Genomic DNA, 57269 nt, shown 5'->3' on the forward strand with positions numbered 1-57269 from the left:
TCCCCCCGACGTCCGGCAATGGAACGCCCGGCGCCAGCTCAAACGGCCGCCGCTCAGCCCGATCGGACTTCGCCCAGCCATCGCAAGCCGTTATACGAAGGCGCCCAAGGGCGCCGTGAACGGATGAAAGCGGCGAAAGCCCCGGTTTGGCGAACTCGCCTTTTCTTGGCGATGATCGCCGGCGTGCTGATCTGGGGAACGATTACGATCTCTACCGGTCACCGCGGCGGTAAAGGACATGATCCGGCTGCTGGTACCGAAGAAGCGCCGCCGTTTGAAACTGACATTCAACTGGGCGAACTAGGAGACGCTCCTGGATTTGGTCCGGCCAAGTCGGGTATCGGTCTCGATGCGGACTTCTCTGACGAACACATTCACATGGAAGAGATGAAGCCGGCGACGACCGCCACGGTCGAAATCGCTCCTCCGCTGCAAAATGGCGGCAACCAAACCGGACCCGATTTCGCTCCGTTTGCGGAACCGGCGCGCGAAGACGAAGCCAGTTATCCGCCGACGCAAGTTAGCGGACGTTCGACGAGCCCGACGATGCCTGTCGGTACGCCGGCGATTAGTTCGGCCGACTTGTTGGGTTCCGGTGGATCGACCGAATATGTCGCCAGCCGACCCGGCGAAGAAGCTGGTCGGGCTCCGACCTCCGGTGGATCGATGTATGGCGCCGGCGGCAATACGACGCAGGTGCAATACGGCACTCCGGCGCCGACCAATCGTAGCGACGCGAATAAGGATTGGTGGAAGGAAGAGCCTCGTGGCACGGCGCCGGTCGATTCTTCGCCAGACGGACGCCCGATGTTCGACCAGAATTCGACCCAAATGACGGCCCCGCCGACCGCTCAACTCGGCATGCCGCAGCCAGTTGCTCCTGCCGAAACCGGCAGCCGCTACGGCCAGCAAGGACTTAGCTCGTCCGACCTGTTCGGCCCGGCGCCGAGCGGCGGCCAGCAAAAGTATTACGCACCAGGTGATCCGGCCGCTGATCGACCGGCCCAAGCTCGCCTGGACGGATATCTAGTACCGACTCAAGATTCGAGGTTGCGCTAATGAGTTCCGTAGATCGAGCCTTCATTCGTGCGTACGGACCGGAAGTTCCCTCGTTGGAAGACCCGGCTGCCGAATACACTCGCAGCGGTCCCGTTTTCCCGGGCGGACCAACGGTCGAGCAACTGTACGAGTGGCGCAAGAAGGGCCTGCGAATTGACCTGCCGGGATCGCCGATCAATGAAGGGGATCTGAGCCCGTTTGCCGAGCAAGCGGCTGCGGTCGAAGAAGAAACGACCGAAGAGTCGGTCTTCGCTGCATCGGCTCAAAACACCGCCGCCGTCGCTGCGGCCGTCGATCGTATCCTGAAGCGAGTTCGCGCTGAACAACAAACCGCCAAGCCGGTCGTCGAGCCGATCGCGAAGCAGTCCCCCGCCCCGCAGGCTCCGGCAGTTGAAAAGCCGGCGGCCAAGACGATCGCTCCACCGGCCGGTAAGACGAGCGACCGGTTGGAATGGGAAAGCATGTTGTCGAAGTCGAGCACGCCGACGTCGACCTTCCGCCCACAATGGGAAGCGCCCCGTTTCGCCTGGCCGGCCACGATCGAGATGTTGCTTGAGCGGGGCGTCGAAGGATTCGCCGAAGTCCGCGCTCGTCTGGCCGAAGTGAGCGGCAATGGAAAGAAAGTGGTCGCCGTCTACAGCTTCGCCGCTGGCGAAGGTTGCACGACGCTGACCCTTTGCCTGGCGAAACTGTTGGCCGCCTGCGGCATGAAAACGGCGATTGTCGACGCCAGCGAAACGAATCCGGAACTCGCGACCCGTTTGGGCGTTCGCGTCGAACATGGTTGGGAAGCGATCGCCCCCGGAGGTCCGACGGTCGAAGACGCCGCGATCCATTCTGTCGCCGACGATCTGACCCTGGCGCCGAGCCTGACGAAAGGCTCGCCGGACAAACTTGATCAATTGCTGCAAAGCATGAAAGGGAGCTACGACATGATCCTGGTCGACGTCGGCCAGATTCATGAGATCCCGAACCAGGTGAATCAAATCGACGCCGCGATGATCGTTCGCGATCTCCGGCTTTCGGACGATTCGCAGGTAGCCGAAGTTGTTCGGCGGCTTGGCAGCGCCGGGATTTCGATCTTAGGCGTCACCGAAAACTTCGTCGGTTAGTTGAACTGAAATGTACGAAGACTATTGGAATCTAAACGTTCGTCCGTTTGAAAACACGGCGATTCCGGCGTTCTACTACCCGGCCGAAGCGGCCCAGGGAACGCTGTTGAAATTGCGTTACGCGGTCGAAAACCGTCGCGGCGCGGCGCTGTTGACCGGCGGCGAAGGGTTGGGCAAAACGCTGCTGGCCCAGTTGCTGCTTGAGCAACTGCCGGAGCAGTTCACGCCGAAGGTTCACGTCGTCTTTCCGTACATGCCGGCCGATCAACTGCTGGCCTACATCGTTCGTGAGCTGGTCGGCGTTGAGCAATCGGCCACTTCGACCATCGCTGACAGCGTGCAGGCGATCCGTCGCGGTTTGAGCGAAAACACCCGCGCCGGCAATCACGCCGTGCTGGTGATCGACGAAGCGCACCTGGTCTCCGATTTCAACGCCCTGGAAACGTTGCGTCTGCTGACCAATCTCGAAACGGACGGGCTGCTCGACATGACGCTGCTGTTGGTCGGGCAGACCGAGATCTTACCGGCGCTGCGGCGGACTCCGGCCTTTGAAACTCGCCTGGCGGTCAAATGCATGGTCAAACCGCTGACGGTGGACGAAACTGCATCGTACGTGCTGCACCGGCTGACGACCGCCGGCGCACGACGCGAGATCTTCGTCCCAGCCGCTTTGGAGCGTCTCCATCAGATCACCGGGGGCGCCCCGCGGCGGATCAATCGGCTGTGCGATTTGGCCCTGCTGATCGCCTTTGCCGAAGAACAAGCGGTCATCTCGGCCGACCAGATTGACGCGGTCCACGAAGAGTTGGTCGCGGTTTCTACCGACTAGGGGCCTTTGCCTTTCGCGCCTGGTCCCCCAAACTCGATCGGCGATTACAATCTATCGAGTGAATGATTCGCCGCTATCGATGGACTCCCCCCTCACCGCTCGCCTGTTCTGGCGATCGCTGTTATTGATTGCGCTGTTGGGGCTCGGGTTGCGGATGTTGCCGCTGGCCGAGAGTCTCTGGCTCGACGAACTGCATACGTCTTGGGTGATCTCCGGCGATTGGGAAGGTCTCGCGAAACGTGCTCGGCAAGGAAACAACAGTCCTCTCTATTTTTGGGGGATGAAGCTGGTCGTCGCTTGTTTTGGCGACGACGAGTGGACCCTGCGAATGCCGTCGGTCATCTGCGGATGTGCGGCGCTGTGCGGTATCGGGGTGCTGGTGCGGCGTTGGAGCGGTTCAGGTTTAGCTGGTTGCGTCGCGGCTCTGCTCGTCGCGCTGGATCGCGACATGATCTTCTATGCGACCGAGGCGCGCCCTTATGCCGCAGCACAGTTAGGGTGTATCGGGGTATTCGCGGTCACGATGCGTCTCTGGCGGGACTTCGATTGGCGGGATGTTTGGATCTGGACGGCATTGGCCGCACTGACGATCCATTTGCATATCACGGCGGGCCTGTTTGTCGCCGCTTGTCTGCCTCCGTTAACGTTGGCCGCTTGGGGACATGGCGCCTGGAAGCGATTGGCGCTGATGCTGATCACGCTGATGGTCTTGCTTGCGCCTCTCTCGTTGCAGTTGCAGGTGATATACGCACGACGACCGAACTGGTCGATCTTTATCCACAGCGGAACCCCGTTGCAGATCATCGAGATTCTCCCGATCATTCCCTTCGGTCTCGTGCCGCTTGCGATTGCGTTGGCGGCGAACGCGTTGCTGAAGGACCGAGAGGCGAGCGAGCGACGAAGCGCCTGGACGGCGATCTATATCTGGGCGATCGTCGCCACCTTGACGCCGATCGGTATCGCGTGGATCGGAACTTACCTGGAATTCACGCCCCTATTTCTGCGGCGATATTTGATCGGCAGTCAGGCGTTGCTGTTCGTCTGGGCGGGGTTGAATATCGGGCGCATTGACCGATTGTGGGTGAGAGCGATTGGCGCCGTCGCGATGTCGGCTTCCATCTTCTTCTTTCATTTGCCCGATCATTGGACGCATCAGCGTCGACAAGACTGGCGGGGCGCCGTCGCCATGTTGGACAAGATGGAACTGCCGGCGAATACGACGCTGATGATCTCGTCGCGGCTGATCGAAGCGAAGGACCTAACGGCGAACGACGACGGCCTGGCCGATTATTGCCGTTTACCGGTCACGGCAATTTATCGCCCTGAGCGAGAGTTCCGCCAGGTGATTCCGCTTCGCTATGGAGCGAGCGGCGATCTGATGCCCTGGCAGCTCAAACTGATCGCAGAGCCGCAAACGATCGTCGTACTGGAGCCAGGGGGACGCGATACGGTCCAAGTGACCGCCGCCGAACTATCAAAGTCGATCCCCTGGGCGTCGACGTTGCGAATCCTTGACGGAAATCGGGGCTTGCAGATGATTCTCGTTGAGCCGGCTAAAGACCAGCGGGACAAGTGACCCAACGGGACCCCGAGTCGACTACTGGTTCATCTGCGTTTGCAATTCTTCGAGCAGACGTTGCAGACGCTCGACTTCGGCTCGCGTCGCTTCATCGACTTCGCCATTCTGAACTCGCCGCTGCAGACGTTCCGCATGATCCCGCAGGCGACCTAATTGCGACGGGGGAATCGCCGGAGCGACCGGCGGCGCCAAGCGACGCATTTCCTGCATCCGCTGTTCGTGCTGAGCGCGCATCTCGTCGACCATCCGCTGATGTTCGGCGCGCATACGAGCGAAGTGCTCGTCCATTTGGAACATCGGCTGCGGAATGGGGAGCCCGTCGACCTGCATCGGCGCGAAGAAACGATTCCCCATCAGTGGGCCGCCGGCTGCGCGGGCTTGATACTTGTCAACAAGTTCGGCCGCTTCGGGATGCTCGTTGCGCAGTTGATCGAGGTCATCCGCTTTAGCGACTTGCGACTCGCCGTCTCCCTCTTTCCATTCGACGCGGATCGGTCCATTTGGATCCCTCTCGATTTGGACGTGCAGCTCGTCGTCGGTGATCTTGATTTCTTCCCGGCCGTTGTTGCGAACGGTCGACATGCTGAAGTTGCGTCCGCGACCACGCATCGCCATGCCATCCAGGCCGGCGTTAGGAATAGGGCCGAACTCCGGAAATTGACGACGCCCGGGGAGCGTTTGCATCGATTGAACGACGGTGGCGGCCAACTTGGCGGCGGTGGCGTTTTCTCCGTCGGCAATCCGTTTCAACGCTCGCATCGCATCATCGCGGACAACATGATCTTCGCTAGCGGCGAACGATTTCAGAATCTCGATCGACTGCGCGACCCGTTCGCCGGCGCCATCGCGGCAAGCTTCTTCCAGCGGAGCGATCGCCGCGGCGCCAAAGTCGCGCAAGATTTCCGCCGCTTCGCGTCGTTCGGCGAACGTGTCGCTATCGAGTTGGCGAATCGCGCGACGGATCGCACGTTCGGTTTGTTCCGCGTCGAGAGCACGCGTGGGGGCCGTTTGTACTGATTGTTCCGCCGTCGGATTCTCCGGTTCAGCCGCGACCGCAGGCAGACTGGCCAGCATCAACGACAGGCAGGCGAAAATACGCGTCGACATAACGTAACGTTCCCAAGTGCGTTTGGAGTTCTTTATTATCTATTCAATATAACGCTAACGGGCGGCGTGGGGAGTGTTGATTTTCTCGGTCGCGGGAGAGCGACGCAACACTTTGCCCGTAATTTAATAGAGTCCTGAGCGGCGTTCCTTGGCCGGAAGGACTTCCAGGCACGTGGTCCACCACCCTGTTTCGATCGTCTCGATAAACTCGGCCGGAAGTCGCTCGCTGGCCATTTCCCGGCTCAGACGCCGAAAATCATACGCCAGCGGCACAAACTGCCAGCTGATCGCTGCATGAGAATCGACGGAAATGATCGTGTACCAGACTTCGGTTTGACCGTCGTTGGCGGGACGACCTAAGACACCTACGTTTACGAAGGCTCGGCGGTTCGCTAGCTCGCGCCCCCAATGAATCCCGGTGTGGGTCGCCAAAATCAGATCGGCTTGTTGGTCCTCAGAAAGCCAGTCCAAAAAGGAAGTCGACGTCGTCGATTCCCATAAAAATTCGTTGGTTCGTCGTGGGCTGCCATGACAAAGCAAGATCTTCCGCCCTTCGATCTCTAGCCGGATTTCCGCTGGCAACGTTCGCAGGTAGGCGCGGTTGTCGGTGGAGGTGTTTTGCAGCGTGTAGTCGTAGCTGATTTGGGCGAAGTAATTGTCGCGTGGATCGGTGTAGCCGCACTGGCAATCGTTCAGCCCGCGACCGATCGAATCGTCATAGTTTCCACAGACGACCTGAATCTGATGCTCATGCAACAAGGGAAAGACGCGGTCCGGATGGGGGCCAAACGCGCCCAGGTCCCCCAAGCAAAACATTTGGTCGACGCCGCGCGACTTCGCGTCGGCGATCGCCGCGTCCAGCGCTAGATAGTTGTTGTAGACTCCGCCGAAGCAGGCGATCCGCGTCGTCATGGCGACTTTCCTGACCCGGCCGCCGTCGACGGATTCGCACAAATCGAGCCGAACTGATAGCAAGTGAAACAGGCGCCATGCGATACCGAGAATGGACGCAGCGACTCGGCCAGCGTTTGCCCTAGCAGCGAATCGGGGGACTCGACCAGAATTGGGCAGACGTGGACGCCCCGATCCGAGACGACGCGGCTTTGCTCGCAAACGAGCTTCGTCGCGTCAAACCCTTCCCACATCTCAGCGGTGATTCGGTCATGCTCCCCATAGCCGCACGACCGCGACTCTTCGGCGCCAAGCCGCAAGGTTGGCAACAGCTTGATCCGCGGTCGCGCGTATCCGATGTCGCGCAGCACTTGGGCGAACCGGGCGACCACTTCCGTTTCTTCGTCGTCCGGCCAGGTGCGAACCGCCGTGATGATCGGCAGAAAATCGTGCTCGACGAGCAAGCCCACTCCGCGCATCGCCCGCTCGAACGTTCCCTCGCCGCGGATCGGATCGTTCGTCTCCGGCGAAAAGCCGTCAATCGAGACGCGGAACTCCAACGAGTAGATCCCCTGCTCTTCCGCCTCGCGCAGCTGACGTAGCCAATCGGGCTTCAAAACGGTTCCGTTGGTCAGCACGGTGACAGGTCCGTAAGCGAGCGCCGCGATCAGCATCGGCACGATCTGCGGATGTAAAAAAGGTTCGCCGCCGGTGAAGTAGAACTCTTTCACGCCGAGAGTCGCCGCTTCCCGCAAACGAAGTTCAACCTCTTCCAAAGAGAGAAAGCCGAACGAGTCGTTCTTTGGATGGCAACTGACGAAGCAATGATTACAAGCCAGGTTGCATCGGAGGCCTGCAACTTGAAACCAAAGAGCGTCGAGATGCGACGGATCGACTTGAGGAGTATCGCCTACGGGCACACGAACCTTACTGGGGATTGGCAGGAAGGAACTGGCGATAGAGATCCAAGTTCTCGCGATCCCCGATGATCGTGAATAGCTGACGAATCTGCTCGAGCCCGTTCTTGATCAGGAACTGCGAGTTGCGGCCATAGCTTTTGGCGCCCAGCACGTAGAAGTCCGGTTCGGGATTGATCAGCAGCTGCGCGTCTCCGGGCGGCTGGGCCATGCAATCAGACGAAGCGTTCTCCATCAGTTTTGCGGCCAATTTGATCGGTCCTTCTGTCGCATAGCAATAGTGGATCTGCATCGAGCGCGTTAATTCGACGTTCGGCACGTAGCCGACGTTGGCGATCACTCGGTCGTATTCATGAACGCCGGGGCGTTTGCCGGCTAGCGTCACTTGAAAGCGATCGCTGTGAGCATCGTAGTGGATGCCGGTGACCGGAGCGTTGGGCCAATGCGTCACATGCGGTTCGCTGTCGGCGGCCAAGCCATTCGCTTTCACCGCCAAGCAATCGCGGGCGGAAAGAGGATCGTCGGTGAAGCGGCGCATCGGGCCTGATGCGTCGGTCTGGTTGTCTTTTCGTGTGATCCAGGTGACCTGCGTATGAAGCGCTTCGCGAGCGAGCTGACCAAGCGCGCAAACGTTGGTCGCCGCAGAATAGCCGGAGCCGATCACCAGCGTATGCTTGCCGGCGTATTTGTCCCGTTCGTCCCCCAGAATGTCAGGCAGGCCGAACTCGACGTGCGGACGAGCCTCGACTTCGCCAGTGGCGGGAACTCCGTTGCTGCCGATCCAAGCTGCCTGGCCGAAGAGCCCGGTGCAATCGATCAGTACGTCGCTCCGATCGATCTGCTCGCGGCCGTCGCTATCTTGCAGCACGACGATAAAGTCGGCGTCGCGTCGCGTCTCTTCGTCGACCATGTCCGACTTCGAGAGCCCTTCCCGGCCGACGGCGACCGCTTTCCAACCGCAGTGGAGACTATCGGCCAGCAGGTCAGAGTCGGCAAGAGGTTGGAGATAGCGTTCGACGTACTCGGCGCCAGTGAGCAGTTCATTCTCGCCGGGCAACTGCAATTCGTCGGCGAACTGAGCGGACAGCGCGCTGCGAGCCAACGGCGAACTGTTCATGCCGAACGGGCTGAACATCGGCACGCTTCCCCAGCGGCGAATCGACTCGGCGGGACGGCCTTGCTCGTAGATCGCGACTTCATAGCCAAGGAAACGAGCGTAGAGAGCGGCTTCGAGGCCGATTGGGCCAGCGCCGAGAATCGTGATTTTCGCCGGAGCGTCGACAGACATGCAGGTAGCGATCGAATCGGTGTGACGGATACGTGGCAGTGCGATATGCACAGCGTACCGATTAGCGCGAATATTGGGAACATGCTGCTTGCAAGGACGCAAAAACCAGCGGAATTATCGAGTTATTTTTTGCGGAAGTCGGCAACCTCCCTGATTGGGAGGCCGAGAAGCGTGAATCGCGTCCTATTTTTTATTGTCAACTTCCTACAAATGGGGCAGGTTCGTCGGCGTTTTCGAAGCGATCAATTTCGACCGAGCAAATCATGGCAGGAAAACTTTCACGCGTCTTGGTTGTCGATGACTCTGCGCTCATGCGCACGCTCATCGCTGACCAGTTGGCTGACGTCGCCGGGATCGAGGTCTGCGGCGAAGCGAGCAATGGTCAGCAGGCCTTGCAGATGCTGAGTCGGCTGCAGCCTGATGTGATCACGCTGGACGTGCAAATGCCTGGCATGGATGGACTCGAAACGCTCGATCGTCTCCTTGCCATCCGGCCGATTCCGGTGATCATGGTCAGCGCGATGACCCAACTGGGCGGCGATATCACGCTCGATGCGCTGGAACGAGGTGCGTTCGACTATGTCGCCAAGCCGGCTGGTCTGGCGCAGGCCGAATCCGTGATGCGCGACGACCTGGTCCGTAAGATTCGCTCGGTCGCCGATACCGACGTCGCCAAAGTGCTGGAAATCCGCCGGGCACGTGCCGAAGCGCGTCGCCAACGTCGCGCCGCCGCCGGCATACCGAAAAAGACGATCGCTCCGCCTCCGAAGAAGGTGGAGCCGGTTACGACCAACGACTGGCCCTGCCGATGCATCGCAATTGGGATCTCGACCGGCGGACCGCCGGCGCTGACCTCGTTGTTTGAGAATCTCCCGGCCGGGTTGCCGCCGATTGTGATCGTGCAACATATGCCGGAACAATTTACCCGTGCATTCGCCAAACGGCTCAACTCGATCTCGCAGGTCGAAGTGAAAGAAGCGGCGAGCGGCGACATGCTGGAACAGGGGCATGCTTACATCGCCCAGGGGGGAAAGCATCTTGAGATTCGTCGCCATACCCGGACGCAGACGCGTCTGGAAGTTTTCGACGGCGAGCCGGTCAGTGGACATCGTCCTTCGGTCGACGTGATGATGCGTTCAGCGGCGAACGTCTTTGGCGACGCCTGCTTGGGGGTCGTGATGACCGGGATGGGACGGGACGGCTCGGATGGATGCAAAGCGATCCGCGAAGCGGGCGGATACGTTCTGGGCCAGGACGAAGCGAGTTCCGACATCTATGGCATGAATCGGGTCGCGTTCCAGGAAGGGAACGTAGACAAGCAGTTCGATCTGCAAGACGCCGCCCAGGCGATCATCCGCGAAGCGAAACGACTCCGCAGCGGATTGGCGGCGGCTCGCTAACGCGAGATTAGCTGCGGTCCAAGCGAAACGGCGACAGATCAAAGTCGACGTCAACTCCGCGGATCAAGCGGCCAAGCAATACGGCGGTCGCCGGCGAAAGGTGTAGACCGCTCCGAAAATGCCCTGCGGCGGCGTAGGCGTTTGCGATCCCTGGCACTGCGCCTATATAAGGTATCCCGTCGATGCTCGCGGGGCGAAGGCCGGCCCAGCTTTGCCGCACTTCGGCCGCTTCCAAGCGAGGAACAAGCTGACAGGCGAACTCGCGCAGTTCCCGAGCGATCTCGACCGTCGTCGAGCAGTCAAAGCCCGCCTCTTCTACGGTCGAACCGACCAGGACCAGGCCGTCGCGACGAGGAACCAGGTAACGGGGGCCTTCGTTGATTGGCGTCGAAAGAAACCGCACGCCGGCGTCGAGCAGCAGCATCTGACCCCGAATAGGTTCGATATCAGGGGTCTTCGCGGCGTGCGAAAAACCGACTCTGGCCAACAACGCATCGGTCAAACGCTGCGACCAGGCTCCGGCGGCGATGCAGTATTGATCGGCCGAGATGCGAGCTTCCGGCGTCCGCACTGCGGTGATCCGATCGCCGGAGAGTTCAAAGTCGATCGCTTCGGCCGTTTCGACAAAGGCGACTCCTCGCAGAGAGCAGGCCTTTTGCAGCGCTTGCAAATGACGCGGGTTCCGCACGATCGCTTCGTCCGGCAGGTGATACGCGGCCTTGGCCTTCATTTCGGGCGCCAGATCGGGAAGTCGCGCGTGGAGTTCGTCCGACGTGATGCGCTCGACGGCGATTCCTTCTTCGAGCCATTGGCTGACGGTGGTGTTCAACGCGGCCGCTTCGCCAACTTTGCGGGCCAGGTAGTAGCCGCCGCACCGTTCGTATTCGTTGTCGATGCCGGTCTCTTCCCGCAGGCGGACCGACCACTCAGCATGGAGTTGGTGGCTGAGAGCTCGCAACTGTTCCTGCGGTTCGACCGCCTGGCCGATCGTCGCAGGAGGCAACAGCCCGGCGCCGGCCCAGGACGCCGCTTTGCCGACTTCCCCTTTGTCGAGGACGGTAACCGTCATGCCGTGCGTCGCCAATTCGTAAGCAAGCGACAGGCCAATCGCCCCGCCGCCGATGATCAGACATTGGGGGTGAGATGACGAAGCGGGCGTCGGGATCGAGTCAGAATTCACAGCGGCGGACAATCGGCGAGAATCGTAGTCAGTTCGGTATATAGCGTACGCGAGTCGAGGTTGGCGTCGTCCCGAGCCAGGTCAGCGAGCAGGCGTTTCAGATCGGCCCGATTATCGACATCGTACCAAGTTGGGGCCTGCGATGTTCGCAGGCCGAGCGTTTCGCAGCGGGTCAGCGTTTGCGACAGGACGTCGGAGGTGCTCCAGGCGATATCGGCGAACAATTCTTCGCACGGCGCTTTCAGCCCTATTAAGTAGTATCCGCCATCTTCAGCCGGGCCGAGGACGACATCATTTTCGCGGAGCAGGTCGAACGCTTGTTGCAGATAGGCGGTCGGCAGGCTGGGACTATCAGAACCGATCAACAGGGCCCGACTCGCCCCGGCGGAGAACGCAAACCGAAAGAAATGGGCAATCCGGGCGCCGAGGTCGCCGCTCGTTTGCGGCTCAAGACGCCAGGTGTCGTCGACTTCGCCGGCGAACGCTTCCGCCTGGTCAGGTGGAGAGAAGACCAGGACGCGGTCTTCACCGAGCTTCCGGAACCTCTGGAGGGAGGTGCGGACCAACTGGTGGTGGACCCTGGCGGCGGCGGATAAACCGATCGTAGCGCCCAGGCGGGTCTTCACTTCGCCGGCTCGCCAATACTTGGCGAACATGCCGAGAATATCCATGGCCTAAGCTTCGACCGCGGCCAACAGTCGACGGAGGAGCATTTCGTTTATTTTGCCGCGAAAACGGACTTTGCCGTCGATTTCGACGACCGGAATGCAGCACCCGTATTTCTTCGTCAGTTCCGGATCTTCATCGATGTTGACCGGTTCGGGAACGATGCCATAGCGGAGCAGAATCTGCTCGGCGTCTTCGCACAAATGGCAACCAGGACGGGTAAACAAACGCGTGCGGTAGGTCGTCATGATTCGCTTCGCGAGGGTGATGTATGTTAAGATTCAGATAAGTTGCGAAGGGCTATCTTAAGTTTCTTCCCCAATTTGAACATGAAACCTGAGATAGGCAAATAACCGTACGATTTTGCTAATGTTAAGCCGAAACGCAATTATTTATACTGCGGGGAACAAGTAACAGACGGATGGCCGGCAGGGGCGACGTCTGATCTCCGATTCCTTGGGCTCGCTATGAGTAGCATTACTTCCGAACGATTCATCGAACTTGCGGGGCGATCGCAGCTGATCCACCCGACGCAATTTGAAAGCGCCGTAGCTGAACTACGCGCCCAAAACGGTGGAGAATTGCCGGAAGATGTGGAAAAGGTCGCCGACTTCTTCGTCGAGAAGAACTTCATTACTACCTGGCACCGCGAGAAGATCCTGCAAGGTAAGTACAAAGGCTTTTTCCTCTCGAAATACAAGCTGCTAGGCCACTTAGGGACCGGCGGCATGAGCAGCGTCTACCTGGGCGAGCATACGGTGATGCAGCGCAAGGTAGCGATCAAGGTGCTGCCGCGAAACCGAGTGAAGGATTCGTCTTATCTAGGACGATTCCACCTCGAAGCGCAAGCCGCCGCTCAACTCGACCATCCAAACATCGTTCGCGCCTTTGACGTCGACAACGAAGGGGATACCCATTACATCGTGATGGAGTATGTCCCGGGGTGCGATTTGCAGGTTCTGGTCCGGGAAAAAGGGCCGCTCGAAGTCGAAACGGCCGCTGACTACATCGCTCAGGCGGCCGATGCGCTGGAGCATGCCCACCAGAGGGGGCTGATCCACCGCGACATTAAGCCGGCCAACTTGCTGCTGGACAACACCGGCGTGGTCAAAGTCCTCGACATGGGGCTGGCTCGTTTTACCAGAGACGATGCGACGTCGTTGACCATCGCCAACCAGGAAAGCGTCTTGGGAACGGCCGACTATCTGTCGCCGGAACAAGCGGTTAACAGTCACAAAGTGGATGGTCGAGCCGACCTTTATAGTCTCGGCTGCTCTCTCTATTTCCTGCTGGTCGGCCATCCGCCGTTTCCGGACGGCAGCCTGGCTCAGCGAATCGCCAAACATCAGACAATTCCTCCGGAGAAGATTCGGAAGCTTCGCCCCAATTGTCCGGCTTCGCTCGCCAAGATCTGCGAGAAGCTGATGATGAAGAAGCCGGAGCAGCGGTATCAATCGGCCAAAGAGGTTGCCGAAGCCCTCCGCAACTGGCTGCAACAACGCCGCAGCGGCGCCGACGAAGAACTGACCGCCGTCGGCGACGAAATCGAACTGCGACAAGTTCGTGCCGAGGGAGAAAAGTCGGGCGTTATTGTTCCTCCGTCGATGCCGCGGGTCGCAGAACTGCTGGAAGAGCCGGGCGACGGGAATTCAGGACTTCTCAATTCTGAGACGGTTCGCGGGCAACGAGTCGAGACCGACCCCGGATTTTCCGGCGGAAGTAACAGCAAGCCGTTGCCGGTGGCGCGGGCGTTGGACGACGATCTCCTCTCCTCGATGTCCGATCCTGGCGCGAGCGGGGTCTTAGATATTAGTATCGCGGATCCGTTGATCTCCCCAGCCGAAAGTGCCGGCGGGCCGACGTTGATTTCTCGCGAGACGCTGCAGAATCGCGTCAATGAGAAGGAAGCGGCGCGAGAAAAGAAGTCGCGAGCGCGTTCGCGCGGCAACAGCGGGATGGACTTCAACTTCGCTGGCATTCCCGCATTCATCTGGATTGCGATCGGGCTTCTCTTCCTTTTGATCGGCGTGCTGCTAGTTCTGATGATGCAGAAGATCGAAGAGGATGAAGCTCCGCCGGCTGCGCCCAAGATGGGCTTCGAAACGTCGAGCGTTGATTCTCCGCTCTATCCCAGTTGCCTCGTAAATCGGGTTTCTTGATACCTCGGTTGGGGGTCTTTTGCGGACGCTTTTCTGGGCGATGTTGGCCGCCTGGGGCCAGGAATCCGGCTGTCCTGTTCGCTGTAAGTTGTTTTCTATATGCAACTTATGCATATTGCTTGAAATCGTGGTCGCTGTCCACGTACCATAGGTGAGTCGAACCGCAGGGACGCTAACGACCAAGTCGGCGTCGCCGCGATCAGCCTGATCGAGCACGCCAAGCGATCCCAATTTCGTTCGTCGAGACCTTCAACGAACGTCGTTCCGTTTCAAAAGTCAGACGCATGGCGCGACAAAATCACAACAAGCTGATTCGAGCGAAGACGAAGCGCGTCGCGATTCCGCGCGACTTTCGTACCGTCGGTCAACTTGGCAAGCGCGGTCGTGGCGAAATGGGACGAGCCAGCGAAGATGGTTTCTCACCGCCGGAAGATTGGCACGAACCGCAGGGCGATACCGGAACCAGTTATCGCGTGGTGGCGCAAGATCCCGGCGAAGGTTTCATCCACGTCGTAACCGAGCAAGACATCCGTGATCGATTGGCGCAGCTGCCGGCGTGGATGATCGAACCGCTCGAAGTCGTTCAGCTAAGTTGCTTGACTCGTAAGAAGTTAAGCTATCCGTGCTACGGCATGCAGTGGGGCTCGGCTCTCTACCTGTATCCGATGGTTGAGGAGTTGATCGAGTACTTCTACGCCCCGCCCCGCCCTGCTCAAGTGGTGGAAGCCAAGATGTATGGGGCGACTTGGGAAGGTGGCGACGACGGCGAGTGGCGACTGGTCTGGACGAAGGATGCGATTCGCGACTTCTACCTGAACAACGTCCTGATCCATGAGTTGGGGCATCTCCTCGATAACCGCAACACGAGCTACGTCGACCGCGAACGGTACGCCGAGTGGTTCGCCATCGAATATGGTTATCGCCCGACGCGACGCGAGTCGTTGGCGGCTCAAGCGGCGAAAAAGGTCGTACGACGTCATCATTCGAGCTAATGCGTCTCGAATTGACGAATTGCAATCGCCGAGGCTGCAATTTCTGAGTACAACGGGAGCTTGGCTTCGCTTCGGAGAAGTCTGCAGGGATGCTTTCCGACCTTCCTGCCTGAAACGTCTAGTCAAGTTTGCTGTAAAAGGGGCCGAGATGAGAGCCTTTCACCTTTTCGCGAAGTTCGCGGCCTGTGCCGCTTTAGCGGCGGTGCTGCTGACGCCTTGGACGGCCGAAGCGGCCCCCACCGATGAGCAGCGGAACGAAGTTCGCGATTTGAAGGTCGAAATCCGCAAGGCGTCCAACTTCCTGAAGCAAGGGAAAGTCGCCGAATCGACCCAAACGGTCAAACTGATCATCGAACGGCTGAAGAAGCTGGAAGGGGTCGACCCGGAACTGCAGGAATCGGTCGATCAACTCTTTGAGTCGCTCGCCCCGGCCCATGCCTTCCTGGAACTGGAAGGGGTGACCCTGCCGAGAATGCGCAACGCCGCGGTCGTCGAATCGACGCAGATGATGCCGGCTCCGGCGCCGGGAACTCCGGCTCCTCCGGCCAGCACGTTGCCGACGATGTTTCCGGCCGCCAATCTCAGCTTCACCAAGCATATCGCGCCGATCATCGTCGCTCGCTGCGGCAACTGTCACGTGAATCAGGCCCGCGGCCAATTCAGCTCGTCCAGCTACGAAGTGCTGATGAAAGGCCCGGCCGAAGGGGTTGTGATCTTCCCTGGTCAGGATGGAAGTCGTTTCGTCGAAGTGATCGAGACCGGCGACATGCCGCGCGGCGGCCAGCGGGTTACGCCGGCCGAACTGACCGCGCTGAAGACCTGGATCAAGGAAGGCGCCAAGTTCGACGGTACTGATCCGAAAGCGAATCTCTCGATGCTCGCTCCCGGCGCCGCTCCGATGCCGATGCCCCGGTTGGAAGTCGCCAGCGCCAGCGGCAACGAGAAGGTCAGCTTCGGGCGCGACATCGCGCCGGTGCTGCTCGAACGCTGCACCAGCTGCCACAACCAGCAAAACAATCCGGGCAACTTCAGCCTGGCCAGCTTTCAGACGATGCTCCGCGGCGGCGACAGCGGCGCTCCGCTCTCGCCCGGCAAGCCGAACGAAAGCTTGATGATCCAGTTGTTCAAAGCTCCGGCGCCTGATCGGATGCCGCGTAACGGTCCGCCGCTGACCGATCAGCAGATCAAGAACTTTGAAACCTGGATTGCCGAGGGCGCCAAGTTCGACGGCGATGCACCGACTTCGTCGATCCAGCGAATCGCCGCCTACGCGTTCGCCAAGAATGCGACGCATGACGAACTGGCGAAGACTCGGGAAGCTTCGAGCAAGTCGAAGATTCAGCTCGGGCTTCCCGGCGTCGCAATGTCGACCTCGGATCGCAAGGACCTCTTTGTGATGGGCGCCTTGGGACAAGACGCGAACGATGAGTTCGCTGATCAGGCCGAAAAGGTGGCCGACGACGTCCGCCGCATTTTGAAGGCTCCGTCAGGGCAACCGCTGGTCAAAGGTCGCATCACCCTCTTCCTGGTGAAAGCGAAGTATGACTACAACGAATTCAGTAAGATGGTCGAACGTCGCGACGTTCCGCCGCAATGGCAAGGGCACTACTGGTACGATGTGACCGACGCGTACGGCATGGTGCAGTTGCCGGCCAATGACGCGTTTAGCCTTGATGCGATGTTCGCTCAGGTGATTGCGAGCAATTATGTGGCCAGTCTCGACGCTCCTGATTGGTTCGCCGATGGCGTCGGCCGGGTGGTCGCTTCGCGCGTCTCCGGTAAAGATCCGCGCGTCGTCGACTGGGGGAACCAACTGCAATCGGCAGTCGGCGCGATGAAGAAGCCGGAAGACTTCGTCGAGATGAAGCTCGCGCCCGATCAGAACGGCGTCGTCAGCTACGCGTTCCTGAAATCGCTGATGGGAAAGAGTCAGCAGTTTGATGCACTGATGCAGGCCCTGCGAAAAGGAACGCCGTTTGAACCTGCGTTTGCCGCCGCTTATGGTAAGCCGCCGGCGGATGTCGCCAAGGCGTGGGTCGCATCGGGCGGTCGTTAAGCGACCGACTCGCAAAGTAGAGTTTTGGAATCAAGCCGTCGCTTTATGCGGCGGCTTGGTTTTTGCGCGGACGTTATGCGGCGCGGGAGGCCACGGGCTGGAAGCCTCGGCGGCGGTCTCCATCTCCTGTGCGACACGGTCTTTCCATCGACTCGACAAAAAGTATTCGCGATAGATCAGCGCCAGATCGCCGATCGCCAGCAGGAAATGTCGCGCCTTCAGTTTCGAGCCGGGGATCTCACGCCATGACTCCAGCGGCAGTTCGTAGATCGAACTGCGAGCCGCCTGACGATCGCCGGCGACGCGGAGTCGGGCGAAGACTTCCACGTCAAAGATCCAGCGTGACAGAAAGGGAGTCGCGAACAGGAAGCGGGCCAGATCGTTGTTGCGGATCAGCTTGGCGCCGCATTGCGTGTCGGCGATTGAGATGCCGAGCAGCGTCGAAGCGACGCGAGCGAATCCGCTGCCGATGAAACGACGAATCGGTTTGCGCTCGATCACGTGTCCTGCCAGCGGTAAACGAACGCCGATCGCCATCTGCATCTCGGGGCGACGCGTGAGGGCGTCTTGTAAACGGCGACATTCGGCGAGCGGCGTCGCCAGGTCAGCGTCGAGAAAGCCGACGTACTCGGCGTCCTGCTCGAGCGCTTGAAGCATGCCGATGCGAACCGCTTCCGCCTTCCCTTGGTTCTGCGGCAGGTCGATCGCAGCGAAGCGTTCCGGCTGACGATCGGCGAACTGATGCAAAAGTTCGCTCGTTCCGTCGCGGCTGCCGTCGTTGACGAACAGAAAGTCAATGTCCGGATTGGCGGCGGCGAACGCGGCGAATGCCGCGAGATCGATGCGATCCGCTTCGTTGTAGCACGGGATGACGAATAGGGACTTCGGCACGCGTTCAGTCAGCAATCTAGGGGAATGTCGTTAACGCCGAGTCGGCACGTCAGGGGCGGCGGTTTGAATTGCGGTCTGCGGCTGAACGACCGCGATGCCGATTTTCAGCGGCGGTCGATCGTGGTTCTTGGTCCATGCGAATTCCAGCGGCTGCAGGATTTCGGCGTTGGGATACTGCCGTTTGAGTTGCAGTTCGTAGTCCTTGTCGGCGGTCGCCATCTCCCAGACGATGACGCCTCCTTCGCTCTTCCAAGCGTCACGCTCGGTCCAGGTGGGGAGGTCATGATCGAGTTCGGCCGAGATCGACGGCCGCTCGGGATGGTAGACGTTGACGTTGGCGGCCAGCCACCAATCGCCGCCGAGGTTTTCCAGCGGTTCGTCGCTCCGCTCGCTCCACGCCTCTTCCACTTCAGCGGCCAGTTGTTCGCCCGGATAGTCGACCCGCAGCGGCAGGTTGACCATGCCGTCGCCAATCACGTTGCGGACTCCCAGTCCCAGCGCGAAGCAAATTCCGGCCACGGCCGAAGCGTAGACGGTGCGGCGAACGAGCGCCGGATCAACGCGAAATTCAAACCACGCGAAGAGTAAAACGCCGACGAACGTAAACATCGACGCTCCCCACATGCTGCGGAGGTGAGCGCCGGTCAAAAGCGAAAAGCCGAGGGCGAGCAAGAGCGGGCCAAGGACGATCCAAGTGAGATAACTGCGGGTGAACCGCGCCGCTTCGTCGACTGTTCGAAACTTCCAGCGCCAGCCGAGCAGGATCGTCGCCAGGATCATCGTGACGGCGATCGCGCCAAGTTGCGAGCCGAGGAATTCGGCCGGATGCGCTACGTGCGAAAGCAACGAATGCGTCGCCGACGACCGGGCCGCTATGTAGCGGAGCGTCGCGAAGTCGTTGGAAACGAGCCACCAAAGATGCGGCGCCGCCAAGGTCAAGGAAACGCCGGTCAAAACGTACGGCCCTGCCGTTTTCCAGCAGGCGCGAGCCCGCGAATTGACGAACGAGAAGAGGAGCGTCGCCGCCAGCAACAGCGCCGCGTCATACTTCGAAAGCACCGCCGCCGCCAGAAAGAGTCCGGCTGCAGCCCAATCGCGGATGCGCCCGCGCGCGATTCCGTAGTAGGCGAACAGGATGAACAAAGCCCAGCAGGCCTTGGCCATGATGTTGTTGTTGAACTCCGGCGTCGTGCAGTTGTAGTAGACGCTTCCTTCTAATACGACGGTTGCGGCCAAGGCGATTCCGGGAGAAAGGAACTCGCGCCCCAGTTTCCAAGCCGCCCAAAAACAGGCGACGATACAGACTTGGCTCAGCAAATAGGTCGACCAGACAGGATCGCCAGGCAGGTACGAGGCCGCTTCGGCCGCCCAAGCGGGAAGCGGCGGGTGTTTGGCATAGCCCCACTGCCACTCATGCCCCCAATTGAGCATCTCGACGTTATCGAGCGGTCCGTTCGCTTGCGTGAGGAAAGGGACGGCGGTCCAAAGGAGCAAGTGACCGATGGCGAACGCCCAGAACCACCGCGCGGAAAAGTCGGATTGGTTCGTGTCGGGGGCGTTCATCGTGACAAGCCGGAATCGTGCGTTGGCGAAGGCCCCGAGGGGGGCCGTGTTCTATATTTCGCCTACTTTTAGAGAGAAAGCACGAATTACGCCAGATCAATTTGACTGCAAGCTAGCGGCGTCCACCCCTAGCTACAGCAGTCCCCAGCCGGGGAGCACATAGAAAATGCAGATGAGCAGCGCCGCGACGACCAACACCACACTGCCAATCTGGTAGAGGATGATGTTGAGCAGATTGCTGGCCCCCGATCCAGCGTTGAAGCCACGCTGGCAATGTCGGCAAACGGCGTGATTTAGCAGCCAGGGGCCGACGAAACCTCCCCAATGCGTGAAGACGGGGCGTTCAAAGTCGGACTGGCCGCAGTAGGGACAGATGCCGGGGCCGCGAACTTCGTATTCGTTCGACGGCGCGACCGGCGATTGAAACGGATTCTCGAGCGAATTGTCGGTTGGACGTTGGCTCATGGCGCTGTGCGGCGAAGTTGATGAGCGGCCAAAGAAAACGGCCCGCTAAGGGGCCGTTTTGTGGTCGCGACGCATCACCTGGTTTTAGTGGTGATGGTGGTGATCTTCGATCTTTCCTTTGAGTTCTTTCCCATCGACGTCAAAGACGACGACTGCATCGACTTCTTCCGAAGTCAGAATCGTGGCGGCCAGCGGATCGGTCAGAACGAACTTGGCGGACGTCTCGGCGCCTTCGGCGCGTTCCGCTTTGGCGGCGACTTCCTTGGTTTCTCCGCCGGTGGTCAGTTTGACCGTGATCGCTTCGGCGGCGATCGGGGCTTCTTTCTTCGCGTCGGCGTCAAGCACGTAGAAGGTGATCATCTTCTCGGCGTCCTCGGCCTGCTTCCCTTCCGGGTGAACCCATTCCAAGTGATATGGGCCCCCTTCGAGCTCAACGATATGACCGCCATTGGGGCCAATTTCGCCGTGATCGTGTCCGGCATGTTCGTCGTGATCGTGGTCATGGTCGCCATGATCATGATCGTGGTCGTGATCATGGTCGCCAGAATCGGCCGGTTTCGACGACGTGCAGCCGATCGACATCGTCGCACTGAAGCCGCAAAGGGCGGTCGCCAACAGGAGCCCGGTCAGGGTAATACGCATGAGTTGTGTTTCCTTGGAGCAGAAGAATTCGGCGTCGGGAAATGGCTAAATGCAATTGAATTTCATCTAGGATACCGAATTCTCCGCCGCGATAAAGATGACTCTTGCGGCTGGGGACTATAAATCGATTCCGCCAGGCGCCGCGGCGGCCGGTGCTTGTTCCCTCAGGAACGGAGCCAGATACGAATCGTCGGCGCCGGACAAACGGGACCGCGCGGCGGCGAAGTACTTCCGCGCCGTTTCGACCTGCCCGTCCAGATAGAGGACGATACCGACGTCGAACAGGTTGTCGGAGCTTGTCGGATCGTTGATCGTTCGGCGGGCGATCCCTTCCAACAGGGCGTTTTTCGCCAGCGGATTGCCGGCGTACAGTTCTTCCAGGTTAAAGCTGGTGGTGAAGATGTACTGGGGATCGAGTTGCATGCCGCGTTGGAACGACTCGGCCCCTTCTTCCATGCGGCCGGTCGCCAGATAGCCAAGTCCGAGTCGGAACTGCGGAGCCGCCAAGTCGGGCGCTGCGGCGACGGCGTCGCGATACTTCGCCATCGCTTCATGAAATCTCTGCTCTTTGAACAGCCGATCGCCGAACGCAACGTACCGCGATGCTCGTTCGCGAGCGGCGGGTTGCGAAGGCTCCGGAATGCCCGGCTCCTTCCGTTCCCCCAGCGCAACGCGCAGCATGTCTGGCGTCAGCGTCGGATAGGTTGGATTCGGCAAGTCGGTCAAGTTTTGCGAGAGGAGCGGTCCCATCGCGAAGTCGCGCGGAAGGCCGTAAAACTGCTTTATCGCTTGAGGTCCCCAGCGCAGTTCCGCCGGTTCGTGCGGCGGCAGGAAGTACTCAGTGTACTGAGCGCTGGGGTTGTAGTAGACGCCGTACGGCTGCCAGTAATTGGAAGCGTAGACGGTCGACTGGTAGTAATTGGGCGACCAGCCATAGCCCGGCGTGATGCCGCCGTAGGCCGGAAAGAATCCGCCGTAGAAGTTATAGACGCCGCCGTTACCGGGCCAGAAGCCGGAGCCGCCCCAACCGCCCCAGCCATTATTCCATCCGCCGTTCCAACCTCCGCCGCTCCAACCGCGATTCCAGTTGCCGCCGCCGTTCCAACCGTGGGAATGATGGCTATGGGAACCGCTGCTAAAGCTGTTGAAGGTGGGATGGTTGTTGTATTTGCCGTTGGGGGTGCCGCGAAGATCTTGGGCGATTACCGAGCCTGGCAGGCCGATAACGGCCAGGACGATCATGGTTAGCCAAGAGGCTCGGTTGCTCTTCATCTTGTTCCCTTCCGCCATGGGAGTCACAGAAAGCGGACGATCCGCCTTCTGATATTATCCAGACAACGGAAGTCTACGACAAGCAAAATCGCTAGTTCCGTGGCGCCAAAAGGGGCGTCGGCGCTACTCGTCCGTGTTCTCAATGCCGGCTTCGGCGCCGGCGACGCCCTCCTCTTGCTCCATCGCATACTCGTAAACGAGTCCCCAAGCTTCCAGCTCGGTCATTTCATATTCATCCGCCAATTCGGCGGCCAGTTCAGCCAGATCAATGGTGGTCATCTTTAGGGTTCCTTCAAAAATCGAGGGGTGAATGAAAGTTCCGGCCGCTGTTAGGGAGCGGCGTCGGCAGCTTGCGACTCAAGCATCCACAGTTGTTTTTCGAGCGTCCGGCAGATGCCGATCAACAAGTCCTGGCTGATCAGATCGTCGTCGCCGATCGCATCGATTCGCAGACGGAGCGAGGTCGAGCAAGTCGACATCTGATCCGAGATCAGGCGGATCGCGTCTTGCACGCTGACGATTCCGGCTGGGAATGGTTCGAGTTCGGTCGACGCGGCGACCGTACTGGCGCGACCGTCGGCCGCGACGCCAAGGGCGGCGATTCGTTCCGCGATCTCGTCGCTGACGACTCGAGCGGCGTCGATGATTTCATCGAGGTGAAGATGAACGGCGCGGAAGCCGAGCCCGCGTAGGTTCCAGTGCGCTTGTTTCGCCTGTAGGGCCAAATCGATCTGATCAATCAGCGAACTTTGCAACTGATGCGCGACTTGGTCGCGCGTTTCGGTCGGCAAGATTTCTCGTTGTGTTGCGGTGATTCCCATGGTCTTGCTCCTGGGTTGGGTAAATGATTTACGAAGGGGATATACAACGCTTAACGCAGCATGCGTGCCGAACGTGGAGAAACTGATCGCCAAGGCCGCAGGAAACGCAAAATCCCGTCGCTTCGGCGCTTTCTGCGATCGGCCGCAGCTGATGCGATATCGGCGAACTCTGGTTGCGGATCGACCACCAGGGCCGCACTCCGGCCAGTTTTCGACTTGAAATTACCGAGCTATCACTACTTGCGCCGCATGGCATAGCGATTGCTGGGTAGTCAGGGGCATGCGAACTTCCCCACTCGGAACATGGAGAATAGGCGATGTATTCTTTCAGCGTGGAAGACTTGCGACTGCTAGTCGACAATGACGCTCAACCTTGCGTATCCCTCTTTATGCCGGCCCATGTAGCGGGGAAAGATACGCACCAAGATCCAATCCAGCTGGCGACGCTGTTGAAAAAGGCCTGCGCTCGCCTGAAGGCGGCCGGTCACCCGGCCGAGGTCATCCAGAAGATGTTGGAACCTGCTTGGGGGATCACGCGGAATCGCGAAGCGGACGATTGGCGGCACATGGACGAAGGGTTCGCTTACTTCGCCAGCCCGACGATGCATCGCGCGATTCGCTTGCCGTTTCATGTCGAACCGGCGGTCCATCTGGCCGATCGTTTTCATATTCGCCCACTCACTTGTTGGATGTGTCAACCGCTCGACTTCGCCCTGCTGGTGATCAGCCAAAACGAGATTCGCTTCTTTGAAGGGGATCAATACGAGATGCGGCATGTCGACGTCGCCGATTTACCGAGCGATCTGCGGAGCGCACTTCAGGTCGACGAGTGGACCGACACGCTGCGGTTTCATGGACATGGTCCGCGCGCCGGCGAGACGATCTTTCATGGACAAGTCGCCGGTAGTGCGGCCGACCTGAAATCGGAGCTGACTCGCTTTTTTCAGCGCGTCGCACGACCGTTGGAGTCGCATCTGGCCAACTGCGACAAGCCGTTGATCTTTGCCGGCGTCGACTATCTGTTTCCGATGTTCCGCGACGCGTTTCGGAGCGACGCCCTGTGGGAAGAGCACCTTTCAGGAAACTTCGATCACGCGACGCCGCAACAACTGCACGAGCAAGTAACGCCGCTGCTGACCGAACGGGCCAGCCAGGTGCGCCGCTCGGCGGTGGAGCAAATGAGCCGACTGCGCGGCGTCTCCCGCGCTTCGGTCGACGCGAAGGAGACGTTGATCGCCGCGATGATGGATGGCGTTGACGTGTTGTTTCTGACGCGCGGAGCGAAGGCGCACGGCATCGTTGACGAAGAGAACGAACGGATCGTGCTGACCCGCACTGAAGGTGACGAAGACCTGTTGAACTACGCCGCTGTTCGGACTCTCTCCTCGGGAGGTTCCGTCTACACGCTGGAAGCGGACGACATGCCCGACGGGGCTCAGGTCGCCGCGACGTTTCGTTTTCCGATTCCCGATGCGATCTACGATACCGACCTCTTTATCAAGTCGACCCCCTAGATCGACCGACTAGAACTCGGCTTGCAGCTGACTGCGGAATAGGATGCCGTCATCGCCGACCAGGATGCCGCTCGAGGTATTGTTGAGCGGGCTGCCGTTGACCTTTGTCACGTCGAACGAGATTTTCAGATGCCGCGTGTCGCACGGATAGATGCTGACGCCGGCCCCGTATTCGTCGCAGTTGCCGTAGAGTCCGGTGACGTACGAGTAGCGAATGTTAGCGTCTAACCTCTCTGGGATCAGGAAGTATCCCCCTTCGACGAAGTAACCATGCTGATAGAGATTGTCGACCGGCAGCGGGCCGTTCGCTTTCAGGTTCTCGATCCAGCGCATGTAGAACTCGGCGTCGAAGCTCCAACCGTTCCATTTCGCCCCGAAGTCCATCGCATACAGGTAGACCGAAAATTCGGAGAGAGTCACGCCTGGCGCGAGCGCTCCGATCTCCGTCATCCGGGTGCCGTCGGTCAGGCGAATGAAATCGGATTCGCCGATTGGTTGCCCAATGGTGATGCCGGAGTTCGGGGCGTAGACGAAAGAGTGCCCGAGTCGCACTAGCGGCGTCTGAGTATGACTATAGTCGGTTATGGACAAGCCATAGTCGCCAAACGGATCCCAATAGCTGGTCGCGGCGAAGGCGAGCTTCGAGTCGATGGAGGACGGATCGGTGGTTTGCGTTCGATAACCGTCTCCCAGCATCACTTCCAGGAATCCGTTTTCGCCCAGTTTGGTCTCGCCGAATACTCCGACCGAGCGATCGGGACGGAAGAAGTCGGTCGCCATGGGACGATCGATCAGACGGCAGTTTCTTGAGCTAAGGAGCCATTGGCGGCACGCGGCGACCTTCCGTTTGCCAAAGTAAGCCTTCTGCCCTTCGCCAAACTCCCACGCCCACCAGTAGTAGAAGAAGTCGACCAGGTCGGCGCCGTCGGTGTCGCCGTCCATCAAGATGTAGTAGGTAAGCCGCTTGTCGATCGCATAGCCGCTGAGATGCAGCCGCGCTCGCTCCACTTCAAACTCATTGCGATTACGGATGGGGCGAGTGACGCCGGCGTTGTCGGTCCAGGTTTCGGCGTCGCGAGCGAAACCGACATAGCGGAACTGCCCCCACCCGCCGAACTTGACTTCGTAGGGGTTCTCGTCGGGATCGAACGGACGGACGACGAAGCCGTCGTCGTAGGTCACGTACCACTTCATGACATGCTCGGTCGGCGGCTGAGCGCCTTCGCAACATGAGGACCCAGGCACATCGCAGACGACTGGCAAGCGGCGAAGTTCTCCGCCGTCGTCGCAATAGCTGGGGGCGATTGGAATCGGACCGTAGACCGGCTGCTGATCGAGTCGCAGGCGTAACTGTTGCAGTTCCGCTTCTTGAGCGGCGACCCGCGCGTGCAACTCGGCGAGTGGGTCAGGGAGCGGCGTTTGTGCAACGGCTGTCGGCACTGCTAGCGCAGCAGCCCACAGCAGCACGAATGCCGTCATCCTTGACAGCCGGGTCATGGTTTCCGATCCCTGGAGACCAACAATGTTCTGGAAAGTCGATGTTGCGACGTTGAGTTAGATCGACGCTTGCACCTCCTTTGAAAACGGCAATTCGGAAGAGATTCTGAGGCGACTCGCTCGATATGGCGAAATATTCCGATTACGGGACCTGCGGTTCTTCGCCAGTTTTCGCCGTTCGCCATGGTTCTCAAACTTGCCCAGCGCACAAAAAAAGAGACGCGATGGCTCGCGTCTCTTTTGGAGGAATCAACTGGGAAAGGTCGAAACCGGAGTTCGGTTTAGTACTCGGCTTGGAACTGGGTGCGGAACAGGAGACCGTCATCGCCGACCAGAATGCCGCTCGACGTGTTGTTCAGCGGGCTGCCGTTGACCTTGGTGACGTCGAACGTCAGCTTCAGGTTACGCGTGTCGCACGGGTAAAGGTTGAAGCCGGCTGCGTACTCGTCGCGATTTCCGTAGTAACCGCTGACGTACGAGTAGCGAAGGTTGAAGTCGAGCTTCTTCGGAACGATGAAGTAGCCCCCTTCGACGAAGTAGCCGTGCTGGTAAAGGTTCTCGACCGGCAACGCTCCGTTGGCTTGCAGGTTTTGAATCCAACGCATGTAGTACTCCGCGTCGAAGCTGAAGCCGCGCCACATGTAGGCGAAGTCCATCGTGTAAAGGTAAACGTCGAATTCCGAGAGGGTCACGCCTGGCGCCAGCGCTCCGGCCGAGGTCAGTCGCGTACCGTCGCTCAAGCGAATGAAATCGGACTCGTCGAGCGGCGTTCCGGTGGGACTGCCTGCGTTCGGCGAGTAGACGAATGAGTGGCCGATTCGCATCAACGGATCGCAGGTCCAGTCGTAGTCGGTCAGCTTCGAGCCGAAGTCGCCGAACGGATCCCAGTAGTTGGTCGCGGCGAAGGTCAACTTGTCGTCGATGGCGGACGGAGGAACATTCTCGGTTCGATAGCCATCGCCGATCATCGCCTCGAAGTAGCCGTTTTCGCCCACCTTCGTCGCCCCGAAGATCCCGACGGTACGGCCCGGTCGGAAAAAGTCGGCCGCCATCGGGCGGTCGGCCAGACGCGTATGCTTGGCGCTCAGGATCCACTGGCGACTGCCGGGGACTTTGCGTTTGCCGAGGAAGACTTGTTGGTCGTCGTTGAATTCCCAAGCCCACCAGTAGTCGAAAAAGTCGACGGTGTCGGCGCCGTCGGTGTCGCCGTCAAGCTGAATGAAATAGCTCAACCGCGGATCGATCGCATAGCCGCTGATTTGGAGACGAGCTCGTTCGACTTCAAATTCATTCCGATTGCGGATCGGTCGCGTGACGCCGGCGTTGTCGGTCCAGCTATCCTCTTCGCGAGCGAAACCGTTGTAACGCAACTGAACCCAGCCGCCGAATTTGATTTCGTACGGGTTCTCTTCCGGGTTAAACGGACGAATGACGAATCCCTTGTCATACGTCGTGTACCACTTCATGACATGCTGCTTCGGCGGTTTCGCGTCGTCGCAGCAGGACGGCTCGTAGAAATAGTCGTAGCATACCGGCAAGCGGTAGATCTCGGGGCCGCCGCCGCAAGCGGCGGGATCCGCTGGGCGAATGCCATAGGCGGGCTGCAACTCAAGCTTCTGTCGCAGCTCTTGCAGTTCCGCTTGTTGCGCGGCCATTTGTGCGCGAATTTCGGCCAGTTCATCCTGGGCCGACTGTTGCGCGAATACCGAGTTTCCCGTTAGGGCGCTACCTACCAATAGAGCAGCAGCCGCCGTCCGTGACAGCCAAGACATTTGTTCGCTCCCCAGCGATTTGCGAAAAGAGAATGATCGTTGTTGCTAGGGGGGAAGATCGGCCGACGCCGATCGATCCAATAACGACATTCATCGCTCAGCGGAGGTCCGCACCCCCGTTAGAACCGCTTATTCCGGCTGTGCGAATTGTTGGGCCTCCGCCCCCAAAAATCAGGCTCGACGATAGCAGTCGCAACTTCCGATCAATCGCCAAACTCCAGGGGAAGGTTCGCATGCGGAGCAAATCGGAAATGCAGCAGCGGCGCCTTCTTGCGGTGGATCGCAGCGGCGACTTCCATCCGCAGCAAGTCGGCGTATTCGCCGAGCGTCATCAGAATTTCGTTCGGGTCGAAGTCGGTGTTGGCGATGTCGGCCGAGATGGTGACGAGCATCCGCGTACTGTCTGGCGCCGGCTCGACTTCGACCACATGCAAGATCGGTAAACGGTCGTCGTCGATCTCGCCAGAGAGAACCATCTCCAGCGTCTCCAACACCTGGCGGCATAGTTGCAGCGTCTTCCGATCCACTTGCGGGCGCGACGTCGACGTTCGTCCCGGTTTACGTGATTTGGCTATATCCAAGTCCCTTATGGTTTGTAGTTATCCGGTAAAGCCGGCGAAGGCTTCTAGCGGAAGTTTAGAAGGAGACGTTCGCGGAGACTAGGTTCGCCCCGAATTCGCCGCCCCCGGTTGTCGTAATGCCTACAGGCGCCGTATCTTTCCCTTTTATGAACACTTCGCCGGAAATCGCCGCTCGTTTAGAACTCGCTTTGCAGCTTGCCGTTACCGCAGGTCAGGGGACGCTCAAGCACTTTCAAAAGTCAGGCCTCGTGGTCGACCGCAAGTCGGACGACTCGCCGGTGACAGTCGCCGACCGCGAAGCGGAAACGTTCATACGTAACCAACTGGCCGAAAAGTTCCCCGCCGACGGCATCATTGGGGAAGAATTCGGCGTGACCGAAGGAACCGGCGACTTCCGCTGGATTATTGACCCGATCGACGGCACCAAAAGCTTCGTCGCCGGCGTCCCCCTCTATGGGACGCTGATCGGCATCGAACAAGCCGGCCAAAACGTCGCCGGCGTGATCTACATCCCTGGCCTCGACGAAATGGTCTACGCCGCCAAAGGCTGCGGCGCCTGGTACAAAAAAGGGGACGCCGAGCCGCAGTTGACCCGCGTCAACGACGCGAAGTCGCTTAAAGACGGCGTCTTCGTCACCTCGCAGGTCAACACGTTCGCTCGCCGCGACGCCTTTGAGGCGTTCAATCGCCTGGAAGCGGCCTCGTTCATTACCCGCACTTGGGGCGATTGCTACGGCTACTTGCTGGTCGTTACTGGGCGCGCCGTTGCGATGGTCGATCCGATGCTCAGCGTCTGGGACGCCGCCGCGATCCAGCCGATCATGGAAGAAGCCGGAGGCGCCTTCGTCGACTGGCGCGGCGAACCGACCGTCCACAGCGGTGAAGGAATCGGCGCCAATCCGCACGTCCTGCCCGAGGTGTTGGCGATCTGTCGCGAGTATCCTCGACTCCCCTAGCCCACCCCGCAGCAGCGCCGTTTTGCGTGAAGTTGGCGAAAACTTCCCTCCGTTTGGCGCAACAGCGGCAACTCCCTGTTGTCAGCTTTTATTTCCCTCCTTTATTCTCTCCGGTATGAACACGCCCCAACTCTTTGCCGATCGCTTGGAACTCGCCCGCACGCTCGCCGTCGAAGCGGGCAAGGGAACGCTCGCCTATTTTCAGACCGACGGCCTCGTCGTTGAAAGCAAGTCGGACGACTCGCCGGTCACGATCGCCGACCGCCAGGCCGAAGAGCTGATCCGCCAACGGGTCCTCGAGCAGTTCCCCGACGACAGCCTCCTCGGCGAAGAGTATGGCGCCCACAAAGGGACGAGCCCCTTCCGCTGGATCGTCGATCCGGTCGACGGCACGAAGGCGTTCGTCTCCGGCGTTCCGCTCTACGGCACGATGATCGGCGTCGAGTACGAAGGTCGCCCCGCGATCGGCGCGATCTACATCCCCGGACTCGACGAGTTGGTCTATGCTGCGACCGGTCACGGCGCCTGGCATGTCCGCTCAGGCGGTGAGCCGAAGCCGGCCAAGGTGAATAATGATACCCCTCTGGCGGACGGCCTGTTCGTCACGTCCCAGGCCAGCAAATTCGCCGCTCGCGACGCCAAAGCGGCGTACGACCAGCTGGAAGAGGCTGCCTGGCTGACGCGGACCTGGGCCGATGCCTACGGATACGTCCTGGTGGCCACAGGACGGGCTGTGGTGATGGTCGACCCGATCATGAGCGTCTGGGACGCCTCGGCCGCCCAGCCGATCCTAGAGGAAGCTGGCGGCATCTTCACCGACTGGCAAGGCGAACCGACTGCCCACCACCATGAGGGGGTTGGCTGCAGCAAAAGCGTCCACGGCCAGATTCTGGAGATCCTCCGGAAGTTTCCGCGGACCGAATAACCGGGACTGGACCGGACCGCTTCGTTTTTTTTGCCTCGGGTGCCACGGCTCTGTGAGCCGTGTCTTCGCCGCCTGAACCAAGCAAACGACGTTCGCCATCTCGGCGAAACTGGACCGGACCGTTTATTTTTTTTGCCGGTCCGCTCATCAGGCCCGTGCAATTGGTTCGTACCCAAACGGACAGTGGACTGGACTGCATCATTTTTTTCGCCGGACCAAACCGCGATCCGGGCTGCAATTGTTTTGCGCCCAAATGAACAGTGGACTGGACCGCGCATTTTTTTTCGCGTCGGGTCACATCTTCGTAGGGTCCGCTCTGCGGACAAACGAACCGCCGATTGATTTCGCCAACTCTTGCGCACTTCCCGCGGTCCGCAGAGCGGACCCTACGGCCGGAGTGGACTGGATCGCTCCATTTTTTTTCGCCGGACTGAACGGCGTTCCGGGCTGCAATTGTTTTGCGCCCAAATGAACAGTGGACTGGACCGCGCATTTTTTTCTTCGGTAGGGTGCGTCGAGACGCACCAGGAACCTGCCCAAGTCGCTTGGTTTCACTTCGCGTGGAAACGCAAAAGACGCAGGCTCGCGGTCCGCACAGCGGACCCTACCCAGAGTGAACGACGCAATCGATCACAACTCCGTGCGCTTTGTCAACAGACAAACTCGTTCCATCGATGTCGCTCGTTCTGTGGCGCCTGACGAAAGCTCCGCAAGACAGTCCTGCGCAGGCTTGCCGAGACGGGAACAATTCTTCCCTAGAAAAAACGTCCGCCCGATTTCTCGTTTTTTTTGATTTCGAGGCGCACCGCGCCTGGCCCGTCGCTATCAAACATTGTGCACAGTGTTCGCCTGGCCCCAAAGGCGTGGCGTACGGCGGAGTTTATCGGCGACCGCCCCGTCGCTTTCCGCCGCATGAGACTGTGCGCCCCATCATGCCTGAACTCATATTTCCAATTCCATATTCGTCATGTTCAGGACCTTTACCTATGAAGTTCTCACGAAACGGATTCACGCTTGTCGAGCTGTTGGTGGTGATCGCCATCATCGGCGTTTTGATTGCCCTGCTCTTGCCGGCGGTGCAGCAAGCCCGCGAAGCGGCGCGGCGGATGCAATGCAGCAACAACTTGAAGCAGATGGGCCTGGCCCTGCACAACTACCACGATACCTACGGCATCTTTCCGCCGGCCGGTTATCGCTACGCCTGGCCGGCGGCGGGCTGGGCGCATCAGCCGTCGTGGCTGTTCCGCATTCTCCCGTTTATTGAACAAAGCGCCGCGTACGACAGCGGACCGCTGACCGACAACAACTTTGATCCGGTCTCCGGTAATTCGGCGCCGTCGCGGCATTGGCAAGCGATGAACCAGGTCCGCGTGCCGATCTATTGGTGTCCGTCGAGCTCGCTCCCTGGGACCAAAGAGAGCGCCACGAACTCGGCGACCCAAGGCCTCGGGGCGCCGGCGATGATTGAAGTGCAACTGACCGACTATGCGGCCAACGGCGGCTGTGCGTTCCAAGGGGGAACGACCAATACGGCCCATAGCTCCACCGTCTGGGGCTGGGGCGGTCGCTTCGCTGACAACGGCGTCGTGCCGATGATGTTCGACGGCAGCGGCTCCAATGGCGCGAGGGGAACGAACGTCACGTTCGCGACGATTACCGACGGTTCCAGCAACACGATCGCGATCGGCGAGCAGTCGGACTGGTACGACGACAACGGCACGCCGATGGACGCGCGGGCAGGTTCGGTTCGTCCTGGCTTCTGGTCGTGCGGACCGGGAATCGAAGGAAACTATCTTCATAACCACGTCGTCACCGCGTTCCCGATCAATGCGATCGGCCTCGGTTGGCCGGGCAAATCACGCAACGCCGACATCACGTACAACAACGTCGCCTTCCGTTCGGCCCACCCCGGCGGCGCTCAATTTGTGTTGTCCGACGGCTCGACTCGTTTCATCAGCGAAACGGTCAGCTTCTCGACCTACACGGCCCTGATGGATCGCGGCGACGGCGCCGTCATCGATTCGTACTAAGCGACTCCCGAGTCGAAGCGAGCGGCCGGCTTTGTGCTTGCCGGCCGCTTGCCGCATCGTTTCGATTTCAGACACGCACGATTCCTTGGGAGGCACGTGATGCACTCAATTCGCCTAAAAATTTCCGGCGCCGCCGGAGTTCTCACGCTGTCGCTGTTGCTCGGCTGCGGCGGCAAGTCTGGTCCGATCCTCGCTCCGGTCGAAGGGAGCGTCACCAAAGATGGCCAGCCGATCTCCGGCGCCCAGGTGATGTTCTATCCCGACGCCGGTCGCCCTTCGGTCGGTCAAACCGACGGCGACGGCCATTACTCGCTTCGCTTCACCGCCGATCGCCCAGGAGCGGTCCTGGGAAGTCATCAAGTCACGATCACCTACGGCGGCCGACCAGAGCCGGGAGCAATCTCAGAAACCGGAGAAAAAAGATCGGCCGGCGGCCGCGGCGGCATCCCGAAAGAATTCAACTGGCCCGAGCCGGTGGTGATTGAGGATCGAGCCAATCACGTTGATTTCGCGCTGTAGCGGTCCTAGTCGCGGGCAAGCGAGTTAAGATGTAAGTCCAGCAACTTACCTCTGGCGACTCCCCCTGCGACAAGTCGAAGGACTCGGAATGGATCTGCTCGATCGACTCTTAGGCCATGACGCGTTTACGACGCGCCAGTTGCTGGATCTGGCGGAGCGACTCGACGACGAGCAACTCGATCGAGAGTTCGACATCGCTCACCGAACCGTGCGGCGAACCTTCGAGCATGTCGTCTGGAATGTCGAGTGTTGGACCGACTTGATGATCGGGCGCAAGGTTCGCACGCACACGGCGTCACATTGTTCGATCGCCGAACTGAAGACGCGGTACGCGGCCGCCTCGGATGAATTCGTCCGCTTTGCTCGGAAAGTCGTCGACGAACGGCGGCTGGACGAGACTTTCGTCGATACGCTCGACAAGCCTCCTACGGCGAAACCGTTGGGAGGCGTCATCGTTCATCTCGCGACGCATGGCATGCATCATCGAGCCCATTTGCTGTTTATGCTCAGGCGACTCGGCGTGGAGAACCTCCCCGAAGGGGACGCTTTGGGATGGGAGTTGTCGTTGCCGGGCCTATCCTACGAAGTCCAGGGCTAATCGGCCGGATCATTCGCTTCGTTCCAATAGCCGGCCAACGCTTCTAGGTTTTCTTCCTGATGGGAGAACCTTTTGTAGAGGAACTTCAAGTAGCGCCGAACCGCTTCCCGCTGCAGCGACGTCAGCAGTCCGAAGGACTCCGCGGAACCGCCGATCACGCGAACTTGGATGTCCTGATGGAAGGTTCCTTCTAGATCGGCGACCAAGAACGCCGGCAAGTGGAATCGCATTCCCGCGCCGTCGAAGAAGGATAGGCTGCTCTCGCAACAGTTAAGCAAGTCGGGCGGAATTCGCGACCAATCGAGCTTCTCGTCCTGTTCACGAATTTTGGCCAACTCTTCTGCGGACGCATAGTCGTCGAGCCCCTGCCCTTGCAGCAAACCGACGCCGTCGCCGAGGGTAACGCCGGCAAACGCTGCGCGGATGAAGGCGATCAGTTCTTCCTTTGCTTTCTCTTCGGGAAATCGAACCCCCAGCTTCGCCCCAATCCGCTTGGCGGTCGCTGCACGCCGAGCGGTTAGTTCCGCCGTTTGCTGCGTCACCCTGGAGAGGATCACTGGCGGCGCCTGGTTCGGTTCGCCGCAATCAAACGGTGGATCGGGAGCATATTGAATCGCGAGCTGAATCGCCTGGGCGACCTCTTCCCCTCGCAGCAGTGCGGCGACTTGAAGTGCGCCGTCGATGCCGGAGGTGAGTCCCGCGGCGCTGACGTATTTGCCGTCGACGACAACGCGCTGTTTCGACGGCTGGGCGCCGAAGTATTTCAGCAGCGGCAGCGCCGTCCAGTGGGTTGTCGCCGCTCTTCCTTTCAGCAGTCCCGCCGCGCCGCAAACAATCGAGCCGGTACAGACCGAGAAGACGCACTTCGCTTTCGTCGCCCGCTTGCGGAGGAACTTCAGCACTTCCTCGTCTTCCATCAGTTCCTCTTGGCCAGGTCCGCCGGGGACGAGCAACAGGTCGATCGGGCCGACCTCATCGAACGTCGCATCTGGCAGCAGCCCAAGTCCTAGATGATCGCGGATCGGCTCGTTTCGTTTCCAAAGGGTTTGGAACGAACTATTCGGCAACCGGGCCAATACCGAGAAAGGACCGGTCAGATCGATCTGGTCCATGTTCGGGAAGAGGATCGCCGCGATCGCGATTCGCTGCTTTGGCGGGACAATTTCGATTGTGGAAGAACTCATGGCGACGTCAGACGTGAAGAGGATGGGAGTCGTTAAATTGTCAAGTTTTTTTGTGCAGGAAACGTTGGTTGCATCCCTACTATATTGCTCAACTAGCGAGATCGCAGCGCCGATCGTCGTCGAAATGGAGGTAGAATAGACGATGATTCGTCGGCGACGGCTGCCGGTTGACGAAGCAGGAATTGTCCCGAAGAGAGTTTTATGCGAATTGCGATTGCCGGTGCGATCTTACTGCTGACTATCGCCGCGCCCGTGGCGGCGGAAGAAACGTTGGGGATCGTCAAGGAAAAGCCGACGGAAGGTTTCTTTGTAGAGATCGACGGCGGCTACATGGTTCCGTATGAAATGCAGATCCCGGGAACCGAAGTCAAGTTGGCGATGGTCCCCGTGCCAGGCGGAACGCACGTGATGGGAACCGGCGACTCCGCTTATCGCGTCAAGATCGAGCCGTTCTGGATGGCGCAGACCGAGACGACATGGGGGCAGTACCACGAGTTCATGCAGCTGCATGACCTGTTCAAAAAATTCAAGCGAGCGAAAGTTCGTCTCGTTACCGACGAAAACAAAATCGATGCGGTTACGGTTCCGACTCCCCTTCGCGATCGCATTTGCTCGGATGCGTTGCCGTTTGATAACGGAGACAACCCGCAGCAGGTGGCGGTGACGATGACGCAGTACGCCGCGATGCAGTTCAGTAAATGGCTAAGTCGCTTGACCGGCCAACAATATCGACTGCCGAGCGAAGCGGAATGGGAACATGCGGCGCTCGGCGGAACGGTTGGTCCTTATTCGTGTGGAGGCGTCGATAAACTGCAGGACTATGCGTGGTATGTCGCGAACGCTGACGAAAAGCTGCATCAAGTCGGTGGGAAGTTGCCGAACCAATATGGTCTGTACGACATGCAGGGGAACGTTTGGGAATGGGTGCTCGACGCCTATGTCGCGGCGCCTCCGGCCGAACTGTCGGGCAAGACGCTCACGGTAGCGGAAGCGATCGAGTGGCCGATCGAGCCATATCCGCTTTGTTTAAAAGGGGGATCGTGGGACGATGGTCCGGAAGCGTGCAAAGTCGCTGCAAAGCTTGGCTCGGATGATGAGGAGTGGAAAATGCACGATCCGAACATTCCGCTTAGTCCCTGGTGGTTCACCAACTATCCGGCGAACTGCGTTGGTTTTCGGGTGATTCGCCCGTTGCAGCGGTTGCCCAACGAGGCGATGGTCCGGTACTGGGAACCATCAGCCGCAGAGACGAAGCGGGATATTATCGATCGTGTGACCGGCCAGTGGGGCGAAATTGGCCTGGTCGATGAGAAACTGCCGGAAGCGATGAAGAAAGCGCACCAAGAATAAGGGCGTGTCGTCTGCTGGGAAGATCGCTTGAAATCGATTCAGCCGATACGGAACGATATGAGAATCGCAGTTGCCTGTTCGATCTTAATCTTGTTGTTCGCTGCGCCAGCGGCTGGGGAGACGCTCGGCATCGCCAAGACCAAGCCGGTTGCAGGTCCGTATGTCGAGGTCGACGGCGGTTACATGGTTCCGTACCAGATGCAGATCCCTGGAACGAAGGCGACGTTGTCGATGGTCCCCGTGCCGGGCGGAACGCACGTAATGGGAACCGGCGACTCCACCTATCAGGTCACGATCGAGCCGTTCTGGATGGCGAAGACCGAGACGACTTGGGGGCAGTACCAAGAGTTCATGCAGCTGTACGACCTGTTCCAGAGGTTTGAGCAGGCGGGCGTTCGCCCGGTTACCGACGACAACAAGATTGACGCGGTGACGACGCCGACTCCTCTTTGTTCGCGCCGCATCGCGTTTGAAAACGGCGAGGATCCGCAGCAAGCGGCGGTGACCATGACGCAGTACGCCGCGATGCAGTTCAGCAAATGGATCAGCGGCGTGACCGGCCAGCAGTATCGACTGCCGAGCGAAGCGGAATGGGAACATGCGGCGCTCGGAGGAGCGGCAGGGCCTTATTCGTTTGGCGATGCCGAAAAGCTGGGAGACTACGCGTGGTATGTCGAGAACGCCGAAGAGGCTCAGCACAAAGTGGCGGAGAAGGCGCCGAACCAATATGGCCTGTACGACATGCAGGGGAACGTTTGGGAATGGGTGCTCGACGCCTATGTCGAGGAGCCCTCTGCCAAACTGTCCGGTAAGACGCTGACGGTTGCGGAAGCGATTCAATGGTCGAGCGAGCCCTACCCACTTTGTTTGAAGGGGGGATCGTGGGACGATGGGCCGGAAGCGTGCAAGATCACCGCGAAGCTCGGCTCGGATGATGAGGAGTGGAAAACTTTCGATCCGAATCTTCCGCGTAGCCCCTGGTGGTTTACCAACTATCCGGCGACCTGCGTCGGTTTTCGGGTGATTCGCCCACTGCGACCGCTACCGCAGCAGCAAATGATCCGGTACTGGGAGCCCTCGGCGGTAGTGACGAAGCTGGACGTTGCTGAGCGTCTGAAGGGGAGTCGCGGGGTTATTGGCCTGGTCGACGAGAAGTTGCCGGAAGCGATCGAGAAAGCCAAGAATTAGGCATGGGGGACGAAGTAGCTTTGGGGGGAGAGAGAGTTCGTCGCTTGCCCCCTTCGTCCAAAAATGCTTATTTAGAAGAGATTTCAGCCGGGGGCGACTTTGCCTGGCTTTACATGTCGGAACATTCCGATATATTTAAAGCAGAGAGGAACCGAAGATGGCTACGGCGAAATTGAAATTAACGACGCTCGAGTCGCTGGGACAAGCGGCCGAATGCTTGCGCATTTTGGCGCACCCCCATCGTCTCCGCATGGTGCAGATGCTGCTGCAGGGAGATTACACGGTTGGCGAGTTGGCCGAATCGTGCGAGATCCCCAGCCCGATGGCTTCGGAGCATTTGCGGCTGATGCAGCGCTGCGGCTTTTTGGCGAGTCAGAAAGATGGCCGCAAGGTCTACTACTCGGTCGCTGAACCGCACCTGCAAGATATTTTGCACTGCATCGAAAGTCGATTTGGAGTCGAGGCGACGTCGTAACGTCGTCTCTTTTTTTGGCATCAAATGTCGTAATGTTGCGATATTTCTAATAAAAGATTCGGGGAAGGAGTCAGGCGATGTTACTCAAATACTTTTACGATCCGGCGCTCGCTCATGCGTCTTACCTGGTCGGCTGCCAAAAGTCGGGGGAAGCGATCGTGATCGATCCAGGCCGCAACGTGCAGCCCTATCTCGACGCCGCCAAGGCCAACGGCATGCGGATTGTCGGCGCCGCCGAAACGCACATCCACGCCGACTTCGTCTCCGGCTCGCGAGAACTGGCTGATCGGACCGGTGCAACCCTTTATCTGTCGGACGAAGGCCCGGCCGATTGGAAGTACCTGTATGTCGACAAGGTGAACGCGCAGTTGCTGAAAGATGGCGACGCGTTCTACGTCGGCAACGTGAAACTGCAGACGATGCATACCCCGGGACACACGCCGGAACATATCTCGTTCGTCCTGACCGACGAAGGGGGCGGCGCGACCGAACCGATGGGGATCTTCACCGGCGATTTCGTGTTCGTCGGCTCGATTGGTCGTCCGGACTTGCTCGAAACGGCGGCCGGCGTGGTCGGCAGCGCTGAAAAAGGCGCCCGGCAGTTGTTCCACTCGGTCGAACGTTTCCGGTCTCTTCCCGACTACTTGCAGTTGTGGCCAGCCCACGGCGCCGGCAGCGCTTGCGGCAAGGGTTTGGGGGCGATTCCGTCGAGCACCGTCGGTTACGAGAAGAAGTTCAATCCGGCCTTGCAGTACGACGACGAACAAGAGTTCGTCGACTACATCCTGGCCGATCAGCCGGAGACGCCGTTCTACTTCGCCGTGATGAAGCGAGTGAACAAGGAAGGTCCGGAACTGTTGTCCGAATTGCCGAAGGTCGCCCCGGTTGATCCGATGGTGATCAAGTCGATCGCCAAGAAGAACCTGGTGATCGACATCACGCCGTCGGCTCAGTTCGGCGAAGCGCACGTCCCGGGGACGATCAACATCCCGGCCAAGATGATGGCTCAGTGGGCCGGCTTCTTCGTCAACTACGAAGAGCCGATTTACCTGGTCGCTGACGCCGATTCGCTGCCGGGTTGCTTGACTTCGCTTCGTTCGATCGGCATCGACCTGGTGAGCGGCTACTTCGACATGCAAGCGGTTCGCACGGCGGGCCTGCGAGACGAGTCGTACGCCAATGCGACGCCGGCCGATTTGCAAGCGGCGATTGACGGGAAACATGCGGTCTTGCTCGACGTCCGGTCAGAAACCGAATTTCAGCAAGGTCACATCCCGGGCGCCCAGCACCGGTTCCTCGGCAAGTTGCTGCGGAACATGGGAGACCTCGACGATTCGCAGTCGTACATCGTTCAGTGCCAAAGCGGCGGGCGATCGGCGATTGCGGCGAGTCTGCTGCAGCGAGCCGGATTGGATGTGACGAACATGAGCGGCGGATACCTGGCGTGGAACGCCGCGGAATTTCCGGTGCTGCACAGCTGGTCAGGCGCGGGCATCTAAGCTGCGTCTTTAACAACGGAGAAGGATGATGTCGGCGATTGCACTGCTTTATGGAGCTATCGTCGGTCTGTCGCTGGGACTGACCGGCGGTGGCGGCGCGATCTTCGCGGTTCCGTTGCTGGTCTACGGAATGGGCGTTTCGATGTACGAGGCGGTCGGCATTTCGCTGGCCGCCGTCGGCGCGACTTCGCTGATCGGTTTTCTTACACGGTGGCGGCACGGCGATGTGGAGATCCGGACCGGACTCCTCTTCGCCGTTGCCGGTATGATCGGCGCACCGATCGGCACGTTGGTCGCCGGGCGGATGAGCGAAGCGCTCTTGCTGGGGCTGTTCGCCGTGCTGATGCTAATCATCGCCGTTCGCTTGTGGCAAAAGGCGGCGACGCCGCAGGTCACCTGCGAAACCGGCGGCGACGAGCGTCAGCCGACATGTCGTCGCGACGCCAGCGGTCAGTTGCAACTCACCTCGCGGTGCGCGATGATGCTGTCGTTCGTCGGCTTGGTGACCGGCGTGTTGAGCGGGATGTTCGGCGTTGGGGGTGGCTTCGTGATCGTGCCGGCGCTGATCTTCTTCACCAACATGTCGATCCACAAAGCGGTTGGTGCGTCGCTGATGGTGATCGCCATCGTCAGCGTCTCGGGCGTGACGTCGCACCTGCTGGTGGGACGCTCGATCGAACCCGTCCTGACGATGCTGTTCATCGCCGGCGGTGTCGGCGGACTGTTCGCCGGTCAGGCGATCGGCCGACGGTTGTCTGGTCCAGCGCTGCAAAAAGGCTTTGCGGTGGCGATCGTCGCAGTGGCGATGTTCGTGATCGCGAAGACGCTGATGGCGTAGCAGATATGGGGGGTGGCACTGCTGGCTTGCCCAGCAGTGGGACGTTCTCACCAGGGCTCCACTGCTGGACAAGCCAGCAGTGCCACCCTAGTTTTCTACTTTCTCAGATCGAGCATGCAGTCCGTTTCCGGCTCGACGGCTTCGCCCACTTCATCGACCGGGTAGGTGAAGAGGTAACGCCAGACATCTTCGTGAATGAACTGGCCGTCGGGGCCTTTGACGGCCGATCCGCCGGGGACGACGCTGCTGTGAGCCCGGTTGGCGTTCCCTTTCACGTCGGCGTCAGTGATCAGACGGCGGGACGACTCGTACGGATAGGGAACCTGGTCGACGTTGACGATCGGGCCGAACTTGGCCAGGCCAAGCATGATCCACGAGCGGCAGTAGTGGTCGCCGGACCAGCCGCCGTCCAGGACGTGGCTAAAGCCGAAGTAGCGGTTCTCCGGAGTCGCCGAGGGCAAGCCTTGCCACGAGTCGAGTTGATCTCGCGGTCCGCAGAACATCACGACGCGGGCGACCTTCTGATGCTTGGCGAACCGGGCCGAAGTGGTCGAGCCGTGCGAAGCGCCGGCCATGATCACTTTGTCCCACAGCAGGTCGGACTGATCTTCGTTCAGAAACTGCCCCCAGTTTCCTTCTGGGTTTTCTTTCGCCAAGTACTTCACGAAGTGGAGGGCCCGCGTCTTCATCCCGTCAGCTTTCGGAATGTCGACGATCGGGCTGAAATCTTCGCCGGTCGCCGCTTCGAGACGAATCTTGCCCAGGCTCTCGCCGTCGTCCCGGTTCTTGCCGTCGATCATGCCGAACCAGCGATTGGCGTAATGGGGTTGAATCGCATGTAGTCCGTAGCTCGCGATCCGATCGAACAGCACCCCGTTGTGCCCCATCAGCCAGATCACCAGTTGCCCGCGCTGCGGCACGCGAGTGTCGACGATCGCGTTCTGAACATCCTGCGGTTTCCCTTTGTCGTCTTTGAAGATGAAGCCGATCTCGGGATGCTCGGCGGCGGCCGGATCAAGTTCGCTGGCGCGGGCCGACAGCTTGTAAACCTGCGACAGGTTGGCCTTCAGAAACAGTGCGACCTGTTGGCCGAGGAACTCGTTGCCGGGGCCGCTAAAGTGAACGTCGTCCTGATTCTGCAGTTCGGCCAGTCGCGGCGTGATCGCGGCGAAGAGATCGTCGGTGATCACCCCCTGCTCTTTCATCACTTCGGCGGCGACTCGATTACGGTCAACGATCGACTTGGCGAAGTACTTCTTCGCTTCGACATCCGGAATCGGCGTGGTGCTGGCCCAAACGACCTTGGCGCCGCTCTCTTTCATCTGCTCAACCAACTGCGTCAGCCGCTCTTTGTAGTCTTCCAGCGGCGTGTTGCGATCGTGAATCCCGAAGTTGAAGTGAATCACATCCCACTTGCCGTCGCCGAGCCAAACGTCGAGCTTCTTCAGCCCGGTCGCCGTCGGGCCGCAGTTGGCCGGCGCACGATGCACGTTGGCGATGCCGGCCAGTTCTTTGCGAACCGTTTGCGTGTAGGCCCGCGAGACCGAATCGCCGATCAGCAGAATGCGGGGGAGCTTCGGATCGTCCGCGACAAAGTCCCACGCGTTCGATCGCCCTTGAACCTTTTCCTTCTTGTGAATCGGCAAATAGAAATTGCCTAGTTCGGCCTGGAGCGTCTTCTCCCACGCTTGCCGCTCGGGCGTCAAAGTTTGAACCCACGCTTGATACTTGGCGTCGATCTCGGCTTCTTCTTTCGCCTTCTTCGCCGCCGCTTCCTCGGCGTTGGTCGGTTCGGTATTGGCCGGCGCCTGGGCGTGCGCGGCCGTGGCGAAGAGAGCAAGAAGCAACAGCGAGCGGAGGAAGATCTTCATGGCGTGAATCCGGTGGGCGTGGTGGCAGGAGGTTTCATTATCGCTGGATCTGCAGCGCGAAACAACCTGCAGGGGAAGCGGCGATTTCACCGGTGAATCGCCGGAAAGCGGCTTTAGAAACGCGAAAGGTTGGGAGTCTCAATCGCGGCCTCGAGTTGCCGCTTGGCAAGTTCCGGCGTAAGCGGCGTAAAGCCTTCTTCTTGGGCGATTGCTTGTGCCACAGGGCTGAGGATGTATTTGAGCAGTTCAACTTGCAACTCGGTGCGGGGTTGTTCATTGCTGGGAGTGATCCACAAGAAGACCGGACGCTCCAGCACCGAGAGGTCCAGTTGAAATGGCGCGTCGTCAATTTGTTGTTGCTCGGTCCAAAAGTCCTTACGCGGCTCTCCGATTACTGCGACCGTGCGAACCTGATCGGTGACTTGGCTGTGCGAAACGTAGCCGACGCCTTGCGGGTCTGCGGCGATTGCGCGGATCATTTTCGATGGGGATTCAACAATCCGGATTGCTTCGTCATCTCTCGGCATGCGTGGGACGCCAATTGTCGATCCCAGCGAATAGGTGGGCGTGCCGACCGTCCGCAGTTCGAGAAAATCGGAGTCGTCAGCGATTCGTTCGCGGCCATACACATGCAGCGAGCCATCCCCAGGCGGATTGTTGATATCCAAGTCTCTCCAGCGATCGATACGGGTGTGGACGAGAAATGGGCTCCCTTGAGCGAGGCCGCGGACCATCAACGGTTGCTTCGTCGGCTCTTCAATTGTCTTTTCTTGGGATGGCAGCAGCGAATTTAATCGCTGTTCGACGGGGTCTTCATCGTCGCGATCGAAATCGAAACCGTGCGAGTCGCCCTGGTTGGAGTAAATCCAGGCGACTTCGTCCACGGTTAGATCGCGGACCGGATTATCGGGGTGGACGATGATTTCTAGCTTGTCGACTGCGACGACGACAGGCCAGGAATGAAAGCCTTGCGTTGGATCGGGCACGTCGCTAAGCCCGCCGGATGACTGATAGAGAACGGCGAATTCGATTCCATATCCGGCCCCCGTGCGTGCAATGATAGTTGCCTCTTCTGTTGCTTCGACTTCTACCTTCGCGGCAGGATGGCTCGCCTGAAACTCATTCGCCCAGCGGCGCATCAGCCGCTCGGTCGTCAAAGAGCAACTTACCAGAATGAAATTTGGGTCCTCGTCGATGGGCGTATATTCGTAGACAGGTCCGTTGCAAGGACTGTCGGCCGTCGGCGTTTGCTGCTCGGCGGACGAGTCGGTTGGGGCTGTTTCCGGTTTGGCCGCGGTGCATGCAGGCAACAACGCCACGCAGACAAACAAGATCAACGTACGCATGGGACGACTCCAAGTCAGTCAGTGGAGAACGCGACTGCGATTGATCTTAGCTGCGATTGCGGTGTTTGAGGAGAAAAATGTGCGGCGGCAACGGTCGAGCGTCCCGCGAACCAAGCTTTTTCATTGACTTTTTCGGCCAGCCATAGATCATGCTATAGTAATCGCCAGATTTAGCAGGCTTCCGAAGATGACTTTAGATATTCCTAGCCAATACGAAACAATCTTGCAGAACGCGGTTGCAAGCGGCGCGTTCGCCAGCCAGGAAGATGCGCTGAAGCATGCGCTAGAGTTGTTGGCGGTCGAACAGCAAGCACCGGCCCAGTCTGGCTCTGCGGACCGAGCTGCTCGGTTTCGTGCATGGGCCGAGGGTCATTCTCCGGCGAATCACTTCGTCGACGATAGTCGCGAATCGATCTACTAACGAGGATCCCGCTCGGTGCGTATTCTCGTCGACACGAGCATTCTGGTCCGCACGTCCCAGCCTGACGCGGTTCATTTCGCATCCGCTGTCGATGCGGTCATGCGGTTGTTTCAGTCGGATTCCGAGCCGTGCATCGTTCCGCAAGTCGTTTACGAGTACTGGGTCGTTGCGACACGGCCTGCTGCTCAAAACGGATTGAATTTGTCAGTGGAGGAAACCACTCGAGAGCTTGATCGGCTGTCGGAATTCTTTCACCTCTTGCGTGACGAACGTGCCATTTTTGAGCAATGGCAACAGTTGGTCGAACGATATCAAGTACAGGGAAAGAACGCGCACGATGCTCGGTTGGTCGCGGCGATGCTACGACATGGCGTCAAGCATCTCTTGACCTTAAATCCGAAGGACTTTCAGCGTTATTCGGAAATCGTCGTCTATTCGCCCGATACGCTTCCGGCCGACCTGGCGAATCTATAGAGTCTACGCCGTCGCTTCCGCCTTCGTCTTTTCCACCTTCAGAATCCGCTCGGTCGTCACGTGGAACTGCGGCTCTTCCGCGTGATTCACCGTGACGATCGTGTGAGCCCGGTCGAGCATTTGGCGGCACTCGGGGCTCAGATGGGTCAGGACCAAGCGTTTGCCGAGTTGCTCGTACTTTTCGGTCAGGCCGGTGATCGCTTCCATGCCCGACTGGTCGTAGACGCGGGTGTAGTAGAAGTCGATCACGACGTCGTCCGGATCTTTCTCGGGATCGAACAGCTTTTTGAAGCTCGTTACCGAAGCGAAGAAGAGTGGTCCGTGCAGTTGATAGACCTTGGCGCCCAGTTCGTTGATCTTGATGTCGGCGCCGATGTTTTGCGAATGGCGCCACGCGAAGACGAGCGCCGACACGATCACACCCAGGATCACCGCAGTCGCCAGGTCGTGCATCACGGCGGTGTAGCCTGCGACGACCAGCATCACGAAGTAGTCGCTGGCCGGCACTTTGCCGAACATCCGGAGCGACGCCCACTCGAACGTCCCGATCACCACCATGAACATCACGCCCACCAGCGCCGCCATGGGGATCATCTCAATCCACGGGGCGAGAAACAGCACAAACGCCAACAGGCAAACAGCGGCAGTGATGCCCGACAAGCGTCCGCGACCGCCGGAGTTCACGTTGATGAGCGACTGACCGATCATCGCGCAGCCCCCCATGCCGCCGAAGAGGCCGCAGACGACGTTGGCGATCCCCTGCCCTACGCACTCGCGATTGCCGCTTCCTTGCGTCTCGGTGATTTCGTCGACCAGGGTGAGCGTCATCAGCGACTCGATCAAACCGACCGCGGCCAGCACGACCGAATACGGAAAGATGATCAACAGCGTTTCCCAGGTGAGCGGCGGCAGGATGTAATCGAGGAAGAAAAGTCGCGGCAGCCCGCCGGAGATGCCGGTCGTCTCCGGAGTCACGCTTCCCATCGCTGCAGCGACTTCTGGGGTAAGCTCCGCATCGGGCGCAGCGGAACTGCCATGGCCATCGGTCGCGACATCACCGCGAGCGACGTCGGCCGCTTTTGATTTGGCGTTGGTCAGCAGCATGTCGCCGACCGTCATCACCACATGATCTTGGTTCGGCGCGGCGAGCGATTTGTCGAGGGTTTGATTCAACACGACCGAGGTGATCGTAAGCACCAATAGTGCGGCGAGCGACGACGGAATCGCGCGGGTGAACTTCGGCAGCAGCCAGATGATCGCCATCGTCACGGCGGTCAGCGACAACATGATCCAGAGCGGCGGCCCGCTGAGGTAAGTCAGCACGCCGGAGTCGCTGATCGTTTGAAAGCTGCCGAACTGGGCCATACCGATCACAATCGCCAGGCCGTTCACAAACCCGAGCATCACCGAGTGGGGAACCATCCGGATCAGCACGCCCAAGCGAGTCAGGCCAAAGGTAATCTGCAGCAGCCCGCACAGGATGACGGCGGGAAACATGTACTCGATGCCATGTCCGGCGACGAGCCCCACGACGATCACCGCCATGGCGCCGGTCGCTCCGGAGATCATCCCGGGCCGGCCGCCGAAGATGGCGGTCAGCAGGCCGAGGAAGAAGGCCGAATAGAGCCCGATCACCGGCGAGACACCAGCGACGAAGGCGAACGCGACCGCTTCCGGCACCAGGGCCAAAGCGACGGTCAGCCCCGAGAGGAGGTCATTTTTGAAATTCTGCTGCTGCGATTGGAAAAAATGAAGCATCGTTGTTGGTTTATGTATTTGGGATATTTCGAGCTCAACCGCAGGGAACGATTGGTTCAACCCAGCGGATGAAGAATGCGAGCAAAACTCAGAGGACGCACGCGCTCGCGCTACGGCGGAGAGGGCCGGTCAGAGGAAATCGCAAGGTGGCGGCGGTCAGGCGTCATGGTCGCCTCAGGCTACTAAGGGGATCTATCACTCGCAAGGTGGAAAATAAGTGCTGTGGAAAATTAATTTCCTTTGAACGCATTAGGGTGTGTCTAGCGGGGTCTTGTTTCACGAAGGGCTGGTTTTTGCGGCAATTCGAGGTCAGCTCGTTCACGTCAGAGCGAGATGCGCTGGGTGATAGCGGCGAGACCCGTTCCCTAAATCCAGTCAGGATTTCCCGCGGCGCCAGCAAACGCCGGTTGCTGATTATTCCCCAATTGCTATATTGGCGGTTTCCGCGCCAGTACAAGATCTCGATAAGTCAGGATGAAACGGCAATGGCCAAAGCATGTGAAATCTGCGGCAAGGGCCCGCAGGTCGGAAATCAGGTGACCCTCCGTGGTAAAGCGAAGTACCTCGGCGGCGTCGGTACGAAAATCACCGGCATCACCCGTCGCAAGTTCAAGCCGAATCTGCAGGCGGTCAAAGTGGTGACCCCGGGCGGTACGCACAAGACCCAACAGGTTTGCGCCCAGTGCATTCGCAGCGGCCGCGTGAAGAAGGTCGTTCGCCACAAACCGTTCAAGCTGCCGTCCGAAGAAAAAGCGGCGAAGTAAGCTCGGTTTCGTAATTCGATCTCGCCTGGACGCTGGAGATTCGCGATGAGCCTTTCTCAACACGAAGTCAAAAAAGTGTCGCTATTGGCGCGGCTGCTCCTCACGGAGGAAGAGCTGACGACGATGACCGGGCAGATCAGCGATATCGTCGGTTACGTCGAGCAACTCAATGAGCTCGACACGACCGACGTCGAACCGATGGCCCATGCGGTGGAACAGTTCAACGTGTTCGCCGCCGATGAAGTCGCGCCTTCCCTCTCGCGCGACGAGGCGCTGGCGAACGCTCCGAAACGGGACGACGAATGTTTTCGCGTCCCGGCCGTCTTGGGCGAATAGTCGGGTTGAGCGAACTCGCGTCGCTCGCCCGTGCTTGGCGAAGCGCATCGCCGGCGGTATCGTGTCGGCAACGCTTCTTGACGCTCCATCACCGAACTCGCGGACTCCGGGGAACCGATGTCTTTGATTCACGCCTCCGCCGCACAACTGCTTACGCAGCTTGAGTCGGGCGAGATTACCTCGGTCGAACTGACGAAGGCCTGTCTGGCCCAGATCGACGCCGCCGACAAAGAAGTTGGCGCCTTTCTTAAAGTCATGACGGACTCCGCTCTAGAGCAAGCCGAAAGCGTCGACGCTCGGCGAAAAAAGGGAGAAAAGCTAGGTCGCTTGGCTGGGATTCCGGTCGCGATCAAGGATCTCCTCTGCACCAAAGGGGAAGTCACCACGTGTGCGTCGAAAATGCTGGAGAACTTCGTTCCTCCGTATGACGCCACCGTGATCACCAAGTTGAAAGCGGCCGACGCGGTCTTGATCGGCAAGACCAACATGGACGAGTTCGCCATGGGCGGCTCGACCGAAAACTCGGCGCTCGGCAAGACCCGCAATCCGTGGAACCTGAAATGCGTTCCGGGCGGATCGAGCGGCGGCGCCGCAGCTTGTTTGGCTGCGTCGATGGCCCCGCTTTCGATCGGCACCGACACCGGCGGTTCGATTCGCCAACCCGCTTCGTTCTGCGGCGTCGTCGGTTTGAAGCCGACCTACGGCGTGGTCAGCCGCTACGGTTTGATCGCGTTCGCCAGCAGCTTGGATCAGATCGGCCCGATGGCCCGAAGTGCCGAAGATACGGCGATCTTGCTGGAAGCGATCGCCGGCTACGACGCGAAAGACTCGACCTCGGCCAACGTGAAGACGCCGGCCTACTCGCAGTCGGTCAAGCAGCCGCTAAAGGGTTTGCGTCTGGGCGTGGTGAAAGAGCACTTTGGCGAAGGGCTCGACAGCGAAGTCGAAGCGTCGGTCCGCGAGGCGATCAACGTTTACAAGTCGCTTGGCGCCACGGTGACCGACGTCTCGCTGCCGCATAGCAAGTACGGCATCGCGGTCTACTACATCATCGCTCCGAGCGAAGCGTCAAGTAACCTGGCCCGCTTCGACGGCGCCCACTATGGGCATCGCTGCGACGAAGCGAAGATGCTCGAGCAACTGGCCAAAGAGCGAGCTGCGTTGGAAGCGTCGGGCGATGAAAAACTGCTGGGCGGACTCGATACGTCGCTCGTTCGCATGTATCGCCAAAGCCGCGCCGAAGGGTTCGGTCCGGAAGTCAAACGCCGCATCATGCTTGGCACTTACACGCTGAGCGCTGGCTATTACGACGCCTACTACCTGAAGGCGCTCAAAGTTCGCCGCCTGATCCGTCAGGACTACGACGCGGCGTTCAAGAACGTCGACTTGGTGATTGGCCCAACGGCGCCGACTCCTTCGTTTGAAGCCGGGACCAAGACCGACGATCCGTTGGCGATGTACCTGGGCGACCTTTACACGGTGACGGCCAACCTGGCCGGGATCGGCGGGATTTCGCTGCCGTGCGGGTTCTCGAAGAGCGGCATGCCGATCGGCATTCAACTGCAAGGTCCGCCGCTGGCCGAAGAGCGTCTGCTGCAAGCGGCCCACATGTATCAAACTGCGACCGACTGGCACGAGCGGAGACCGGAACTGTCATGAGCGAGTCGCCCTACGAAATCATCATCGGGCTGGAAGTCCACGTCCAACTAGCGACCCAGACGAAGCTCTTCTGCCGCTGCAGCACCAAGTACGGTGCGCCGCCGAACACGCAGACCTGCCCGGTTTGCCTGGCAATGCCGGGAACGCTGCCGGTCATGAATCGTCACGCCTTTGAGCTGGCGATGCAGACCGCATGTGCGCTGAACCTCGAGATTCCCCGCTTTACGAAGTGGGACCGCAAGAACTACTACTACCCGGACTTGCCGAAGGGTTACCAGATCAGCCAATACGATCTGCCGATGTCGCAGAACGGCTATCTGCTGATCAGCGATCCGAAGGGACAGTTCGAGCCGCGCAAGGTCCGGATCATCCGGGCTCACCTCGAAGAGGACGCCGGCAAGAGCATGCATGACGAAGCGGCCGGCAAAGCCGACAGCCGCATCGACCTGAACCGAACCGGCACGCCGCTGTTGGAAATCGTCAGCGAACCGGACATGCGTTCACCGCTGGAAGCGAAGGCTTACCTGACCGAACTGAAACTGATCCTGGAGTACCTGGGCGTTTCGGACTGCAACATGCAGGAAGGGAGCCTTCGCGTTGACGCCAACGTCAACCTGCATCTACAGACGCCGGAAGGTAAGGTCGCGACGCCGATCGTCGAGATCAAGAATATGAACAGCTTCCGCGCCGTCGAGCGAGCGATCGCTTACGAAGCGGAGCGTCAGTACGAAGTCTGGCAAGAAACGAAACAGAAGATCGGCGACGTGCCGAAGCAGACTCGCGGCTGGGACGATCAGGCCCAAGTGACTCGCGGTCAGCGGCACAAGGAAGAATCGAGCGACTACCGCTACTTCCCGGAACCGGACCTCGCGCCGGTCACCACGACCGAAGCGGAAGTCGCCGCGGTCGCCGCTTCCCTCTGCGAGCTGCCGCGTCAGCTGCGCGAACGCTTGGAATCGCAGTACAAGATTCCGGCCTATGACGCCGACGTGATCGTCAATCAAGGGAAGAAGACGGTCGATTACTACGAATCGCTCGCCAAGCTCGGCGGCGACGGTAAGCTCGCGAGCAACTGGGTGCAGCAGGAAGTGCTCCGCATTCAGAAGGAACGGGGCATCGAGATCGAAGCGTTTCCGATTACCGCCGAACGTTTGGCCGGTCTGGTCAAAGCGGTCGCCGGCAAAGAGATCGACGGTACCCGCGCCAAAGACGTCTTCGCCGAGATGCTCGATTCGGGCAAGACGGCCGCTGACGTGATGAAGGAAATGGGGATCGAGAAGGTCGACGACTCGGAACTCGAAAACCTCTGCCGCGAATTGCTGGAAGCGAACCCGAAGGTCGTCTCCGACTTGAAAGAGGGAACGCTCAAAGCGGTCGGCGTGCTGATCGGTCAGGCGAAAAAGAAGAACCCGAATATCGATCCGGGCACCTTCCGTCAGATGTGCATTGATCTGGCCACCAAGATGTAAGTGGGGCGAGGATGACGTCGGGGATCATCACGCTGCTCACCGACTTCGGCGCCGATAGTCCTTACGTCGCCGAAATGAAGGGAGCGATCCTCGCGGTCTCTCGCCTGGCGACGATCGTCGATCTGACCCACAGCGTCGCGCCGCAAAATATCCGGCAGGGCGCCTATCTGCTCGACCGGACCTACCGCAGCTTTCCCTACGGAACGGTCCATGTCGCCGTCGTCGATCCCGGCGTCGGCAGCCAGCGGAAGATCATCGCGGCCGAGATCAACGGCCAGATCTTCGTTCTGCCCGATAACGGACTCCTCTCGGTCGTCGCCGCGTCTGGCGAAGCGACGCAGCTGCGTGAGGTCGCCAATCCGAAACTGTGGCGGCAAACGGTCTCGGCGACCTTCCATGGACGGGATGTGATGGGACCAGTCGGCGCTTATCTGGCGGCCGGGGGCCTGTGGGATGAAGTCGGCCCGCCGACGAGCGAAATCGCAAGGTTCGAGCTTCCCGCGGTTTCGCGCAAGGCCGGGCTGATCGATGGCGAAGTGATCTACGCCGATTCGTTTGGCAACCTGGTGACGAACATCACGCGAAATGACCTGGAAAGCGTCGAGATCCTCTCCATCGAGATCGATGGGCGACCCGTTGGACCGCTTTCTTCGACATATAGCGAGCAAAATACAGGTTCACCGATCGCACTGATCGGTTCGAGCGGTCAATTGGAGATCTCCATCGTCAGCGGGAGCGCATCCGCTTGGTTGGGGGGATCTTTTGCCGGGAAGGTGAAAATCGAAGTTAAGAGTTGACGGCTCTTCACTTTACGTATCGACAAGGCGCTTGGCGAATTCACGCAATCTGGCTAGAATCTGCCCAGACGCTCTTCTTCAAAACTCCACTCTCCCTTCATCCGAGGCTCGGCCTGTGGCGGCGAAACTAGTCGGCAGCATCACCGCAATTTCGGAATCAGGCGACCTCATCAGCGATATTTCGCATGATCAACTTGCCGATGCGCCGCGGGACGAAGGGACGACGGTCACCTGCGACGAACATCGTACGCTGGGGATCTACCCGGCCGACCATCAGCAGCCGGAGATGACCTACGTCGCGGTCCTGGGCAAGAGCGGCTTTCTGGAACTTTGCATCGTCGGCGAGAGCGCCGCGATGTTTCTCGGCATCCGCCCCGGCGCGAAAGTCGAGATTTCCTGGTAGGTTGGCGTAACGTTCTTGTTACGAAGCGGGTGGCACTGCTGGCTTGTCCAGCAGTGTGAACTGGGTGCCCGCTGCCCACTGCTGGACAAGCCAGCAGTGCCACCCTGTGATGTTTTGGCGATCTGATTCTCTGGCGATGAATTTAACTCCCGAGCAACTGCGCGAGTGGGACCGTAAAGCCCATTGGCATTCGTTTACGCAGATGGCCGAGTATGAGCCGCTGATCATCGAGCGCGGCGAAGGGTGCATGCTGTACGACATCGACGGCAACGCCTATCTCGACGGCGTCAGCAGTCTCTGGTGCAACACCTTCGGCCATCGCCATCCGAAGATCGACGCCGCGATCCGCGAACAATTGGACAAGGTGGCGCACGTCACCAATCTTGGTTGCTCCAGCGTACCGGCGATTGAGTTGTCCAAGCGGATTGTTGAGCTGACGCCGGGCGATCTCGATCACGTCTTCTTCGCGTGCGACGGTTCGTCGGCGGTCGAAGTGGCGCTGAAGATGGCGTTTCAGTATTGGCAGCAGCGCGAAGATCCGCGGCCGCAGAAGACCGGCTACATCGCGTTTCATGAAGCGTATCACGGCGATACGCTGGGAAGCGTCAGCGTTGGCGGCGTCGAGATGTTCCACGACATGTTCCGCCCCCTGCTCTTCTCGGTGCATCGCTTGCCGTCGCCTGACCGCGATCACTTGCCCGCTGGCGTGACGCCGAAGACTGCCTGCCAGTATTATCTGGACCAGTTGGAAGCGGTCCTGAAAGAGCATCACGAGACGCTTGCCGCGGTGGTGATCGAGCCGCTCGTGCAAGGCGCCGCCGGGATGCTGATGCAACCGGCAGGTTATCTTCGCGGTCTGCGTGAGCTGACGAACAGATACGACGTGCTGCTGATCTTTGACGAGATCGCCGTCGGGATGGGGCGAACCGGGACGATGTTCGCCTGTGAGCAGGAAGAGGTGACGCCTGACTTCCTCTGTCTCGGCAAAGGGCTGACCGGCGGTTATCTGCCGCTGAGCGTTACCGTGGCGCGGACCGAGATCTGGAACGCCTTCCTGGGAACCTACGCCGAGCGGAAGACCTTCTTTCACGGGCACACCTTCAGCGGCAACCCGCTGTTGTGCGCGACGGCCTTGGCGACGCTCGACGTCTTTGAGGAAGAGAAGATCCTGGAGCAGTTGCCGGCCAAGATCGCGCATCTCGAAAAGCGACTGGCCGAGCTGGCCGACCACCCGCATGTCGCCTCGGTACGACAATGCGGGCTGATCGTGGGGGTCGAGCTAATCGCCAACAAGGCGACGGGAGAAGCCTATCCCTGGACCGAACGCCGCGGGTGGCGAGCTTGCCGCCATGCGACGAAAAACGGGGTCTGGCTCCGTCCGCTGGGGAACGTGATCGTGATCATGCCGCCGCTGTCGATCACATTGGACGAGATTGACCGCATTGTGGACGCCGCAAAAGGGGGAATCGAGCATGCGGTCGCCCCTTGCGGGGAGTGACCATTCGTTAGAACATAAAGAGTTGGTTGCAATCGCTCTGCCAGTGCGGTTATGACGGTAGCTGATTTTGATTCTGGACTTGATGTAGGAAGCCGACGCCCATGGCTGGTGGAATTTCGCTCGATACGATTGCTAAGAAAGTGGAAAACGGCGATCGGCTGACGCTGGACGAAGGGGTTTACCTCTATCAGGACGACGTGCCGCTGAACGACGTCGCCGCGCTGGCCAATCTGGTTCGCGAGCGGAAGAACGGCAACTTCGGCTACTACAACATCAACACCCACCTGAACGCGACCAACATCTGCGTCTATCGCTGCAACTTCTGCGCGTTCCGGGCCGACCTGCGTGAACCGCGCGGCTACGTGATGAGCGACGAGCAGATCCTCGCTCGCGGTCAGGAAGCGGTCGACAACGGTTGCACCGAAATGCACATCGTCGGCGGTCTGCATCACCAGAAGAAATACGACTGGTACGTCAACTGTCTGAAGATCCTGCACGACGCGTTTCCGAACTTGCACCTGAAAGGTTGGACCGCGGTCGAGATCAACTGGTTTGAGTTCCTGACCAAGAAGTCGGTCGAAGCGGTGCTGACCGATCTCCTTGACGCAGGGCTTGGCAGCATGCCTGGCGGCGGCGCCGAGATCTTCCATCGCGAGATTCGCGACCAGATCTGCGAACACAAGGCGAACTCAAGCAAGTGGTTTGAAGTTCACGGCACGGCGCATAAGCTGGGTATCAAGACCAACGCGACGATGCTCTATGGCCATATCGAAAACGCTTACCATCGGATCGACCATCTGATTCGTCTGCGTGAGCAGCAAGATCTGACCGGCGGTTTCCAGACCTTCATCCCGCTGGCGTTCCATCCCGACAACACCGAGCTGGCCGCGCTCCGCAACTTGAAGAAGCCGTCGGTGCTGATGGACCTGCGGACGATGGCGATTTCGCGGTTGATGCTCGACAACTTCGACCACATCAAAGCGTATTGGATTATGCTCGGCATCGAGACCGCCCAGACGGCGCTTGCATACGGCGCTGACGACATCGACGGCACCGTTCGTCATGAACTGATCTATCACGACGCCGGGGCGACTACTCCGGAAGTTCTGTCGGTCGAAGACATTCGCCGCCTGATCACAGAAACGGGCCGCGAACCGGTCGAACGGGATACCCTCTATCGCCGCGTCGAACGCGACCCGGCCAATCCGTCGGCCTGGACGGTTGGCGAACAAGTTGCCGTCGGCAGCTAAAATTTGATCGACGAAACGGGTGGCACTGCTGGCTTGTCCAGCAGTGGAAAATTGGTACCCGGCGCCCACTGCTGGACAAGCCAGCAGTGCCACTCAATCGCATCAGATCGCAGGGTTGAATCGCGCTGCTCGGCAGTCGAGAATGGGAGGAACGTTTGCCGTTTCCCGCCCCGCTAGTTCCCGCCTGCTGAGAGTCTGATTCATGCGACTGATTCACGCCGCTTCGTTTGTGCTCGCTCTGCTCGTTTCTTCCGCTGCGGCCTTCGCCGCCGAGTATCAGACCGAAAAGGACATTCCGTATCGTGAGGGAGATAATCTCTCCGACTACGAAAAAGAACGTTGCAAGGTCGACGTCTATTATCCGGCCGACGAAAAAGGGTTCGCCACGGTCGTCTGGTTTCACGGCGGGGGAATCACCGGGGGCAGTAAGTCGGTTCCGAAAGAGCTGCAAGGGAAAGGCTTCGCCGTGGTCGCGGTCAACTATCGGCTGAGCCCGAAGGTGACGGCGCCGGCTTACATCGAAGACGCGGCCGCTGCGATCGCGTGGACCTTCAAAAACATCGAACGCTACGGCGGCGACCCGAACAAGATCTTCGTCAGCGGCTATTCGGCCGGCGGCTATTTGACCGGCATCGTCTGTCTCGACAAACGTTGGCTCGCCGCGCACGAAATTGACGCCGACAAATTGGCTGGCTTCGCTCCCTTGAGCGGTCAGATGTTCACGCACTTCACCATTCGCGCGGAACGTGGTATCGGACAGAACACGCCGATCATCGATGACCTGGCGCCCGCCTATTACCCGCGCAAGGAAACGCCGCCGATGTTGCTGGTCACCGGCGACCGTGAACTGGACATGCTAGGGCGTTACGAAGAGAACGCCTATCTCTGCAGAATGATGACGGGGTTGGGAAACAAGCAGGTGAAACTGCACGAAGTCGGCGGTTTCAATCACGGCACGGCAGTCCCGCCGGCGTTGCAACTGTTGGTGGAGTTCGTCAAGAAGCAGACGGGCGCCAAATAGGGGGCGAGAGTTCCATAGACGCTGGGCTCCGAGACGAACGCAAGCGGAGTTGCTCCTGAAACCCTTCCCCCGAAACGTTTCGGATGGAAGAATCGGGGCGGACGACTACGCCAGATCGCCGATCTCGAGCGATTTTCCGTACCGAATGTAGACCATTCGCCGCAGCTTTTCCCACTTGGCGTCGGCCAGGGCGGGGTCGGACGCAATGATCGATCGGGCGTCGGCCCGGGCCTTTTCCAGCAGTTCGGCGTCTCGCTGCAAGTCGGCGATCCGCAGCGGCGGCATCCCGTGTTGCTTGAAGCCGAAGAGGTCGCCGGGCCCACGCAGACGGAAGTCGAGTTCGGCCAACTCAAACCCGTCGGTCGACTTGGCGAGCGCTTCAAGCCGTTCGCGCGATTGGTCTGATTTCGGGTCGGCGAAGATGCAGAGGAAACCGGCATGACTGCCGCGGCTGATGCGACCGCGGAGTTGGTGGAGCTGCGCCAAGCCGAATCGCTCGCCCCCTTCGATCGTCATGACGACCGCGTTGGGAACGTCGACGCCGACTTCGATTACCGAGGTGGAGACGAGGACCTGGATCTCGGCGTCATGAAACCGCCGCATCGTTTCTTCTTTCTCTTCGGCGCTCATCCGGCCATGCAAGAGACCAAGACGAAACTCTTCCAACTCGCCGTTCGAGAGAGTTTCGAGCAGTTGCTCTGCACTGGCGCTATCGGCCGAAGACGATTCGTCGACCAGCGGCGCGACGACGTACCCTTGGCGTCCTTCCCGCAGTTTTTTCCGAAAGAACTCCCACCACTTCTCCCGTTCTTCTTCGGTGCCGATGTAGGTATGAACCGGCTGTCGACCTGGCGGAGCCTCGCGAATCGAAGAGACGTCGAGATCGCCAAAGAGAGACATCGCGATCGTCCGCGGAATCGGCGTCGCCGTCATCACCAGGTAATGCGGATCGAGCCCGGCGCCGCGAAGTAGGCCGCGCTGACGGACGCCGAACTTGTGCTGTTCGTCGATCACGACCAGGCCAAGTTGTTTGAACTCAATCTCGCCGGCGATCATCGCCTGGGTGCCGACCAGCAGTTGCACTTCGCCCGATGCGACCTCGGCCAGTAGCTCACGGCGCTGTTTCTCGGTAAGCGTGCCGGTCAGCAGGCCAACTTTGACCTGCGCCTTGGCGAGCAGCTTCCCTAGCGTCCGGGCATGTTGTCGAGCCAGAACTTCGGTCGGCGCCATCAGCGCCGCTTGCGATCCGGCGGCGACCGCGGCCAGCATCGCGTAGAGGGCGACGATCGTTTTGCCGGAGCCGACGTCTCCTTGCAGCATCCGGTTCATCGGAACGTCGAGCGCCATGTCTTTGGCGACTTCGGCGACCGCTTGGTTTTGCGCCTCGGTCAGTTCAAACGGGATCAGGCGGCGGATGCGCTCGTCGACGCGGCCGTCGATCGGGATCGGCAGCGAGTGCCGACTGGCGGTGAGTTGATAGCGCCGGACCGCCAGGGCGAGTTGCAGGACGAGCAGTTCCTGGTAGATGAACCGCCGCTGCGCCGCCGCTTTCGACTCGTGATCGTCCGGGGCATGGATCTGCAGAATCGCATCATGGACCGGCATCAGCCCATGCTCGTCGAGAAACGACTGCGGCAGGACCTCTTCGATTTCCTTGCGATAATCTTCAACCGCATGATGAACCAGTCTCCGCATCGCCCCTTGGCGGATCCCTTCGGTCAGCGGATAGACCGGCAAGATCTTGCCGCCGATCTCTTCCTGGGCTTCTTCCAGAACGTCGGCGATTGGGTGGGCCATTTCCCAGCGGAGCCCGTTCATCGTCGGCTTGCCGGAGAGAAGGACGCGGCTTCCTTCATTGAAACGGCGACGCAGGAACGGTTGATTGAACCAGACGGCACGCAGGTATTGATCGTCGCTGCGGATGAGCACGCCCAGGATCGAGCGCCCCGGTCCGGTGTTGCGGAGCGTCACCTCTTCGACGATCCCGATGACGCTCGCCGGTTCGTCTTCCACCAGCTGCGCGATCGGGACGACGTCGCGGACATCCTGGTAATCGCGGGGAAAGAAGAAGAGGAGGTCGAGCGCGGTGAAGATGTTGAGCTTCGCCAGCTTCTCGGCGCGTTGCGGCCCAACTCCCTTCAGATATTGAACGGGAGTACGAAGACGTTCGAGAGACGAATTGGCGCCAGGCGAGGACATGCTGGCTATTTTAACGAACCGCGCCGCCAATGCGACGCCGTTTGCATCGCAAAACGATCGAGACACTAGCCCGCAGCGCAAGCGAGGGAATGCGGTTGGAAATGCCAACGTGGTTCGAAGTAGCCAAGCGCATTCCCTCGCTTGCGCTGCGGGCTAGTGTTTGGGCTTAGCGAAACTTCTGGCTCGCT

At 59.7% G+C, this 57269-nt stretch carries 53 protein-coding genes (1 of these 53 only partly in view); 30 read left to right on the forward strand and 23 right to left on the reverse strand.

Features of this window, described 5'->3' with window-relative positions; translation table 11 throughout:
• The 4 genes from LOC68_RS25730 to LOC68_RS25745 form a co-directional block, all read left to right on the forward strand.
• Window positions 1-1059 (forward strand): hypothetical protein (locus LOC68_RS25730; RefSeq protein WP_230224431.1); only part of this gene is annotated, 1059 nt, incomplete at its 5' end.
• Window positions 1059-2171 carry a tyrosine-protein kinase family protein gene (locus LOC68_RS25735; RefSeq protein ID WP_230224434.1) on the forward strand — a complete coding sequence of 371 codons (1113 nt, stop codon included), beginning with the start codon at window positions 1059-1061 and terminating at the stop codon, window positions 2169-2171. The genes LOC68_RS25730 and LOC68_RS25735, both read left to right, overlap by 1 nt.
• A 10-nt stretch (window positions 2172-2181) precedes the next feature.
• Complete coding sequence (locus tag LOC68_RS25740; protein WP_230224436.1) at window positions 2182-3000, forward strand: ExeA family protein; 819 nt, start codon at window positions 2182-2184, stop codon at window positions 2998-3000.
• 79 nt (window positions 3001-3079) lie between these two features.
• Entirely contained in the window at window positions 3080-4576 is a 1497-nt protein-coding gene (locus LOC68_RS25745) for a glycosyltransferase family 39 protein (protein ID WP_230224438.1), read from the forward strand.
• A 21-nt stretch (window positions 4577-4597) separates the two neighbouring features.
• On the opposite strand, the gene LOC68_RS25750 is transcribed toward LOC68_RS25745, so the two are convergent.
• The 4 genes from LOC68_RS25750 to LOC68_RS25765 form a co-directional block, all read right to left on the reverse strand.
• Window positions 4598-5686 carry a HEAT repeat domain-containing protein gene (locus LOC68_RS25750; protein ID WP_230224440.1) on the reverse strand — a complete coding sequence of 363 codons (1089 nt, stop codon included), beginning with the start codon at window positions 5684-5686 and terminating at the stop codon, window positions 4598-4600.
• A 123-nt stretch (window positions 5687-5809) separates the two neighbouring features.
• Entirely contained in the window at window positions 5810-6598 is a 789-nt protein-coding gene (locus LOC68_RS25755; protein WP_230224442.1) for a metallophosphoesterase family protein, read from the reverse strand.
• Window positions 6595-7497 carry a radical SAM protein gene (locus LOC68_RS25760; protein ID WP_230224444.1) on the reverse strand — a complete coding sequence of 301 codons (903 nt, stop codon included), beginning with the start codon at window positions 7495-7497 and terminating at the stop codon, window positions 6595-6597. The genes LOC68_RS25755 and LOC68_RS25760 overlap by 4 nt, the downstream gene beginning before the upstream one ends.
• Window positions 7498-7504: 7 nt before the next feature.
• Window positions 7505-8782 carry an NAD(P)/FAD-dependent oxidoreductase gene (locus tag LOC68_RS25765; protein WP_230224446.1) on the reverse strand — a complete coding sequence of 426 codons (1278 nt, stop codon included), beginning with the start codon at window positions 8780-8782 and terminating at the stop codon, window positions 7505-7507.
• Window positions 8783-9045: 263 nt separating this feature from the next.
• Here LOC68_RS25765 and LOC68_RS25770 point away from each other — a divergent pair, with 263 nt between their 5' ends.
• Window positions 9046-10182, forward strand: coding sequence for a protein-glutamate methylesterase/protein-glutamine glutaminase (locus tag LOC68_RS25770; protein ID WP_255670709.1), 1137 nt, complete (start codon window positions 9046-9048; stop codon window positions 10180-10182).
• Between the two features lie 7 nt (window positions 10183-10189).
• Here the strand turns inward: LOC68_RS25770 and thiO are convergent, their stop codons facing one another.
• The 3 genes from thiO to LOC68_RS25785 are packed head-to-tail and all read right to left on the reverse strand — an operon-like array spanning window position 10190 to window position 12276.
• Window positions 10190-11362, reverse strand: coding sequence for a glycine oxidase ThiO (thiO, locus tag LOC68_RS25775; RefSeq protein ID WP_230224450.1), 1173 nt, complete (start codon window positions 11360-11362; stop codon window positions 10190-10192).
• Window positions 11359-12033: a TIGR04282 family arsenosugar biosynthesis glycosyltransferase gene (locus LOC68_RS25780; RefSeq protein ID WP_230224463.1), complete on the reverse strand. Its 675-nt coding sequence runs from the start codon at window positions 12031-12033 to the stop codon at window positions 11359-11361. The genes thiO and LOC68_RS25780 overlap by 4 nt, the downstream gene beginning before the upstream one ends.
• Before the next feature lie 3 nt (window positions 12034-12036).
• The gene (locus LOC68_RS25785) at window positions 12037-12276 is read right to left on the reverse strand and encodes a glutaredoxin family protein (RefSeq protein WP_230224465.1); all 240 of its coding nucleotides are present in this window, start codon (window positions 12274-12276) and stop codon (window positions 12037-12039) included.
• Window positions 12277-12495: 219 nt separating this feature from the next.
• Between LOC68_RS25785 and LOC68_RS25790 the strand changes: the two genes are divergently transcribed.
• From LOC68_RS25790 to LOC68_RS25800, 3 genes are all read left to right on the forward strand, one after another.
• Window positions 12496-14187, forward strand: coding sequence for a serine/threonine protein kinase (locus LOC68_RS25790; protein ID WP_230224467.1), 1692 nt, complete (start codon window positions 12496-12498; stop codon window positions 14185-14187).
• A 284-nt stretch (window positions 14188-14471) separates the two neighbouring features.
• Window positions 14472-15179, forward strand: coding sequence for a hypothetical protein (locus tag LOC68_RS25795; protein ID WP_230224469.1), 708 nt, complete (start codon window positions 14472-14474; stop codon window positions 15177-15179).
• Between the two features lie 148 nt (window positions 15180-15327).
• A complete protein-coding gene (locus tag LOC68_RS25800; protein ID WP_230224471.1) occupies window positions 15328-17235 on the forward strand; it encodes a c-type cytochrome domain-containing protein in 1908 nt (635 codons plus the stop codon).
• 30 nt (window positions 17236-17265) lie between these two features.
• On the opposite strand, the gene LOC68_RS25805 is transcribed toward LOC68_RS25800, so the two are convergent.
• From LOC68_RS25805 to dps, 7 genes are all read right to left on the reverse strand, one after another.
• Complete coding sequence (locus LOC68_RS25805) at window positions 17266-18126, reverse strand: dolichyl-phosphate beta-glucosyltransferase (protein ID WP_230224479.1); 861 nt, start codon at window positions 18124-18126, stop codon at window positions 17266-17268.
• Window positions 18127-18156: 30 nt separating this feature from the next.
• The gene (locus LOC68_RS25810; RefSeq protein ID WP_230224482.1) at window positions 18157-19689 is read right to left on the reverse strand and encodes a glycosyltransferase family 39 protein; all 1533 of its coding nucleotides are present in this window, start codon (window positions 19687-19689) and stop codon (window positions 18157-18159) included.
• Window positions 19690-19821: 132 nt separating this feature from the next.
• On the reverse strand, window positions 19822-20154 hold the full coding sequence (locus LOC68_RS25815) for a hypothetical protein (RefSeq protein WP_230224484.1): 333 nt from the start codon (window positions 20152-20154) through the stop codon (window positions 19822-19824).
• 84 nt (window positions 20155-20238) lie between these two features.
• Window positions 20239-20796 carry a hypothetical protein gene (locus tag LOC68_RS25820; protein WP_230224486.1) on the reverse strand — a complete coding sequence of 186 codons (558 nt, stop codon included), beginning with the start codon at window positions 20794-20796 and terminating at the stop codon, window positions 20239-20241.
• A 117-nt stretch (window positions 20797-20913) separates the two neighbouring features.
• Window positions 20914-22068 (reverse strand): tetratricopeptide repeat protein, encoded by a 1155-nt coding sequence (locus tag LOC68_RS25825; RefSeq protein ID WP_230224488.1) that lies wholly within the window; start codon window positions 22066-22068, stop codon window positions 20914-20916.
• Between the two features lie 123 nt (window positions 22069-22191).
• Window positions 22192-22347 (reverse strand): hypothetical protein, encoded by a 156-nt coding sequence (locus LOC68_RS25830; protein ID WP_230224489.1) that lies wholly within the window; start codon window positions 22345-22347, stop codon window positions 22192-22194.
• 50 nt (window positions 22348-22397) lie between these two features.
• Window positions 22398-22889, reverse strand: coding sequence for a DNA starvation/stationary phase protection protein Dps (gene dps / locus LOC68_RS25835; protein ID WP_230224491.1), 492 nt, complete (start codon window positions 22887-22889; stop codon window positions 22398-22400).
• A 317-nt stretch (window positions 22890-23206) separates the two neighbouring features.
• On the opposite strand from dps, the gene LOC68_RS25840 reads away from it, so the two are divergent.
• Entirely contained in the window at window positions 23207-24403 is a 1197-nt protein-coding gene (locus LOC68_RS25840; protein ID WP_230224493.1) for a baeRF7 domain-containing protein, read from the forward strand.
• A 9-nt stretch (window positions 24404-24412) separates the two neighbouring features.
• Here LOC68_RS25840 and LOC68_RS25845 read toward each other — a convergent pair whose 3' ends face one another.
• From LOC68_RS25845 to LOC68_RS25855, 3 genes are all read right to left on the reverse strand, one after another.
• Window positions 24413-25900 carry a porin gene (locus tag LOC68_RS25845; protein ID WP_230224495.1) on the reverse strand — a complete coding sequence of 496 codons (1488 nt, stop codon included), beginning with the start codon at window positions 25898-25900 and terminating at the stop codon, window positions 24413-24415.
• Window positions 25901-26181: 281 nt separating this feature from the next.
• Window positions 26182-27672: an OprO/OprP family phosphate-selective porin gene (locus LOC68_RS25850; protein WP_230224496.1), complete on the reverse strand. Its 1491-nt coding sequence runs from the start codon at window positions 27670-27672 to the stop codon at window positions 26182-26184.
• A 203-nt stretch (window positions 27673-27875) separates the two neighbouring features.
• Entirely contained in the window at window positions 27876-28199 is a 324-nt protein-coding gene (locus LOC68_RS25855) for a hypothetical protein (RefSeq protein ID WP_230224498.1), read from the reverse strand.
• 200 nt (window positions 28200-28399) lie between these two features.
• Between LOC68_RS25855 and hisN (LOC68_RS25860) the strand changes: the two genes are divergently transcribed.
• The 5 genes from hisN (LOC68_RS25860) (at window position 28400) to LOC68_RS25880 (ending at window position 33281) form a co-directional block, all read left to right on the forward strand.
• On the forward strand, window positions 28400-29209 hold the full coding sequence (hisN, locus tag LOC68_RS25860; RefSeq protein WP_230224500.1) for a histidinol-phosphatase: 810 nt from the start codon (window positions 28400-28402) through the stop codon (window positions 29207-29209).
• Window positions 29210-29324: 115 nt separating this feature from the next.
• A complete protein-coding gene (gene hisN / locus LOC68_RS25865) occupies window positions 29325-30134 on the forward strand; it encodes a histidinol-phosphatase (RefSeq protein ID WP_230224502.1) in 810 nt (269 codons plus the stop codon).
• A gap of 986 nt (window positions 30135-31120) precedes the next feature.
• The gene (locus tag LOC68_RS25870; RefSeq protein ID WP_230224505.1) at window positions 31121-32164 is read left to right on the forward strand and encodes a DUF1559 domain-containing protein; all 1044 of its coding nucleotides are present in this window, start codon (window positions 31121-31123) and stop codon (window positions 32162-32164) included.
• Window positions 32165-32263: 99 nt separating this feature from the next.
• Entirely contained in the window at window positions 32264-32683 is a 420-nt protein-coding gene (locus LOC68_RS25875) for a carboxypeptidase-like regulatory domain-containing protein (protein ID WP_230224507.1), read from the forward strand.
• A gap of 88 nt (window positions 32684-32771) precedes the next feature.
• A complete protein-coding gene (locus LOC68_RS25880; RefSeq protein WP_230224510.1) occupies window positions 32772-33281 on the forward strand; it encodes a DinB family protein in 510 nt (169 codons plus the stop codon).
• Here LOC68_RS25880 and LOC68_RS25885 read toward each other — a convergent pair.
• Window positions 33278-34465 (reverse strand): DJ-1/PfpI family protein, encoded by a 1188-nt coding sequence (locus LOC68_RS25885; RefSeq protein ID WP_230224512.1) that lies wholly within the window; start codon window positions 34463-34465, stop codon window positions 33278-33280. The genes LOC68_RS25880 and LOC68_RS25885 overlap by 4 nt on opposite strands.
• Before the next feature lie 201 nt (window positions 34466-34666).
• Here LOC68_RS25885 and LOC68_RS25890 point away from each other — a divergent pair, with 201 nt between their 5' ends.
• The 5 genes from LOC68_RS25890 to LOC68_RS25910 all read left to right on the forward strand — a co-directional run bounded on the left by LOC68_RS25890 (window position 34667) and on the right by LOC68_RS25910 (window position 39815).
• Window positions 34667-35815, forward strand: a complete 1149-nt coding sequence (locus LOC68_RS25890; RefSeq protein ID WP_230224514.1) for a formylglycine-generating enzyme family protein — start codon at window positions 34667-34669, stop codon at window positions 35813-35815.
• Window positions 35816-35872: 57 nt separating this feature from the next.
• Window positions 35873-37003, forward strand: coding sequence for a formylglycine-generating enzyme family protein (locus tag LOC68_RS25895; RefSeq protein WP_230224516.1), 1131 nt, complete (start codon window positions 35873-35875; stop codon window positions 37001-37003).
• A gap of 157 nt (window positions 37004-37160) precedes the next feature.
• Window positions 37161-37478 (forward strand): ArsR/SmtB family transcription factor, encoded by a 318-nt coding sequence (locus LOC68_RS25900; protein WP_230224525.1) that lies wholly within the window; start codon window positions 37161-37163, stop codon window positions 37476-37478.
• Between the two features lie 77 nt (window positions 37479-37555).
• The gene (locus tag LOC68_RS25905) at window positions 37556-38977 is read left to right on the forward strand and encodes an MBL fold metallo-hydrolase (RefSeq protein ID WP_230224526.1); all 1422 of its coding nucleotides are present in this window, start codon (window positions 37556-37558) and stop codon (window positions 38975-38977) included.
• A 28-nt stretch (window positions 38978-39005) separates the two neighbouring features.
• Window positions 39006-39815, forward strand: a complete 810-nt coding sequence (locus tag LOC68_RS25910) for a sulfite exporter TauE/SafE family protein (RefSeq protein WP_230224528.1) — start codon at window positions 39006-39008, stop codon at window positions 39813-39815.
• Between the two features lie 95 nt (window positions 39816-39910).
• Here the strand turns inward: LOC68_RS25910 and LOC68_RS25915 are convergent, their stop codons facing one another.
• Both LOC68_RS25915 and LOC68_RS25920 read right to left on the reverse strand, forming a co-directional pair.
• Window positions 39911-41686 carry an SGNH/GDSL hydrolase family protein gene (locus LOC68_RS25915; RefSeq protein WP_230224530.1) on the reverse strand — a complete coding sequence of 592 codons (1776 nt, stop codon included), beginning with the start codon at window positions 41684-41686 and terminating at the stop codon, window positions 39911-39913.
• 113 nt (window positions 41687-41799) lie between these two features.
• Window positions 41800-43032, reverse strand: a complete 1233-nt coding sequence (locus tag LOC68_RS25920) for a PstS family phosphate ABC transporter substrate-binding protein (RefSeq protein ID WP_230224532.1) — start codon at window positions 43030-43032, stop codon at window positions 41800-41802.
• 187 nt (window positions 43033-43219) lie between these two features.
• Here LOC68_RS25920 and LOC68_RS25925 point away from each other — a divergent pair, with 187 nt between their 5' ends.
• Window positions 43220-43453, forward strand: coding sequence for a hypothetical protein (locus LOC68_RS25925; protein ID WP_230224534.1), 234 nt, complete (start codon window positions 43220-43222; stop codon window positions 43451-43453).
• Between the two features lie 15 nt (window positions 43454-43468).
• Entirely contained in the window at window positions 43469-43927 is a 459-nt protein-coding gene (locus LOC68_RS25930; protein WP_230224536.1) for a type II toxin-antitoxin system VapC family toxin, read from the forward strand.
• 3 nt (window positions 43928-43930) lie between these two features.
• Here the strand turns inward: LOC68_RS25930 and LOC68_RS25935 are convergent, their stop codons facing one another.
• A complete protein-coding gene (locus tag LOC68_RS25935; protein WP_230224538.1) occupies window positions 43931-45685 on the reverse strand; it encodes a SulP family inorganic anion transporter in 1755 nt (584 codons plus the stop codon).
• A gap of 485 nt (window positions 45686-46170) precedes the next feature.
• Between LOC68_RS25935 and rpmB the strand changes: the two genes are divergently transcribed.
• From rpmB to LOC68_RS25980, 9 genes are all read left to right on the forward strand, one after another.
• On the forward strand, window positions 46171-46449 hold the full coding sequence (gene rpmB / locus LOC68_RS25940) for a 50S ribosomal protein L28 (RefSeq protein WP_230224540.1): 279 nt from the start codon (window positions 46171-46173) through the stop codon (window positions 46447-46449).
• Between the two features lie 45 nt (window positions 46450-46494).
• Entirely contained in the window at window positions 46495-46785 is a 291-nt protein-coding gene (gatC, locus tag LOC68_RS25945) for an Asp-tRNA(Asn)/Glu-tRNA(Gln) amidotransferase subunit GatC (protein WP_230224542.1), read from the forward strand.
• Between the two features lie 117 nt (window positions 46786-46902).
• Window positions 46903-48444, forward strand: coding sequence for an Asp-tRNA(Asn)/Glu-tRNA(Gln) amidotransferase subunit GatA (locus tag LOC68_RS25950; RefSeq protein ID WP_230224550.1), 1542 nt, complete (start codon window positions 46903-46905; stop codon window positions 48442-48444).
• Window positions 48441-49913, forward strand: coding sequence for an Asp-tRNA(Asn)/Glu-tRNA(Gln) amidotransferase subunit GatB (gene gatB, locus LOC68_RS25955; RefSeq protein ID WP_230224557.1), 1473 nt, complete (start codon window positions 48441-48443; stop codon window positions 49911-49913). Before LOC68_RS25950 ends, gatB begins: the two co-directional genes overlap by 4 nt.
• A gap of 11 nt (window positions 49914-49924) precedes the next feature.
• The gene (locus LOC68_RS25960; RefSeq protein ID WP_230224559.1) at window positions 49925-50710 is read left to right on the forward strand and encodes an SAM hydrolase/SAM-dependent halogenase family protein; all 786 of its coding nucleotides are present in this window, start codon (window positions 49925-49927) and stop codon (window positions 50708-50710) included.
• Window positions 50711-50825: 115 nt separating this feature from the next.
• Entirely contained in the window at window positions 50826-51113 is a 288-nt protein-coding gene (locus LOC68_RS25965; protein WP_230224561.1) for an adenosylmethionine-8-amino-7-oxononanoate aminotransferase, read from the forward strand.
• A 136-nt stretch (window positions 51114-51249) separates the two neighbouring features.
• The gene (gene bioA / locus LOC68_RS25970) at window positions 51250-52611 is read left to right on the forward strand and encodes an adenosylmethionine--8-amino-7-oxononanoate transaminase (RefSeq protein WP_230224563.1); all 1362 of its coding nucleotides are present in this window, start codon (window positions 51250-51252) and stop codon (window positions 52609-52611) included.
• A gap of 101 nt (window positions 52612-52712) precedes the next feature.
• Entirely contained in the window at window positions 52713-53861 is a 1149-nt protein-coding gene (gene mqnE, locus LOC68_RS25975; RefSeq protein WP_230224565.1) for an aminofutalosine synthase MqnE, read from the forward strand.
• A 202-nt stretch (window positions 53862-54063) separates the two neighbouring features.
• Window positions 54064-54882 carry an alpha/beta hydrolase gene (locus LOC68_RS25980; RefSeq protein WP_230224567.1) on the forward strand — a complete coding sequence of 273 codons (819 nt, stop codon included), beginning with the start codon at window positions 54064-54066 and terminating at the stop codon, window positions 54880-54882.
• Between the two features lie 105 nt (window positions 54883-54987).
• Here LOC68_RS25980 and recG read toward each other — a convergent pair whose 3' ends face one another.
• Together recG and rnhA are read right to left on the reverse strand one after the other, a co-directional pair.
• The gene (gene recG / locus LOC68_RS25985; protein WP_230224569.1) at window positions 54988-57081 is read right to left on the reverse strand and encodes an ATP-dependent DNA helicase RecG; all 2094 of its coding nucleotides are present in this window, start codon (window positions 57079-57081) and stop codon (window positions 54988-54990) included.
• 166 nt (window positions 57082-57247) lie between these two features.
• Window positions 57248-57269: the end of a ribonuclease HI gene (gene rnhA / locus LOC68_RS25990; protein ID WP_230224576.1), read on the reverse strand. The gene runs 437 nt beyond the window's last position; 22 of the gene's 459 nt are visible here — the last part of the coding sequence; its start codon lies beyond the right edge, outside the window; its stop codon occupies window positions 57248-57250.

The sequence above is a fragment of the Blastopirellula sediminis genome, from assembly GCF_020966755.1.
Lineage (GTDB): Bacteria > Planctomycetota > Planctomycetia > Pirellulales > Pirellulaceae > Blastopirellula > Blastopirellula sediminis.

Excerpts from the sequence above, each read along its gene's own strand:
- LOC68_RS25735 (WP_230224434.1), top strand. The coding sequence starts at position 1,059 with ATGAGTTCCGTAGATCGAGCCTTCATTCGTGCGTACGGACCGGAAGTT.
- LOC68_RS25740 (WP_230224436.1), top strand. The coding sequence starts at position 2,182 with ATGTACGAAGACTATTGGAATCTAAACGTTCGTCCGTTTGAAAACACG.
- LOC68_RS25745 (WP_230224438.1), top strand. The coding sequence starts at position 3,080 with ATGGACTCCCCCCTCACCGCTCGCCTGTTCTGGCGATCGCTGTTATTG.
- LOC68_RS25750 (WP_230224440.1), bottom strand. The coding sequence starts at position 5,686 with ATGTCGACGCGTATTTTCGCCTGCCTGTCGTTGATGCTGGCCAGTCTG.
- LOC68_RS25755 (WP_230224442.1), bottom strand. The coding sequence starts at position 6,598 with ATGACGACGCGGATCGCCTGCTTCGGCGGAGTCTACAACAACTATCTA.
- LOC68_RS25765 (WP_230224446.1), bottom strand. The coding sequence starts at position 8,782 with ATGTCTGTCGACGCTCCGGCGAAAATCACGATTCTCGGCGCTGGCCCA.
- LOC68_RS25770 (WP_255670709.1), top strand. The coding sequence starts at position 9,046 with ATGGCAGGAAAACTTTCACGCGTCTTGGTTGTCGATGACTCTGCGCTC.
- LOC68_RS25780 (WP_230224463.1), bottom strand. The coding sequence starts at position 12,033 with ATGGATATTCTCGGCATGTTCGCCAAGTATTGGCGAGCCGGCGAAGTG.
- LOC68_RS25785 (WP_230224465.1), bottom strand. The coding sequence starts at position 12,276 with ATGACGACCTACCGCACGCGTTTGTTTACCCGTCCTGGTTGCCATTTG.
- LOC68_RS25790 (WP_230224467.1), top strand. The coding sequence starts at position 12,496 with ATGAGTAGCATTACTTCCGAACGATTCATCGAACTTGCGGGGCGATCG.
- LOC68_RS25795 (WP_230224469.1), top strand. The coding sequence starts at position 14,472 with ATGGCGCGACAAAATCACAACAAGCTGATTCGAGCGAAGACGAAGCGC.
- LOC68_RS25800 (WP_230224471.1), top strand. The coding sequence starts at position 15,328 with ATGAGAGCCTTTCACCTTTTCGCGAAGTTCGCGGCCTGTGCCGCTTTA.
- LOC68_RS25810 (WP_230224482.1), bottom strand. The coding sequence starts at position 19,689 with ATGAACGCCCCCGACACGAACCAATCCGACTTTTCCGCGCGGTGGTTC.
- LOC68_RS25815 (WP_230224484.1), bottom strand. The coding sequence starts at position 20,154 with ATGAGCCAACGTCCAACCGACAATTCGCTCGAGAATCCGTTTCAATCG.
- LOC68_RS25820 (WP_230224486.1), bottom strand. The coding sequence starts at position 20,796 with ATGCGTATTACCCTGACCGGGCTCCTGTTGGCGACCGCCCTTTGCGGC.
- LOC68_RS25825 (WP_230224488.1), bottom strand. The coding sequence starts at position 22,068 with ATGAAGAGCAACCGAGCCTCTTGGCTAACCATGATCGTCCTGGCCGTT.
- LOC68_RS25830 (WP_230224489.1), bottom strand. The coding sequence starts at position 22,347 with ATGACCACCATTGATCTGGCTGAACTGGCCGCCGAATTGGCGGATGAA.
- dps (WP_230224491.1), bottom strand. The coding sequence starts at position 22,889 with ATGGGAATCACCGCAACACAACGAGAAATCTTGCCGACCGAAACGCGC.
- LOC68_RS25840 (WP_230224493.1), top strand. The coding sequence starts at position 23,207 with ATGTATTCTTTCAGCGTGGAAGACTTGCGACTGCTAGTCGACAATGAC.
- LOC68_RS25845 (WP_230224495.1), bottom strand. The coding sequence starts at position 25,900 with ATGACCCGGCTGTCAAGGATGACGGCATTCGTGCTGCTGTGGGCTGCT.
- LOC68_RS25850 (WP_230224496.1), bottom strand. The coding sequence starts at position 27,672 with ATGTCTTGGCTGTCACGGACGGCGGCTGCTGCTCTATTGGTAGGTAGC.
- hisN (WP_230224500.1), top strand. The coding sequence starts at position 28,400 with ATGAACACTTCGCCGGAAATCGCCGCTCGTTTAGAACTCGCTTTGCAG.
- hisN (WP_230224502.1), top strand. The coding sequence starts at position 29,325 with ATGAACACGCCCCAACTCTTTGCCGATCGCTTGGAACTCGCCCGCACG.
- LOC68_RS25870 (WP_230224505.1), top strand. The coding sequence starts at position 31,121 with ATGAAGTTCTCACGAAACGGATTCACGCTTGTCGAGCTGTTGGTGGTG.
- LOC68_RS25875 (WP_230224507.1), top strand. The coding sequence starts at position 32,264 with ATGCACTCAATTCGCCTAAAAATTTCCGGCGCCGCCGGAGTTCTCACG.
- LOC68_RS25880 (WP_230224510.1), top strand. The coding sequence starts at position 32,772 with ATGGATCTGCTCGATCGACTCTTAGGCCATGACGCGTTTACGACGCGC.
- LOC68_RS25885 (WP_230224512.1), bottom strand. The coding sequence starts at position 34,465 with ATGAGTTCTTCCACAATCGAAATTGTCCCGCCAAAGCAGCGAATCGCG.
- LOC68_RS25890 (WP_230224514.1), top strand. The coding sequence starts at position 34,667 with ATGCGAATTGCGATTGCCGGTGCGATCTTACTGCTGACTATCGCCGCG.
- LOC68_RS25895 (WP_230224516.1), top strand. The coding sequence starts at position 35,873 with ATGAGAATCGCAGTTGCCTGTTCGATCTTAATCTTGTTGTTCGCTGCG.
- LOC68_RS25900 (WP_230224525.1), top strand. The coding sequence starts at position 37,161 with ATGGCTACGGCGAAATTGAAATTAACGACGCTCGAGTCGCTGGGACAA.
- LOC68_RS25905 (WP_230224526.1), top strand. The coding sequence starts at position 37,556 with ATGTTACTCAAATACTTTTACGATCCGGCGCTCGCTCATGCGTCTTAC.
- LOC68_RS25910 (WP_230224528.1), top strand. The coding sequence starts at position 39,006 with ATGTCGGCGATTGCACTGCTTTATGGAGCTATCGTCGGTCTGTCGCTG.
- LOC68_RS25915 (WP_230224530.1), bottom strand. The coding sequence starts at position 41,686 with ATGAAGATCTTCCTCCGCTCGCTGTTGCTTCTTGCTCTCTTCGCCACG.
- LOC68_RS25920 (WP_230224532.1), bottom strand. The coding sequence starts at position 43,032 with ATGCGTACGTTGATCTTGTTTGTCTGCGTGGCGTTGTTGCCTGCATGC.
- LOC68_RS25925 (WP_230224534.1), top strand. The coding sequence starts at position 43,220 with ATGACTTTAGATATTCCTAGCCAATACGAAACAATCTTGCAGAACGCG.
- LOC68_RS25935 (WP_230224538.1), bottom strand. The coding sequence starts at position 45,685 with ATGCTTCATTTTTTCCAATCGCAGCAGCAGAATTTCAAAAATGACCTC.
- rpmB (WP_230224540.1), top strand. The coding sequence starts at position 46,171 with ATGGCCAAAGCATGTGAAATCTGCGGCAAGGGCCCGCAGGTCGGAAAT.
- gatC (WP_230224542.1), top strand. The coding sequence starts at position 46,495 with ATGAGCCTTTCTCAACACGAAGTCAAAAAAGTGTCGCTATTGGCGCGG.
- LOC68_RS25950 (WP_230224550.1), top strand. The coding sequence starts at position 46,903 with ATGTCTTTGATTCACGCCTCCGCCGCACAACTGCTTACGCAGCTTGAG.
- gatB (WP_230224557.1), top strand. The coding sequence starts at position 48,441 with ATGAGCGAGTCGCCCTACGAAATCATCATCGGGCTGGAAGTCCACGTC.
- LOC68_RS25960 (WP_230224559.1), top strand. The coding sequence starts at position 49,925 with ATGACGTCGGGGATCATCACGCTGCTCACCGACTTCGGCGCCGATAGT.
- bioA (WP_230224563.1), top strand. The coding sequence starts at position 51,250 with ATGAATTTAACTCCCGAGCAACTGCGCGAGTGGGACCGTAAAGCCCAT.
- mqnE (WP_230224565.1), top strand. The coding sequence starts at position 52,713 with ATGGCTGGTGGAATTTCGCTCGATACGATTGCTAAGAAAGTGGAAAAC.
- LOC68_RS25980 (WP_230224567.1), top strand. The coding sequence starts at position 54,064 with ATGCGACTGATTCACGCCGCTTCGTTTGTGCTCGCTCTGCTCGTTTCT.
- recG (WP_230224569.1), bottom strand. The coding sequence starts at position 57,081 with ATGTCCTCGCCTGGCGCCAATTCGTCTCTCGAACGTCTTCGTACTCCC.